The sequence below is a fragment of the Clostridium sp. NSJ-145 genome, assembly GCF_021044725.1.
In the GTDB taxonomy this organism is placed as follows: domain Bacteria; phylum Bacillota; class Clostridia; order Clostridiales; family Clostridiaceae; genus Clostridium; species Clostridium disporicum_B.
Window position 1 is genome coordinate 1 of record NZ_JAJNOS010000006.1, and the last position, 57671, is coordinate 57671.

Here is a 57671-nt window from a genome sequence, read left to right on the forward strand (position 1 = left end):
CCCATAGCATAAGCTAGTAAGACCCCTTGAAGAACACAAGGTTGATAGGTCAGAGGTGTAAGTGCGGTAACGTATTTAGCTGACTGATACTAATAGGTCGAGGGCTTGACCAATAAAAATATAAAATTCATGTGCAATTTTCAGAGAACAAACTCTGATTAATAATCCGCGATAGCTCAATGGTGGAGCACTCGGCTGTTAACCGATAGGTTGGAGGTTCGAGCCCTCTTCGCGGAGCCATAATAAACAGAAACATTTATGTTTCTGTTTATTTTTTTACTTTTAATAATTTTTGTAACTCTTTTGTAACCATAATTAATTATTTTGTAAAGAATTAATTATATTTTAATAATATAATTTAATCAAGGGAATAATTAAAGTGATTAAGGGGAGTTTAACAGATGAAAAGTAAAAGAGCCAATACGGTTAAAAAAGGTAGGAATTATAAACGTTCAAATAGATTAAAAAAGAATAAGATGAAGTTAAATAAATTAATAAGAGCAACAATAATAATATTTATTGCAGTTGTTATAAGTACAGTAGCTTTAAAATCACTTAATACTATGTCATTAGGTACAAATAAAGAAAATAACATAGATATTAAAGATAATATTAATATAATTAGTGATAACAAAGAAACCAATGAAGAACAAAATCAGTTAAAAGAAGAAAATATTAATGATAATGAATCAAACAATAAAAAAGTAGATTCTGATGAAATGGTGTACTTGCCATTACAAGAAGATATAAATGCTACAGATGCTAGAGAAGTCCAAAATAGATTAACTTATTGGAATTATCAAAGAGAAGATAACAAGAAAATTGCATATTTAACATTTGATGATGGGCCATCAGAATATGTTACAGATGAAATATTAGATGTTTTAAAAGAAAAAGATGTAAAAGCTACATTTTTTATATTAGGAAGTATGGTTGATAAAAATGACTATGCTAAAAGAGCCTTAAAAAGAATAGTTAAAGAAGGGCATGCCATTGGAAATCATGGATATTGTCATAGATATGATGTATTGTATCCAGGTGGAGTAGTTAATGCCGATGTATTTATGGATGATATGAAAAAGTCAGAAGATGCAATGAAAAAAGTACTAGGAGAGAATTTTAGTACAAAGGTTATAAGATTTCCAGGTGGACATGGTTCTTGGGATACATCAACTATAGATAGTGTTTTAGAACAAGATGGATATTCATATATTGATTGGAATACTCTTAATGGAGATGCAGAGGGGCAAGGATTAAGTCCAGATCAATTACTAGCTAGATTACAAGAGACTGTAACAGACCTAGAGGGAAATAACGATGTTATAGTAATTTTAATGCATGATACAGATGCAAAAGAAAGTACTGCACAATATTTAGGGAAGGCTATAGATTACTTAAAAAGTCAAGGATATGAATTCAAAACATTAAAATAAACTTAAATGTCGGATAAATAGTATAAACTATTTATTCGGCATTTTTTATATAAAGTATAAGCATAATAAAGAAAAAGTGAATATTTATATAAGTTACATTTAAATAGATATACTATATTTTCAAATTCATATTGTAGTAAAAAATAGAAAACATGTTATATAATTATATAAAATGGAGGTAGAAAAGTGGAGAAGATATTATTAATAGAAGATGAAGCTAGTATAAGAGGTTTTTTAAAAATAAATTTAAAAAGAAATAATTTTGATGTGTTGGAATGTGATAATGGGGAAGAAGGTATACAAATAGCATTACTTGAAAGACCAAAGATTGTTATATTAGATGTTATGCTACCAGGTATAGATGGATTTGAAGTATGTAAGATACTAAGAGAAAAAATAAGTGATATAGGAATAATTATGCTTACAGCAAAAGGACAGGATATGGATAAAATAATAGGATTAGAATATGGAGCAGATGATTATATTGTAAAGCCATTTAATCCTATGGAAGTTATATTAAGGATAAAGGCTATATTAAGACGCATAGGTAAGGAAGAGAAAGGAAACGAAATACTTGAAAATGGGCCATTTAAAATAGATTTATATTCACAGAAAGTTAGTAAGAATGATGTAGAGTTAGACTTAACACCAAAGGAATATTTACTTATGAAGTTATTTTTAGAAAATCCTAAAAAGGCATTTACTAGAGATGAGCTACTAAATATATTATGGGGAAAAAATTATTTTGGAGATTTAAAGATAATAGATGTTAATATAAGAAGGTTAAGAGCTAAAATTGAGAATGATTCATCTGCACCAAAATATATAGAAACTATATGGGGAACAGGGTATAGATGGAATGGTAAAGAAGATGAATAGTGTAAGGAGTAAATTAATAAAGAACTTTCTAATAGTAATTGTATCTACTGTAATAATATTAGATATATTTATGATAGTTTTCTTTAAGGAATACTACTATAAAAATAGACAAGACTTTTTAACAAATCAGATTGAATCATCAATAAATTTTTATGATAAGTATTTTTCAAGTCAGACATTAATACAAAATATCTATGACAATATAGATTCTTTTTGGAATAATATAAATGCACAAGTAGAAATATTAGATCCAAACGGAAAACTACTTATGGATTCTATAGGAATAAGAGATGATAAGTTACTACAAACTCCTGACATAGGAAAGGCTATTAATGGAGAAACTGCTAGATGGGTTGGTAAAAGTGATTATTATCATGGAAATATAATGATTGTATCTCATCCTATAATAATAAATGGTGAATTAAATGGAATAATAAGAGTTATATCTTCGTTAGAAGATATAGATAATACAATAAATGCTTTTATAATATTGTTTTTAATAATATCTTCAATAGTTATATTAATAGGATTGATATTGAGTATATTAATGGCAAAATCAATAGTAGATCCTATTAAATCAATAACTAAAGTTGCTAAAAAGATGGCAAGTGGAGATTTAAAGATTAAGAGTTCAGTATATAACAATGAAGAAATAACTCAATTATCTAATACATTAAATTACATGGCATCAGAGATAGAAAAGAGAGAAAAATTAAAAAATGAATTTATATCTTCAGTTTCTCATGAATTAAGAACTCCACTAACTGCAATTAAAGGTTGGGTTATTACTTTAAATGATGATGAGACAGATAAAGAAACATTAAAAATGGGATTTGATATAATTGAAAAAGAAACTGATAGGCTTACGCTTATGGTTGAAGAGCTATTAGATTTTTCTAAGCTAGTAAGTGGGATAGTTCATCTTAATAAAAGAAATGTTGATATAAGAAGCTTTGTAACTCATATTGAAAATTATATGAAACCTAGGGCAGTAAACGAAGATATAGTGTTTAATGTAGATATTAGTAATAATGTATCTAAAGGATTTTTTGATTACAATAAAATGAAACAAGTTTTAATAAATATATTAGATAATGCATTTAAATTTACTGATAAAGAAAGAAAGGTAAGTTTATTTGTAGACCAAAATGAAAGTGATATAAAATTTACTATTATAGATAGTGGAGTAGGAATAAGTGAGGAAGAACTGCCTAAAGTAAAAGAAAAATTTTATAAAGGTAAAAATAGCAATTCACAGAATGGAATTGGATTATCCATATGTGATGAAATAATAAAACTTCATAAGGGAACTTTCAATATAGAAAGTGAACTTGGAAAAGGAACATCAGTTAAAATTACTATTCCGAATATTAAGGAGGAAAAGTAGTATGAGATATAAGTTGTTTGTAGTAGTTCTTATCCTTAATATAATATTTATAGGATGTTCAAAGTCAAATAATTTAGATGATATACTAGTAGATAATACGTTTAAGTATAGTGGAACATGGATAGTAGAAAGTTATTCTAGTATATCAGAAGATGAATATAATGAAGCGGAAGATTTAACAGGAAAAGAAGTTCAAATAAAAAAAGATTCTATAAAAATATTTAATTCTTTAGTTGCAAACGTTAGATATAAGCTAAAGGTTGTAGATAAGAGCTATGTAATATCATATGAAAACAATATTACTGCAGAAAGATTTATGGAATCAAAAGATAGAGTAGATATTATTTCGGCTATAGATAATAATATAACTTTATGTGAATTTATAATTTTAGATGATGATAATATAGTTATGATATATAGGTCAGACTTAATATATTTAAAAAAGATTAGTAGTGATACAAATTTTACTGTTAATAATGGAAATATAATCAATGATAATTCTATAGATGATAGTAATAATAGTGATGTTGGTGTTATGATTGGACTAAAAAAACCAAGAATGTTAAATGAAGATGGTAGCTATACTCAAGATGAATATAGAACTATTTGGATAAGTTATAAGAATGACTATATAAATGCTATATATGAAAAAGAGAATATTATATTTCCGAGAATAAATGGTATTTGGTCTATAAAATTTAAATATGATGAGATAGACAATAAACATTTTGATTACTTTGAGGTAAGTACCTTAGAAGGAAAAATAGTTAGTAACAGTGAATATAATAAAGAGGTAAGTACTTATAAAAGTATTAATTTTATAGGAAATGATTATATAGCGTTAGAAAGTTATAGAGGAGATAATTTTATAAATGAATACCATGATTATAAAATAATACCTGTAGATAATATTAACTCTAATGATGGATTAACTATAGAACAGCTTTTTAATAAAGATATTAAAGAGTTATATGATGCTGACTTTAAAAAGGCTTATGAAAATATAACAGATGAAGATAAAGAAGATTATAAAAATACAGTAGATTATACTAATATAACTATGGATAGACATGATGGTAAATGGATATTAAAAGGTAAAATAACATCGGTCAAAGAAAATGAAGATGGTAAAGATTTTAGTACTTCTATAGCTCCAAATACAAAGTTAATTAATTTTAACTCTTTATTAGTACCATGGAAAATATTAAAAGGAGAAGTACCTTTTTTATCAGATGCATATACTTCACCTAATGGAGAAATAGCAATAGTTAAATATAAAAATTATTTAACTGTATATAGAATAGAAGATGGGCACTTGCAAGGTTCACCATTAATAAATATACCAATGAAGGAAAATGAAGAAATAATAATGGCAGAATGGTGCACTAGTGGATATGTAGATGAATGGCAAAAAGCTTTTAATGATGGAAGCGAGATATATATAGAGGAGGAATAGAATGTTATCAAGAGAAGTAGCACAAAGAGTTTTAGGAAGGTGTTTAATTACAGGAGGAGATTTTGCAGAAATATTTGAAGAGGATACTATAAATAATACTATAGGAATTCTTAATGGAAAAGTTGAAAATTCTGTTGGTGGAAGAAGCTATGGAATAGGAATAAGGATATTTAAAGGGTTAAAAAGCGTATATGCTTATACAAATAACAATAGTTTATCATCATTACTTAATGTTGCTTATAAAGCAGCATTAGCTCTTGGAGAAGCCAAGGAAGAAAAAAATATAGTATTAGACTGTACAACTATCAAAGATTCACATCCAATTATACACATGCCATCTAGCATTGATATAAATAAAAAGATTGGTGTTATGAAGATAGCTTATAATGCAGCCAAAGATTATAGCAGCGAAATATCACAAGTTGGGGTAAATTATATAGATAAAGAGCAGAATGTTTTAATCGCAAACACTGAAGGGTTATATGTAGAGGATAAGAGAGTTAGAACAAGACTTGCGATTAATTCAGTAGCATCTCTTAATGGAGAAAATCAAACTGGATTTGAAGGACCAGGAGCTCATATGGGATTTGAACTTTTTAATCATATAAATCCAGAGTATTATGGAAAAGAAGCTTCAAGAATAGCATATACAATGCTTCATGCTAAAAATTGTCCAGCAGGTAAAATGACGGTAGCTATAGATAACGGATTTGGTGGAGTTATATTCCACGAAGCTTGTGGACACTCATTGGAAGCAACTGCTGTAGCAAAAGGAAATTCTGTATTTACTGGAAAGCTTGGTGAGCAAATAGCTTCAACAAAGGTCACAGCTATTGATGATGGTACAATTCCTAATGCATGGGGTTCATTAAACATTGATGATGAAGGTAATAAAACTCAAAAGAATGTTCTTATTGAAAATGGTATTTTAAAATCTTATATGATAGATAGATTAAATGGTAGAAGAATGGGGATGGCTCCAACAGGAAGTGGAAGAAGACAAAGTTATAAATTTGCTCCAACTTCAAGAATGACTAATACTTATATAGATAACGGTGAGGATTCACCAGAAGAAATAATAAAATCAATTAAAGATGGATTATATGCTAAGAAGATGGGTGGAGGTTCTGTAAATCCAGTAACAGGAGAATTTAACTTCGCAGTATCTGAAGGATATATAGTTAAAAATGGTGAAATACAAGAACCAGTAAGAGGAGCTAGCTTAATAGGAAAAGGTAGCGAAATACTTATGAATATAGATATGGTAGGAAATAATATGACACAAGGTCAAGGAATGTGTGGTTCATCATCAGGAAGCATACCTACAAATGTTGGGCAACCAATGATAAGAGTAAGTGAAATAACTGTAGGTGGAAGATAGGGGGGATATTTATGAAATTAAATCAATTTGTTAATGAATTATTTGATAAAGCAAAAGAAGTTGGATTTGCTGAGTGTGAAGTATATTATGTTGATAGGGAAAGTCTTAGTATAGGAGTATATAAAGGTGAAGTTGAAAAATATAATTTAAATAACTCCTATGGACTATCATTTAGAGGAAAGATAAATGATAAAATAGGATATTCATATACTGAGATATTAGATAAAGAAGCTATAGATATGCTTGTAAGAAGTGCAAAAGAAAGTGCGTTAGCTGTAGAGAGTGACGATATTCAGTTTATATATGAAGGAGATAAGGAATATAAGGATGTTAGCACTTATTATCCTGCATTAGAAAATATAGAAGCTGATAAGCTTATAAATATAGCACTAGGAATGGAGAGAGAAGCTAAGGAGCTTTCAGATAAAGTAACTAGCTTTAGTGGATGTTCAGTTAGTTATAGTTCTGGAAAATATGGAATAATTAATACAAAAGGATTAAATTTAAAAAATAAATCTAATATATTAACTGCGTATGTTGTACCTATACTTACTATTGATGATAAAATGTATGATGGTTTTGGATATGTAGTAGCAAAATCTTTAGATGAAGTTGATGTTAAGAAGATAGCAAAACAAGGAATAGAAGAGGCTTTATCTAAAGTAAATGGAAAGAGCATTGAGTCAGGTAGTTATCCAATAGTAATAAAAAATGAAGCAATGGTATCTTTACTTTCAACTTTTGCAGGAGTATTTAGCGCAGATGCAGCTCAAAAAGGATTAAGTTTATTAAAAGATAGAGAAGGAGAAGTTATTGCAAGTTCAAATGTATCTTTAGTAGATGATCCACATTTACAAGATGGATTAGCAACTGTAGGATTTGATGATGAAGGAGTAGCAACTAAGAAAACATATTTAATAAAGAATGGTAAACTAGAAACTTTACTTCATAATTTAAAAACAGCTAATAAAGCAGGAGTTAAGTCAACTGGTAATGGATTTAAAGGATCTTATGCTTCACCTATATCAGTTTCTCCAACTAATTTTTATATTGAACCAGGAGATAAGGATTTTGACGGAATAATATCATCAATAGATAAAGGGTTAATAATTTGTGATTTTGCAGGATTACACTCAGGTGCTAATTCAATAACTGGAGATTTCTCTTTAGCAGCAAAAGGATTCTATATAGAGAATGGCAAAAAAACATTTCCAGTTGAACAAATAACTATAGCAGGTAACTTCTTTGATATGTTAAAAAATATTGAAGAAATAGGAAATGACTTATTATTCCCTATGAGTAGTGTAGGAAGTCCGTCTATTAAAGTAAATGGCCTTTCAGTAGCAGGAGAATAATTATTTACAATATATGTAAAATAATATAAAATTAAATTAAGGATCTGTCATATAGCTATTTATAAATTAAATACATATTTATAAATAGCTATAAATTTTTTATTGAGGTATTATAGTATGAAGCATTTATTTATTATTAATCCTATTGCAGGTAAGGGAAATGCAATTAGGTGTAAAGAAATAATAGAAAAATATTTTGAAGATAAAGATGACTACTATGAAATTATAACTACTGAAAGACCGGAAGAAGCTACAGATGTCGTCAAAAATTATGATTATAGTGAAGAATGTAAGGTCTATTCTGTAGGAGGAGATGGAACTCTAAATGAAGTTATAAACGGATTAATAGGAAAAAATGCATCTTTAGGAATAATACCAGCTGGATCAGGAAATGATTTTGTAAGAAGTTATTTAGATGATAGTGATTTAAGCAATATCATAAAAGATACTATAGAGGGTGAAAGTAAAGAAGTAGATGTTGGATGTATAAACGATAGGTATTTTATAAATATATCTGCAATTGGTTTTCCAGCAGATGTTAATTTGAATGCAAAGATATTTAAAAATAAACATATTATATCGGGGTCATTAGCTTATATATTAGGAGCATTAGTATCATTATTTAAGTTTAAATCTGAAAAAATAAAGTTTATAATAGATGGTGTAGAAAATACTGATGAAATGTTTTTAGTTGCATTAGCTAATGGTAGATATTATGGTGGAGGAATAGTTTTAGCTCCAGATGCTGAATTGTCAGATGGAAGTTTAGATTTTTATGGGATAAAAAAATCTAATCCATATAAAATTCTAAGATATCTAGTAGCTTTTTTAACTAAAAAAGATATTAGAAAATTTAAAGATACTTATTATAATAAATGTAAAACTCTAAAAATAATTTCTGAAAAAGAAATAATAAGTAATATAGATGGAGAAATAATAAAGTCTAATGAATTTAATTTTGAAATAATACCAAAAGGGATAAAGCTTATTGTACCTAAGAATTAAGGTATGGAGGGATAATAATGAAGGAATATAATTTAGTAATTATAGGGGCTGGAGCATCAGGACTTTTAGCTGGAATAGCAGCATTAGAAGAAAATATAGAAAATGTTTTAATAATAGAGCAAGAAGAGGATTTAGGTGGAAACCTAAACTTATTTATAAATAATGATTTTGGAGAATTTCATTTAGGAGAAAAGGTTCCAGGTCCGGAATTTGCTAGTATATTAATTACAACATATATTAGCTTGAATGGACAGTTTAAAAATAATACAAGAGTTTTAGAGATAACTGATGATAAAAAGATTAAGTATGTTAATCCTTATGAAGGGGAAGCAGAGATAATAGCCAATAAAATAATATTAGCTTCTGGATGTAGAGAGAAATACACAGGTAACATAATAGTGCCAATACATAAATATACAGGAATATTCTCAACGGCTGCAGCTCATAGATTAGTAAATTTTCAAGGTTTATTACCAGGAAGAGAAGTAATATTATCAGGTAATACAATGTGGACATATATATTAGCGAGAAGACTTGTTATTGAAGGAGCTAAAGTAAAAGGTATAATAACGTCAAGAGAAAGCGTAAATGAAGATTTAGCTAATATAATAGATGAATTTGATGTACCTGTTATATGTAATAGTGAAGTTGTCGAAGTTGGTGGAAGTGAAAGAATAGAGTGGGCTAGAATAGAAAATTATAGTGGAAAAGAGGAATCTAAAATTATAGAGTGTGATTCTTTAGTTCTTGCTATTGGATATTATCCAGAAATTGATTATTTAAAAAATAGTAATATTAAGATAAATGAAGACTCTTTAGAGATAGAAAATTATAAAACATCTATAGATGATATATATTGTTGTGGAACAATTATAAATGGTCGTAATGGATTGTTCAATAGTGGAGAAGATGGATATAAAGTTGGAAAAATAGTAGCATCACAAATGAAATAAAGTGCTTCGCACTTTATTTCAAGAACTCCTTTAACATAAGTTGATGTCCTTTAGGATTTAAGTGTATTCCATCGAGATAAATATTACTTTTTATATTGTTTTTTGTTAAAGAATAAAAATCAACATATTTACAACTATAATTATTACAAAGAGAAATGATATTTTCTCTTAATATTGGGAGTGAGGCTTTACAATAATCATATGTAGGTGATTCCATAAATAAATTATAAGCATCTTCAATAATTATATCTGGAGGTATTCCTATAATTATGTCAGAATTAATTAATTTTAAATCTTTAATCATTAATTCGATATTTGACTTTATAGATAATATGCTTCTATTACATAATAAATCATTTGTACCACCCATAATAAATACCTTTCTAGGGGTAAGGGATATTACATCTTTATCAAATCTTACAAGCATATCTATAGTAGTGCTACCATTAATACCTTTATTTATTATATTAAATTCAGAAGTACTAGCAATTAATTCAACCCAGCACTCTTTTTTATTTACTCCATAACCAAAGGTTAGGCTATCTCCTAAAAAAACGAAATTATCTTTCATTTTATATCTCCTTAAAATAACTTTGTAAAACAAGTTCTACATATAATAGTTTTTCCACCATCAGCTTTTACGCATGAATTAAGATCTACTGTCTTGTTACAAACAGAACAAACGCTATTTGAAGATTTAAGTTTTTCTTCTTTTTTCTTAATAGGAGCTTTAGTAGATTTTTTTAGTGAAGAATATAAGAGCTTATCTTTTCTATCAACATTTTCTATTAGTGAATAAGATAATGAGAATTTACTTTCTGCAAAAAGTTCAAGTTCAAACCTAGGATTTTCTTTATCATAAAATTCCTCTACAATTATTCTTCTTATTTGAGCATCATTTACTATTAAGCCGCTCTTTTCTATTCCGTCAAAGATACTTTTTGTAATATTAGCTGTATCTGGATGACGTTTTTCGCTTTTATAATAAACTTTTAAAATTGCAATTAATGATTCCTCAAAAACTATAGTTGGATTTTGACTTCTGGCATAGTAAGCTATTTCTTCTTCATATAATGCATATTTATCATGTGCCTTACCTGTATTGTAAGGAAGAATTGCTCTACCATCTTTATTATGTAATTTGAAATTTGACTTTGAAATTGGTGACCCTGGGACAATAACTTTAGCATAAGTATTCATATAAATCTCCTTAAAAATCCAAAAAATGAAACAAAAAATGATGAATAATTTGTTTAATAAGTATATAATATTCGTAATAGTTAGATGTAGTTCTAAATCTATACTAAAATATACAGTAGAAAGAATAAATTAACAAGTAATAGTTTGAATATAAATAATTGATGATATATAATACAAGTATTGTAAAAACAAGAAAAGAAGAGGTATATATATGGAAAAAAAATATATTTTATCTATAGAGTCAAGTTGTGATGAAACTTCTGCGGCAGTAGTAGTAGACGGTAGGGAAGTTTTATCAAATGTAATAGCATCTCAAATAGATACACATAAAAAATTTGGTGGAGTTGTACCAGAAGTTGCATCAAGAATGCATATTGAAGTAATAAGCGGAGTAGTAGAAGAAGCACTTCAAAAAGCAAATGTAACTCTAGATCAAATTGATGCTATAGGAGTTACATATGGACCTGGACTTGTTGGAGCACTTTTAGTAGGCTTACAATATGCGAAAGGATTAGCTTTTGCAACTAAAAAACCTTTAATAGGAGTAAATCACATAGAAGGACATATATGTGCTAATTATATACAGCATAAGGACTTAAAGCCACCATTTGTATCATTAGTAGTATCTGGTGGACATACGTTTATAGTTCACGTAAAAGACTATGGACAATATGAAGTAATAGGTCAAACAAGAGATGATGCTGCTGGTGAAGCTTATGATAAAGTAGCTAGAGCTTTAGGGCTTGGGTATCCAGGAGGTCCTAAGATAGATAAATTATCTAAGGAAGGTAATCCAAATGCTATTGAGTTTCCAAAAGCTAAATTCCAAGAAGACACATTAGACTTCTCATTTAGTGGAGTAAAATCTGCAGTATTAAATTATTTGAATAAGTGTAAAATGCAAAACATTGAAGTTAATGCAGCAGATGTTGCGGCTTCTTTCCAAAAAGCTGTAGTTGATGTATTAACTGAAAATGTATTATTAACTTGTAAAAGAAGAAAAGTGAATAAGATAGCTATAGCTGGGGGCGTAGCATCTAATTCAACCTTAAGAGAGAATTTAATAAAAGTTGCAGGAAAGAAAGGAATAGATGTATTATTCCCAGATATGATTCTTTGTACAGACAATGCTGCTATGATTGGTAGTGCTGCATATTATAACTTTATAAATGGGAAGGAAAATAACTTAAGTTTAAATGCTAAGCCAAACTTAAAGTTATAATTATACAAAAGAAAATAAGGGGGGATGGGAAATGAAGCTATTGCCATATTCAAATGGTTTAAGAAAAGTTAGCATGAAAAAAAATCGAACGCCTAAAGAGATTGCAAAGCTAATTTTAATAATACTTAGTATAATATTTGTAATAGGGTTTGTTTATCAAAAAATAAGCAATTTTATTACTAAGGAAACTTTAAGACAAAGAGTTGATTATACTACAGTAGATGATAGAAGAATGGACTATAGGTTAGAAGGAGAAGGGAACTATACTGTAGTTTTTGATGGAGGAATAGGAGGAAACTTAGAACAGTGGACACCTGTTGTTGATGAATTAAGTGACGATAATGTAAGTACATTTGTTTATAATAGAAGAGGTTATGGATATAGTGATTCAGGACCAGAAAGAACCCCAGAAGAGCAAGCACAAGATCTAAAAATATTACTTAGAAAGGCTGGAGCTCCAGAACCGTATATATTAGTAGGAGAGGGATATGGATCATTAGTGTTAACAAGCTTTGCAGAACAATTTAAAGATAGTGTTGCTGGTGTAATGTTGATAAATCCATTAGATGAATCATATATAGGATCAAAGGATTATAATAAGAAACAATTAATTACTAAAATAAGAAGAAATATTGAGAAAATAGGATCAAATTTTGGTTTGACAGAATTGTTAGATAAGTTAAATTTAGATGTTAGTTTAGATGATTTTGAAAATTCTATTTCAGGAGATCAGTTAGAGGAGTTTAAAGCACAAAGAACTAAAACAAAATATACAACTGCTGTATATAATGAAATGAACAACTTATCTAAAGGATTAAGTAGTAGCCAAAATCCAGGAGTATTTTCCGGAATACCATATTACTTAATGACTAATTCTGATGGAGAGAAGTTTAAAGATTTAGGAGATGAATCATTAACTAAAATTTATAAAACAGAATCAGAAACAACTTTTTCAGGTTTAAATAGCACAGAAAGTGTTGTAAATGGAATTAGATATATAGTTAAAGAATTACAAAGTAAACAAAGGTAGAAATAAAAAGATGGGCTTTATTAGCTCATTTTTTTTATTATTTTAATTTTGTCATATATTTGACACATTATAGGTTTATATTATAAATATAGAAAAAAGTAAGAGGAGTGTACATTATGGACAACGAAAATATTTATGATGCAGTTTATAAAGAAGAGAATTTGAATCAGAAAAATGAAAATAATAGCTATAATAGCGAAAGAATTAGAAAGCCAAGAAAAAAAGGTGGCGGAATGGGAAAAATAATTGCTCTAGTAGTTTCTTGTTCATTACTAGGTGGTGTTGCAGGTAGTGGATTAACATATGTTATGATGAATAACGAAGTAGATACAACTCAACAAAATACTGTAAGCAATGTAAACACTGCAGATGTTAGTTTTAAAAATGATAGTACATTATCTATAACAGAAGCTTTTGAGAAAGTTGCACCAGCAGTAGTAACTGTATCAACTAAGGGAGTTACATCAAATGGTTTCTTCCAACAACAATATGAAGGTGTAGGTTCAGGTTTTATTATAAATGAAGATGGATATATATTAACTAATTATCATGTTATTGAAGGTGCTTCAGAAATATCAGTTACTTTAAGTGATAACACAACTGTAGCAGCAAAGGTTGTTAATTATGATGAAAACCAAGATGTAGCAATGTTAAAGATAACAGATAGTGATGTTAAAATTCCAGCAGTAGTTGAATTAGGAGATTCAGATCAATTAAGACAAGGTGAATCAGTAATTGCTATAGGAACACCTTTATCAACTAATTTATCACAAACCGTTACAAATGGTATAGTTAGTGCATTGAATAGAAATGTTGAGACTGAGTCAGGAGTTATGCAAAATCTTATTCAAACAGATGCATCTATAAATCCAGGAAATAGTGGTGGACCATTAGTAAATACTAGAGGTCAGGTAGTAGGAATTAATACAATGAAGGCTACTGGTACTGATACTGAAGGTATAGGTTTTGCAATTCCTATAAACGATATAAGTGATAAAATAGAATCTTTATCAAAACCAATATTAAATCTTGGAATATCAATTAGAACAGTAGACGAAACATTAGCAAATAAATTAAGTATGGAACAAGGTTTATATGTTGTTGAAGTAAATGAATTCTCTCCAGCAGAAAAAGCAGGAGTAAAGCCGGGAGACTTAATTGTTAAAGTAGATGGTCAAAGAGTTAAAACTTTTGATGAATTAAAAGAAATTAAGAACTCAAAAAATGATGGAGACACTATTACGTTAGAAGTTATAAGAGATGGAAAAACTAAAACATTAAACGTAACTTTAACATCAGAGTAATTTATTTAATCAAATAAGTAACAATTAATAATTGAGATTACTGAAAAGAGCTAGCGAATGCTAGCTCTTTAATATATATTTTTTTAGTTCATAACTTTAAAGTTGTCATCTCTTAACTCAAAATTATCTTTAATTCCTGATGTAAGATATATTCCATTATCTTTAGTAACAAATATTGCATCTACACCATCTAATCCTTCTACAAATTTTATACCTTCATCAACGCCAAGGGCAAATACAGATGTAGATAATGCATCACCTGTAGTTGATTTATCGCTTATAATAGTTATACCAGCAATATTATTCTCATATGGATAACCTGTTTCTGGGTTTAATATATGATGATATTTAACTCCGTTAACTTCGATATATCTCTCATATACACCTGAAGTAACTATAGATTTATTTTTTGTAGAAATAGCACCTACTATTTCACCTCTAGTTGAAAAAGGATTTTGAATACCTATTTTCCAAGCATCACCTGAAACTTTTTCACCATGTGCAAATATATTACCACCAAGATCTATAATTGCACTTTTAACTCCTTCATTAGTTAACATCTTAGAAATAACATCTGCAGTATATCCTTTTGCTATACCACCTAAATCAAGCATCATACCAGGTCTAGTTAAAAATACAGTTTTGTTGTTTTCATCTACAATAACGTCTTTATAATTAGTTAATGGAAGAACTGCATCTATCTCATCCTGGGTTGGAATATCTTCTGTAGGACGATCTGGTATATTCCAAAGCTTAACTAATGGACCTATTGTTATGTCAAACTTACCATGAGAAAGATCTGAATAGTAAAGCCCTTCTTTAACTACTTCCATTGTATCATCAGATACTTTAACTGGTTCAATACCTGCATTTTCATTTATTTTATCTACTTCTGTACCTGCTTCATTTATACTTAATGTTTCTTCTAAATTTTTAACTTTATCAAAAACCTTATCAAGGATTGTTTCATCAGTAGAGTCATATAAAGTAACACTGATAACTGTACCCATTAGCATTTCAGTACGCTTTATAGGTTCTTGCTGAGTAGTTTGTTCATTTTTTTTAGTATTTTGACCACAACCAACAAGCATAAATACTAAGGACAAACATAAAAGTGATTTTGAATACTTTTTGAATTTAAACATATGTAATTTCCTCCTTTGAATAGAAATGTGTACGACGAAGTCAAACCTTTCACCAAAATGCTTCGCACTTTATTTTTATTGTTTACTAACTAATTATAAAATATAAAGAAAACATTAACAATATAAATAGATTATGTAAAAATTATTATGATAGATTATTAGTATAAATAGATAAAGAATTGTTTGAATGTGTAGACATTTTAACAAATAACTTATAGAATAATCTAGTAGTTATTTTTAATTTTAATAGATTAAAAAATAATTATAATTAAAAAGTAAAGAAATTAGAATTATATAAATATTAACCTTTAGATAAAATATTATCAATTTTGATAAATAATAGAGAAGAGGAATTTTTATGTTTAAAAGATGGGATTTTATCATTATTGCAATTTTAATGATTTTTTCTTTTTTACCAGAAGTTATTTTTGGATTTGTAGTAGGAAGAGATTTTGATCAGACTTATGCTGAAATTAGTATTAATGGGAAGATTGAAAAGACAATTCCATTAACTAACCATACAGGAGAAGAAATTATTGATTTTAAAAGTGACAAAGGTCATAATACAATAATTATAAATGGAGACAAGATAGGAATAATTGATGCAGATTGTTCTGATAAGGTTTGTATGAATCCAGAATATATAAGTAAACCTGGAGAGACTTTAGTTTGTTTACCACACAAGTTTATGATAGAAGTTAAAGGTAAAAAAAATGATGAAGATGAAGATATTATATTATCTCATTAGGGGTGAAGTTTATGCGAAAGACAAGTAAAATGGTGTATATTGGATTACTGGTAGCGCAAGCATTAGTTTTACATATATTTGAGAGAATGATACCAGTTCCTTTTGTAACTCCAGGTGCAAAGCTTGGGTTATCAAATTTAATAACAGTAGTAGCTTTATATACTTTAGAAAATAAAAGAGATGCATTTCTTGTAGTGTTTTTAAAACTTACATTATCTACAATGTTTGGTGGAAACCTATCATCATTTATGTATAGTGCTGCAGGTGGGGTTTTAAGTTTTTTTGCAATGGTATTAGTAAAGGAAAGTTTTAAAGAAAAAGTAAGTATTGTAGGAGTAAGTGCAACTGGAGCTATATTTCATAATGTAGGACAATTATTAGTTGCTTCATCAATAGTTCACAATATATCAGTTATGTTATATTTACCGGTACTATCTATAGTAGGTATAGGGACAGGAATCTTTATAGGGGTTACTGCTAATTATTTAGTAAGGCATCTGTCTAGATTACCTGTATTTAGATAAAAAGTGCGAGTCATTTTATAGTTAAAAGTTAAAATAGAAAAGTTAATGGTCATAGGTTGAAATTATAGTGTAAATTTATTAAAGATATATTTTTAGACACTATGTGGTAGTTTCATCCTTAACTATTAAAGCTTGATTCTTAACTGTTAACTAGAAGTGCTTCGCACTTTATTTTTTTAGATATTATTATTTAGTGATTTATAGATTGATTCATAAGCTTGTAACGTTAATTCAGCTGTTTTAGTCCAAGTGAAATTTTTACTATTACTATATCCTTTTTCAGAAAGTTCTTCACTTAAAGAAGAAGAATTTAATACTTTTAATATTGAGTTAGATAACTCATCTTTGTTGAATGGATCTATTAACAAAGCACAATCCTTAGTAACCTCAGGTATAGATGTTAAATTTGAAGTAATTACAGGAGCTTTACAGCTCATAGCCTCCAACGGAGGTAAACCAAAACCTTCATAAAGTGAAGGATATACAAATAAGCTACAACCATTATAAAAGAATGGTAAATCTTCATCAGGAACAAATCCAGTAAAAATAACGTTATTTTCAAGTCCGAGACCTTTACAGAATTCTTTTAATTTTTCACCTTCATCTTTTATAGAACCACATAATACTAATTTATATTTCTTTTTTAGTGATGAATAAATATCATTAAAAGAGAGAATAAGTTCTTTAACATTTTTTCTTGAACTAAAGCCACCTATATATAAAATGAAAGGAAAATCTATATTATATTTTTCTTTTAAAAAACTATTACAGATATCTTTTTCCATAGGGTAAAAGGATGAATTTGCAGCTAAAGGTGTTACAAAAATTTTATCTTCAGGAAAGCTTGGGAAAAATTTAAGTATATCCCTTTTAGAATATTCAGATACTGTAAGAATCCCTTTAGAATTTTCTATAATATATGGCATATCTTTTAAAAATCTTGTTAAATATCCTTTACCACAGGTTTCAGGCAGAGTATAAGGAATTAAATCATGAATTGTAACAACACAAGGAACAGGATAATCTTTTGATAAGCCAATTCCATTTTGAGGTATATGATGTAAATCTATATTATTACTTTGTAAGTAATTAGGGTAATAAAAATTTTCATAAAACATACCATGTCTTTTTGAAGTTAAAACAATATTAGTATTGCTTTTTTTAAATGCATCATAATTATCTCCAGCCCAAAATATAGTATATTCATTTTTATTATCAATAGTAATTAATTCTTTAAGTAGATTTGCTATATAAGTACCAATTCCTGAACCGTTATAAAGTGTAATACCTCGACCATCTATGGAGAGATTCATTAAATTTCACTCCTTAAAACTTTATAATATTAATAATATTATTTGAGATTTAATTATGTGATAGCAAACACAATAAAATATAGTATTCATATAATAAATAAGAAGAAAAATATAGGAGTTTGTTATGGATACTATCAATATAAGTAGGGTTATAGAAAATAATTACGATATAGATATACGCTACATTGAACAAATAAAAAATGCATATAAAATTGATTCAAAAGATAGAGGGTATTGTGTAAAAGTTATAGGATATAAATTCCCTCATTTTTATTTTATTTTATCTGCTATGAAACATTTGCAAAAAAAAGGATTTAAAACTGTTCCAAGTATAATAAAAACTAAAAATAATATGGATTTCATAAAATTAGGTGATAAATATGCATATTTAACAGAATGGATTCCATCTAGAATAAGCAATTATGATAATCCTATAGAACTTGCTAAAGTTGCTGAAAAGATAGGTGAACTTCATACTTGCAGTACAGGTTTTATATTAGATAGAAGAATGACACCAAGATATGGGTGGAATAAATGGATAAGTACTTTTAGTACAAGATGTGATGAAATGTTAGATTTTGCTCATAGAATTTCTCAAAAAGCTAAGAAATCTGAATTTGATAGATTGTATTTAGAGCATTTAGATGAAGAGTTAGAGAGAGGAATAGCCAGTATAAATGGATTAAAAAAGAGTAACTACTTCTATTTAATGAATAAAGAAATTATGAAATGTGGATTTTGCCATCATGATCTTGCTCATCATAATATATTAGTAGATAGGAATGGAGAACTTAATATTATTGATTTTGATTACTGTATATTAGATTCTCATATTCATGATTTAAGTTCTCTTATGATAAGGGCAATGAAAGATGGAAAATGGAGTAAAGAAAAAGCCGATTTAATATTAAACAATTATTCTATAAGTAATGAAGTAAAAGATGAAGAGTTAAATATAATGAAGTATTTTATAAAATTCCCTCAAGTTTTTTGGCAAGTTGGAATTCAATATTATTGGGAGCAACAATTGTGGGGAGAAGAATTTTTTGTAAGTAAATTAAAGAAATATTTAGATGATAGAGAAGAAAGAGAGGAGTTTTTAGAAGAGTATTTTAGATAGGTGGTGAACTTATGGATATAATAACTTATTTAAATAATAACAAGGTAATTATAGATGAAAATATTACTAGAAAAAGCGATAAAAATAGTATAGATATAAGTAGTCAGTTAGATCTAATTGTAATGATACAAAGTAGATTAATGAATAATAAGATAACAATAATACCTAGAATAAATAGTACAATTGGAAAAGATGTTGAAAATTTTAGAGTTCAGATTAAAAAAGTAGATAAACTATTGAATACTATAAACCTAAAGAATAATAAAAATGAATTTGATTTCTATCTTTTAGAAAAAGGAAATATAGCTTTAAATAGAGCAAAGACATCATTTGATGTTATGGATAATGAGAGTTATTTTGATCTTATAAGACGGAGTATGAATAATTATGAAATGTGCTTAGGAAGAGTAGATGAAGGAAATTTGAAACTTGCAGAAAATGAAATCTTAAAAATAAGAACAACAAAATATATATCATATAATTTAATAGAGCATGATTTATTTAATTATATTAAAAGGATAAAACGTAGAAATTTTAACATACAAATAGAAAAAGTAATTGATGAATTTGTATATAAATCATCATTATCAGAAAAAAGTAAAAATTATTTAACTGCCTTATGTAATTATCCATTTGAAACTATGAAGTTAATATATAAGTATAGAGGGTATGATGATAATGACTACGATGATTGGATTAAAAAGATTAATATGGCTATAGAGATAGATGGTGATGAGATAATATAAGGGGGAGAGTTAATTTGGTTAAAACCAGATATGTAGATAAAAATATATTGTGTGAATATGACTTTAAAGAAGAGTTCATAAATTTATTAGGAATAAAGATAAATGATGTAATTCCATTAAGAAAGGTATTTGTCTTATTCACAGATAAGGGCAAAAAAGTATTGAAGATAACAGATTCTACAAAAGATAGAATCGATTTTATAGATAAGGTATTAAAAATAATTGAGTCAGAATATCCAATGGTTTTAAAATACACTAGGAATACAAATGGAGATATAATAACCGTATGGAAAGGTAAGAAATATGTATTACTTGATATGGTAGAAGGAAGAGAGGCTACATTTACTAATCCTATTGAAGTGGAATTATGCACTAAAGCTATTGCAAAAATGCATATAGCCTCTAATAATATATTTAAAAATATTTCAGAAGAAGAGATAAAGAAAAATAGCGGTGAAAATTTAATTAATAAGATGGAAGAGGAATATTATACTTTATTACAACTAGAAGAGCTTGTTAACAAGTATAGATATAAAAATGAATTTGACAATTTGTTTTTACAAAATGTAGATAATGCAAAAAAAGACTTAATAAAGACTATAGAAGAATTGAAAAATAGTAGGTACGAAAGTTTGATTAACAATAAAGAGAATAGAGTGCTATGTCATAATGATTTGGCACATCATAACTTTATTATAGATGGAGATAAAGTAAATATTATAGATTTTGATTATTGTAGCATTGATATGAGAATAGTAGATATTTATGGATATGCTATGAAGGTAATTAAGAATTTAGCATATAACGAAGAAATAATAGAACTAATTATAAAATCATATGATGAAGTGAATAAGTTAGAGAAAGAAGAGGTAGAAATATTAAGAAAATTAATTAATTATCCTAAAGATTTTATAAGTATTGCAACTGATTACTATTTTAAACAAAAAGCTTGGAGTGAAGAAGTATTTTTAAGCAGACTAAAAAATAAATTAGAAATAGATAAATTTAGGATAGAATTTTTAAATAATTAAATATTTATTAGCAATAAATAAAAAGGGCTAGCAATGCTAGCCCTTTTAAATTAAGAGATTACAGTATAGCAAATTTAGTTTTAAATAATAACAATGCATAATTAAACTCCAATTATAGATTTATATGCTGAAATAGTATCTTTGGCCGTATTTAACCATGAATATTTCGAGCAGTTGCTTAAACCACATTTAATCATAGAATTTTTTAAATTATCATCAGATAGTAATTCCTCCATAGATAAATTTAAAGCATCTATATCATGAGGATCTACTAATAATGCTGAACCAGAGCAAATTTCAGGGATAGACGTTACATTTGATGCTATAACAGGAGTACCACAAGCCATAGCTTCTAGTGGAGGTAATCCAAATCCCTCATAAAAAGATGGATAAACTAAGAATTCACAAGCATTATAAAATAATGGTAGGTGATCTAAAGGAATAAAATCGGTAAATATTACAGAATTTTTGATTCCTAAGTCTTCAGCTCGCTTCATATATATACTATAGGAAATACCTTTTTTACCTGTAATAACAACGTAAAGATTTTCTCTTAGCTTAGGATCTAAAAGAGAGAAAGCTTCTAATATACCGATAATATTTTTTCGTGGGCTATAGCCACCTACGTAAAGTATAAAGTTTTTATCGATATTATATCTATTTTTTAAAAAGTTCTTGCATGACTTTTTATCTAATGGTTTATAAATATCCTCTGCACCTAAATAAGTAACAAAAATTTTTTCTTTAGGAAAATTAAATTCCTTTGCTATATCATCTTTAGAAAATTGAGAAACAGTTATTATACCATCACAGTTTTCGATTATTTTAGGTAATTGATTATTAAAGATATTAAGATATCTATCACTGACAGTTTCAGGCATTCTTAAAGGGATTATATCATGAAGTGTTATAGTTTTTAGGCAATTAATATTTTCTGCAAGTCCAACACCATTTTGAGGAACGTGATATAAATCTATGTCAGTATTATTTAATATATTAGGGGCATTGACTTCATCCCAAAAGTTAGAGTTAGGAGATTCTTCGATTAATTTTGTTGCAAAGTTATTATTTAGTTTGAGGTCTGTATTTTGAGGAAGAAATAATAGATAGTTATTAATATTATCAATCTTATTTATATTACTTATAAGTTGATAAGTATATGTTCCTATCCCTGTACCTCTATACCACTTTGCAGCTCTTCCATCAATACCTATATTCATAATTAAATCCTTTCAATATAGTTTTAATTTATTATATTAAATAAAGTAAAAAAACGTTAATAAAAGAATTGAATAGTACATATAAATATATAAGGGGGTGAGAGTTATGATGAGGGAGTTTGAAGTAGAAAGACAATTTGGAATTAAAATCGATAATATTAAAGCTAACAAAGGAGTATACTATTTAAAAACCAACAAAGGTGAAAGGTGTTTAAAGAAGATAAATTATGGCCCTCAAAAGCTTTTATTTGTATATGGAGCTAAGGAGCATCTTATAAAAAATGGTTTTAAAAATGTAGATAGGTATTTTTTGAACATAGATGGGGAGCCCTATGCATTAGTTAATGAGGACTTATATACTTTGTCTGAATGGCTAGAGGGTAGGGAATGTGATTTTCATAACATAGAAGACGTAAAAATTGCGGCTAGAACACTTGCAAAATTACATGAAGCATCAAAAGGATATGATCCACCAGAAAATTCCAAGTTAAAAACCGACTTGGGGAGATGGCCTACATTAATGGCAAAGAGGGTTAAATCTTTAGATAAGATGAGAGATATGGTAAGAAAGAAAAATAATAAGAGTAGCTTTGACCTGTTATATATAAAATCATTAGATTTTTATAAAAAGATAGGTAAAGAGGCTTTAAAAACTTTAGAAGAATCTGAATATGAAGCATTATGCGCTGTAGCAGAGAATGAAAAGGGATTTTGTCATCATGATTATACTTATCATAATATTATAATTGGACAAGATAACGAGATAAGTGTAATTGATTTTGATTATTGCAAGAGAGAAATAAGAACATTTGATATTTCAAATTTTATGACAAAGGTTTTAAAGAGATGTAATTGGAATATAGATTTTGCAACAGCTATAATTGATTCTTATAATGAAGAGTCACCTTTAAAAGAAGAGGAATATAAAGTACTTTTTGCATATTTACAATTTCCACAAAGATATTGGAGATTAGCAAATAGATATTATTATAATGAAGTAAATTGGGGTCAAAACACCTTTGCTAGTAAATTAGAAGGTATAATAAATGAGCAAGAAGAATATCTTAAATTCTTAGAACAATTTAAGAATAATTATGATATCAAATAAAGCATCGTTATTTTAACGATGCTTTATTTGAGTCAAAATTAGTAAAAAAACATATTATAAAATGATAGTAACTTTAAGCGAGGTAGAGATGCAAATAGGAGATATTGTCGTAAGAAAATCCTATGATAAAGATATTACATTTAAAATAATTGATATAAAAGAAGAAAAAGGTCAAGCTATTTATATTTTAAAAGGAATTAGTATAAGAATAATTGCGGATTCTTCTGTTGATGATTTAGAACAAGTAGATTCAGCTTTTATAGGAACAAAGGAAAAGATATTAAATACAAGGGTAAATGAAGCTATAAATAAAGCTATAGGGCTTAGAGGTGATTTGGCAGCGAGGGAAGCGATAATGTCAAGGGGGAGTAAAAGTCAAAAACAAAATCCAAATAAAGAATTAATGTTTGGACGACCCGGGAAGATACTCCACATTGACGGTGATAAAGATTATTTAGAAACTTGTTTAAAAGTATATAAGCAATTATCCTTAGATGCAGTTGGGAGAGCTATTCCAGAAAAAGAACAATGGAATTGCGTAGTTGATTTAGTAAAAGAAATAAAACCAGATATAGTCGTATTAACAGGTCATGATAGTGTTTTAAAGAAAACTGATGATTTTTTAGATTTGGACAATTATAGAAACTCTAGATATTATATAGATGCAGTTAAGGCACTAAGAAATTATAATTCTAGTTATGATGAATTAGTTATTTTTGCTGGTGCATGCCAATCATGTTATGAGTGCTTATTAGATGCAGGAGCAAATTTTGCAAGTTCTCCAAGTAGAGTATTAATACATTGTCTTGATCCCGTATTTGTATGTGAAAAAATTGCATATTCAAGAATAGATACGGTTGTATCAATTACAGACGTAATAGATAGTACAATAACAGGAATAAGAGGAATTGGGGGATTGCAAACAAGAGGAAAATACAGAGAAGGATATCCTAGATCTCCATTTGTATAAAGTGCGAAGCACTTTGGTGAAAAGTTTGACTTCGTAAAAGGGGAAAAGTCAGCTAAAGCTGAGATGAAAATGTCACTTCGTGACAGAGAAAATATTGCATTTGGCAATAGTGAAAAGTCTCTACATTAGTACCTTTCACTTTAACTCAAGTTAACTTTTCACCGCTACGCAAGTAGCCTTTTCACTTCGACGAAGTCGACCTTTCACCTGTGAGCTTCACGAACAATTTATTTCAAGTGTTCTTTAATCTATTTTGCGTACTAATTATATTTTAAAAAAATGTATAAAAGGTTAACAATATTCCCATAATATTAAATGTGGGAATTATTATTTTTATAAAAAAGTAAAAGATTACATTGACATTGTATCTAACACGTGATAAAATAATATATTTGATTTGACTAAAAATACCAAATATGTTATAATATATTAAAAGGAGGGTGTTTATATGGAGTTAAACAAAACTATCGCTACCATTAAAAAAGATATACAAAATCATTTAGGTGAAAAAGTTACTCTTAAAGCTAATGGTGGTAGAAAAAAGATTTTAGTTAACGACGGAGTAATAGAGAGTGTTCATCCAAGTATTTTCGTAGTTAGGCTAGAAAACGACACCCAAAGGACAGTGACATACAGTTATTCAGATGTTTTAACAAAAACAGTACTGTTATATTATCCTGTATAAACAAAAGCTTCGATATTTATCGAAGCTTTTGTTTATTAAAAAAAAAGAAAGATGGCGGGTATCCATCTTTCAACTATGGTATAAAAGGGTATTGAGAATTTATGAGAGGTTATATGGTCAATAACCATCTTTATAATACGACATATTTAAACAATAGTCAACAACTTATTTAAAAAAAATAAAAAAAAATTAAAAAAAGTTCTGATAAAACCTAAAATTCGACACAATATATGTAATTATAATACTTAAAAGTAAATATATGAAATAAATTGAAATTTAAAATATAAATAAAAAAAGAAACAGTTTATATATTTTAGAATAAATATATATTTAGAGAAATATATATTAAATAGTAGTTATACTATGGGAGGGATATGATGTCACAAATAGATGTTATAAAAGAGAATGTTCAATATGAACAACTACTAAGAGAAGGCTCAACTAATCATGTTCTCAAAGGGGAATATTTAATTAAGGATTCACATCCAGATGCACATCAGATTTTAGGGGTAGATGCAAAAGCAACTGTAACCAATAAAGAGATACTTGCAGATAAAGTAATGATTGAAGGACAAATAAATTATTCTGTATTATATCTGTCTGAAGATGAAAGCGGAACACAAAGAGTTGATTCTGTTAATTTATCTGAAAAATTTGCCGATTATCTTGAACTTAATAATGAAGAACATAAAATCCTTTGTGATGTAGAGTGTGTAATTGAACATATTCAAGCTAACATAATGAATGAAAGAAAGATTTCTATTGATGGAGTAAGATCAACTAAGTGGAATATTTATAAAATACAAGATCTTGAATTTGTAAAGGATATTGAAGGTAGTGGAGATGTACAAGTTCAAAGAAAAAATGAAGAATTAAATCAAGTTAAAGGTCAAAAAGATATTGAATTTATAGGAAAATCACTTATAAAAGTTACTATGGATAAACCAGAAGTTGATGAAATCTTGAAGTATTCTATGATGTTACACAAAAAGGAAGTTAAGTTAGGAGAAAATAAAGTTTACTTTGGATGTTATTGCAAAATAGAAGTACTATATAAAGGCAGAGATTCAGAAGATTTAGTAGTATTACAAGATGATGTTTATTTATCTAAGGAAGAAGAATTAGTGGGTGCTAATAGTGAAATGATGACATCCCACAATATAGATGTAGTTAATAGCGATTGTACTGTAATGCCTGATGATTTGGGCGAAAATAGAAACATAAGCATTGAGTTCGTAGCTAGAGGTGATGTTAAGGTCATGTCTAGAGAAAGTGTAGAAGTAGTAAAAGATGCGTATTCACCAACAGTTACAATGGACCTAGTTGAAAATAACTGTGAGATTGGAGTAGTTCATGGAAACATGACAACTGATCTTATATTAAAAGATAATTTATACTTAAAGGATGAAAATGAAAGATTAGGAAATATTATTATGGTTTATGGTTGTCCTGTTATAACTGATAAGACAGCTGAAGAAGATAAAGTAAAGATTGAAGGTATAATTAAAGTATCTGCTTTATATAAAACTGCTGATGAGGGCTATAAAGTTGATATGTGTAATGGAGAAATACCTTTCACATCAGTATTAGATATAAAAGGAACTAAGCCAGACATGAATGTTATAGCTAAAGTTCAATTAGAATCTATAGATGGAACAATAGAGGCTAATACTATAGCTATTAGAGCTACGTTATCAGTTTCAGTAAATGTATTATACAATGTTAACAAGGAATGGATTGTAGATGTAGTTCAAAATAAAGAAGAAAAGAAAGAAAAGAAATCATCTGTTACAATTTATGTTGTTAACAAAGGTGATACTTTATGGGAATTAGCTAAGAAGTTCAATACTACTATGGATGAATTGATAAGGGTTAACGATATGGAGAATCCAGACTCTATTAATATTGGACAAAGAATTATAATTCCTGGAAGAGCAATTTTTTAGTTACCAGTTAAAAGTTAATAATTAAGAATAAATTAAAAGGTAATTGCTGAAATTAAGCAATTACCTTTTAATTTATGATTTTGAATAATATGGTTTAGGAATGGATAAAATAGTGAATGTGTGATTTGAGGTGAAAATATGGATGAAAAAATAGAAGGAAATTTAATAATAATAGGAGGCGCAGAAGATAAAAAAGGTGATAAAGAGATATTAAAGCGTGTAGCTGATTTTATAAATAAAGATACTGATATGCTATTAATAGCTACTATAGCAACTGAATGTCCGGACGAAAGTTATAGTAAATATAATAAAGTTTTTTCAGGTCTTGGAATAAAGAATATAGAAAAATTAGATATAACTAATAGAGAAGATGCGTGTAATAAGAAGAATGTAGATTTAATAAAAAGATGTAATTTATTATTTTTTACAGGTGGAGATCAGCTTAGAATAACAAGTATTTTAGGTGGAACTCCAGTGTATGATGCATTGAAGGATATTTGTAGTGAAGGGAAAGTAATAGCTGGTACTTCTGCAGGAGCTTCTGTTATGAGTCATACAATGATAGTTCAAGGAGAAGACGAGGAGTCACCAAGAAAATGCACATTAAAAATGTCACCTGGATTAGGGCTAATTGATAGTGTAATAATAGATCAACACTTTGCTCAAAGGGGAAGAATAGGAAGGTTATTAACAGCTGTAGCTCAAAATCCAGAAGTTTTAGGAATTGGAATAGATGAAGATACTGCAATAGTGGTAAGTGATAAAGGCATTGCAGAAGTAATAGGATCAGGGGCAGTATATTTTTTAGATGGAAGTTCAATAATATATAGCAATGTATCAGAACAATACTGTGATGAAGTTTTAAGTATGTTTAATGTTAAACTTCATGTTTTAAAGGAAGGTAATAAATTTGATTTAATTAAAAAAGTACCTTTCGAGGAGGATAATTTAAAAAATGAAAATACTAAGTAGTAACATTTATGAGGGGAAGAATATATACTCACATAAAAAGTGTATAAGACTTGATGTCGATTTAGAAGGATATTGTGAAACGCCTAGCAAGGATATAAATGGATTTAACGAGAGTTTAGTAAAAATGATTCCAGAATTATATACTCATAGGTGTGGAATAGATGAAGATGGAGGGTTTGTAAAAAGGCTTAAGGAAGGTACATATTTAGCTCATATATGTGAACATATCATTATTGCAATACAAAATATAATTGGTATAGATGTTGCTTATGGAAAAGCAAGAGAAGTAGAAGGCGATATATATCAAATAATATATCAATATAAATACCCTAAAGCAGGTATAGAATCTGCAAAATTAGCTATTGATATAATAAATGGATTAATTAGTGGCATGGTTATAGATTTTAAAAGTAGAATATTGATTATAAAAGAAATATTAAATGATGAGCTAATTGGACCTAGTACTTTAGCAATATGCGAAGCTGCTCAAAAGCATGGATTACCAGTTATGAAGTTGGGAAGCAGCAATTTTTATCAAATAGGTTATGGGAAGCAAGGGAGAGTTATAGAAGCGTCAATTACAAGTAATACTGGTTGTATTTCAGCTGATATATCTTGTGACAAATTACTAACTAAAGAATTATTATATTTGCAAAATTTACCTGTAGCTAGAGGTGCTAAAGTATGTAATGTAATAAATTTATTAAAGGAAGCAGAAAGAATAGGATATCCTTTAGTATTAAAACCTCAGTATGGAAATAAAGGTAAAGGCGTTATTATAGGAATAAAAAATGAAAAAGAGCTTATTATAGCTTATCAAAAATTAATAAATGAGTTTGATGATATTATACTAGAAGAATATTGGGAGGGAGATGACTACAGAGTTTGTTTAGTAAACAATAAGGTAGTTGGTGTCTCTTTAAGAATACCACCATATATAATAGGTGATGGCAATAAGCGCATAGAAGAATTAATAGATGATTTAAATTCACACGAGTATAGAGGTGAAGGTCATGAAAAACCACTTACTAAAGTTAAGAAAGATAATATGCTTATTAACTTTATAAGTGAGCAAGGTTATTCATTAAGTAGTGTTTTAGAAAAAGATAAAAAATTATTATTAAGAAAAAATGCTAATTTATCTACAGGTGGTATAGCTATTGACTATACAGATAAAATATGTGAAGAAAATAAAGATATATGTATAAGAGCTGCTAAAACTATAGGATTAGATGTATGTGGCATAGATATATGTACGAAAGATATATCAAAAAGTATTATGAATAATAATGGGATAATAATGGAGGTAAATACTGCTCCAGGTTTAAGAATGCATATATACCCTTCTGAAGGAAAGAGTAGGGATGTCGGCGATGAAATAATTAAGATGATGTATAAAGAAGATATAAAGAATATACCTGTAGTATCAGTAAGTGGAACAAATGGAAAGACTACAACTACACGTCTTATAAATTATACCTTATGTAAACTTGGAATGTGTTCAGGAATGACTAGTACAGAAGGAATATTTATAAATAACAAATGTATAGATATTGGCGATGATACAGGAATGGATAGCGCAAAATGTGTACTATTAAATAAGGATGTAGATATAGCTGTACTTGAAACAGCTAGAGGTGGAATAATAAGAAAAGGATTAGCGTATGACTTAGCCGATGTAGCTGTAATAACAAACATAACAGAAGATCACTTAGGTTGCGATGGCGTGCAGGATATGGAAGATTTATGTTATGTAAAATCGTTGGTAGCAGAAGCTGTTAAGAAAGATGGGTATGTAATAATTAATGCTGACGATAAGTATAGTAATACAATTATAAATAGAATAAAGTCAAATATAATATATTTCTCTAAAGATTATAAAAACCCACTTATAATAAATAGTATTAGAGACGGTAAAACTGTAGTTTATTTAAAGGAAAGATATATCTGCATTAATAAGAAAAGAAGAGAATATAGAATAAGTAGTATTGATGATATTCCAATAATATTAAAAGGTGCATTGCAATTTAATATAGAAAATGTAATGGCTGCTTGTGCAGCGTTAATTGGATTAAATGTTGATTATAATATTATACAAGATTCAATTCAAAGTTTTGAGCTAAATTCAAGAGAGAACTATGGAAGATTTAATATTCATGAGTATAATGGAATTAAAATAATATTAGATTATGGTCATAATATAGAAGGATATAAGAAAGCTTTATCAGCAGTAAAAGAAATAACTGATGGTAAAGTAATAGGAGTAATAGGAGTTCCTGGAGATAGAAATAATGAATCAATAAAAGAGATTGGAAAAGTTAGTTCAAAATTTATTGATAAAATTATAATCAAAGAAGATAAAGATAAAAGAGGTAGAAAACCAGGTGAAATTGCAAAAGTTATAAAAGGTGGAATAGATAGTTGTAATAAATATGTTAGTGTAAAAATGGTATTAGATGAGGTAGAAGCTTTTAAAGAAGCTATAAGAGAGGCTACTATAGGAGATAGTATTATTGTTTTCTACGAAAAGATTGAACCTTTGATAGAAGTTATAGATAAATTAAATGAAAATAAAAACTCTAATGCTGTAATTAGTTCGATTTAACAAATACGTAAATCTAACAGATATTTACGAGAAATAAAATAACTTATATAATATAATTTATAACATGATAAATAAAGTTCGGGTTAATACCTGAACTTTATTTAGAATATATAGTAAAAGTTGAAAGGAACTGAAAGAGATGAAAATGAAAGCTTATGCCAAAGTGAATATTTCTCTAGATATAGTTGGAAAAAGAGATGACGGATATCATCTTTTAAGAATGATAATGCAAAATATAGATTTATACGATGAAATTATTGTAGAAAAGAATAATAAAGATATTATTATAGAGTGTAATAAAAATTATGTACCAACAGATTCAAGAAATCTTGCTTATAAGGCAGCGATAGCTTTTAAAGAAAGATATAATATCGCAGAAGGGGTAAAAATAAAAATATTTAAAAATATTCCAGTTTCGGCAGGTTTAGCTGGCGGAAGTACTGATGCAGCAACAGTATTGAAAATAATGAATAAGTTATTTGAAGTAAATGCTTCAGATGAAGAACTTATGGAATTAGGATTGAAACTAGGTGCTGATGTACCTTATTGTATAAAAGGAGGAACAGCACTATGCGAAGGAATTGGAGAGATAATTACTCCATTAAATCCATTTAAAAATAAAATTATTGTTTTAGTAAAGCCTTCTTTTGGAGTATCTACTAAAGAAGTGTATAAGAATTTTAATATGGAAAAAGTAAAAAAACATCCAGAAACTGAAGAATTAATAAAGGCTATGGATGAAGATAATTTAAGATATGTTGCATATAATATGAAGAATTTATTAGAAAATGTAACTTTGAAAAAGCATAAGGTTTTAATTGATTTAAAAGAAGAAATGAATAAATATGGAGCAATAAATTCTATGATGAGTGGAAGTGGTCCAACGGTGTTTGCTTTTTTTGATGATATGCTTAAAGCACAAAAATGTTTTGAGAAAATGAAAGAAAAATATAATGAAGTATTTTTAACAAGAACTATATAAAAAATAAATAGCAAAATGAATAATCCCCTATAAATTGGAAATAATTAAGCTAGAGGGGGTTATCTTTATGAAAAAAAATATGTTTAATTTTATTATAATAGTATTTATTGTTACTTTATTTGGAGGATGTTCTTTAGGAAATAATGAAGCATCTTTAGATTTAAGAGAGTTAAATTATGAAGAAGTTGCGGACAAGCTAATTAGATTTCATGTAATAGCTAATAGTGATTCTGAAGAAGATCAAGCATTAAAATTAAAAGTTAGAGATAAAATAATAGATAAGATGTCTATAAAACTTGAAAGTGTTGAAAGTTTAGATGATGCAAGGGAAATATTAAATTCGAGTATAGAAGAAGTTAATAGTATAGCTAAAGAGGTAATTGCCGAAGAAGGTTTTGATTATGATGTAAAGACTATGTTGTCAAATGAGAATTTTCCAGATAAGATATATGGAGATTATATATTTCCTCAAGGTAATTATGAGGCTTATAGAGTAATAATAGGAAGTGGAGAAGGTCAAAATTGGTGGTGTGTAATGTTTCCACCATTATGTTTTGTTGATGAGAGCAAAAATATAGTTGATACAAAAAAATTAGACGAAAATATAGCTAATATAGAAGGTAAAACTGAGGAAAATAAAAAAGATAATGATAAGCAAGTTATATTTAAGTTTAAGGTAGTAGAGGTTTTTGACAAAATATTTAACTAGTAGAGGAGTGCTAATATGACAAAGGCGTTAGCTATGATTTCAGGTGGGTTAGACAGTATACTAGCCGCAAAACTTATAAAAGAACAAGGTATAGAGGTAATTGGTATTTGTTTTAGATCTTATTTCTTTAGCGAAGAAAGTGCTAAAAAGATGACAAAACAAATAGATATTCCATTAGTGGTAGTTGATTTTTCTAATGAACATTTAGATATGGTTAAAAATCCTAAGCATGGAAGAGGTAAAAACATGAATCCATGTATAGATTGTCATGCTATGATGATGAATTATGCTGGAAAGCTATTAGAAGAATACAAAGCAGATTTTATTATAACAGGTGAGGTTTTAAATCAAAGACCTATGTCTCAAAACAGACAAGCATTAAATATTGTAAAAAAAGAATCAGGTTTTGCAAATAAGATTTTAAGACCATTATGTGCTAAAAATTTAGATCCTACAGAAATGGAGCTAAGTGGATTAGTTGATAGAGAAAAGTTATTAGATATATCAGGAAGAAGTAGAAAAGCTCAAATGGAACTTGCTGAAAAGTGGGGAATAACTGAATATCCATCACCAGCAGGTGGATGTAAATTAACTGAACCTAACTATGCCTTAAGATTAAAGGATTTATTGGATTATAAAAATGAAGTAGAAGAAGATGAATTAAGTCTTTTAAGATATGGTAGACATTTTAGAACCAAGGATAATAATAAGATAATAGTAGCTAGAACTAAAGATGAAGGTGATATGATTAAAAATCATATAGATGGAAGTTATTATTCATTCCATACTTCAGACTTTTCAGGGGCACTTGTATTATTACAAGGGGAAGGAACAGAAGAAGATAGAAAGTTAGCTGCAAGAATATCAGGAAGATATAGTAAGGGTAGAACGGAAAAAGTACTTAAAGTTAAATTTGGAAAGTATGGAAGTAAGTTTAATTCTGAAATAGAAGTAGAACCTATAAGTGATGAGGAATTACAAGAGTACATAGTATCAGTTAAGTAGGAGGAAATTATGGAGAAGAATGCAATAATTCAAGTGAAAAGTTTTTCTGATATAGATGAAAGTGATGCAATTGAAGTTATTACTCCAGGGAAATTTATAGTGAAAGAAAGTTCGTATGAAATTATATATGAAGAATCAGAGATTTCTGGAATGAAGGGAACAACGACAAATCTTAAAATTGAAGAAGATAGATTTGTTTTAGAAAGAGTTGGTACAACATGTACTACTATGGAATTTAAAATAGGAGAAATGGGATTATCATTATACAATACACCATATGGTATGTTACATTTACATATAGATACGAAGATATTAGATATAAATATAGATGAGAATGGTGGATTTATTTATGCTAAGTATCTTTTAAGTGCAGAAGGACAACCGCCTATAACAACAGAGATAAAGGTAAAGATAAAAGTTCAATAGTAAAAATGGAAAAAGTGGCTTTATGCCACTTTTTTTGTATAAATGAAAGTTTTATGGGGATAAATTAAATAAGTGGTTATTGAAGTTAATAAAGATATGTTTTTGTCTATAGTTTGATTTAGAGGTGATAAATATAGAAAAGTATAGAGTTGTGGTAGATGTATTATGTAAATATTATAAAATAACTAATTTTGATTTATTATATTTACTCAAAAATAAAGAGTGTAAATATTTATTTTTATTACTATTAAAAGAATATGGATGTTTAGAAAAAGATAAGCTTATAGATGAGCTGATGTTTAGTAGTAATAAGAGTATAAATTATAATTTGAAGAAAGCTGAAGAAAGATTGCTTATTAATAAGCAATTCAGGGATAATTACGTAATTTTAGATAAAACAATAAAAAATGACTAATAAAAGACATTGATAAAGAATAAAATATTATGATATCATAGAAAAATATTGATTCACCTCACTTATTTATAGAGTGAGGTATTTTAAATTATACTAAATATAAAATCAATAGTCAATAGAAAAATTGAGTTTTTTATTTGAATTTTTATAGTTATTAAATGCTAATTTTATTTATTTAGGAGGAAATATAAATGAGTACTAAATATGTTTTTGTTACAGGTGGGGTTGTATCTTCATTAGGGAAGGGGATAACAGCAGCATCTCTAGGAAGATTATTAAAAAATAGAGGTCTAAAGGTATCAATTCAAAAATTTGATCCATATATAAATATAGATCCAGGAACAATGAGCCCATATCAACATGGAGAGGTTTTTGTTACTGATGATGGAGCAGAAACAGATTTAGATTTAGGACATTATGAAAGATTTATAGATGAAAATTTAACTAAAAATAGTAATGTAACTACTGGTAAGATATATTGGTCTGTAATATCTAAAGAAAGACGTGGTGAATATTTAGGAGGTACAGTTCAAGTTATACCACATATAACTAACGAGATAAAAGAAAGAGTTTATAAAGTTAGTAACGAACAAGATGTAGATGTAGTTATAACTGAAATAGGAGGAACTGTTGGGGACATAGAATCACTACCATTTCTTGAAGCTATAAGACAAATAAAATATGATGTAGGTAGAGAAAATGTATGCTTCATACATGTAACATTAGTTCCTTATTTAGGAAAATCAGGTGAACTTAAAACTAAACCGACTCAACACTCAGTTAAAGAATTAAGAAGTATAGGAATACAACCTGATATAATAGTTTGTAGGAGTGAACAAGAGATATCAGAGGAGCTAAGAGCTAAGATAGGTCTATTTTGTAATTTAGAAGCTAAATGTGTTATACAAAATTTAGATGCGGATCATTTATATGAAATTCCATTAATGCTTCATAAAGAAGGATTAGATAGATTAGTAGTTGAAAAGCTTGAGTTAGGCTGTAGAGATATAGATAATACTGAATGGATAGACATGGTTAATAAGATTAAAGTTATTAAAGATGAGGTTAATATAGCTTTAGTTGGTAAGTATGTAGAACTTCATGATGCATATATATCTGTTGTTGAGGCATTAAAGCATGGTGGCCTTTATAATGATTCAAATGTAAATATTAAATGGATAAATGCTGAAGATGTTAAAACTAAAACAGCTGAAAAGCTATTTGATGATGTAAATGGAATACTTGTTCCAGGTGGATTTGGAGATAGAGGGGTAGAAGGTAAGATAGAAGCAATTAGATATGCTAGAGAAAATAATATACCTTTCTTAGGAATTTGCTTAGGAATGCAAACAGCAGTAATTGAATTTGCAAGAAATGTTCTTGGATATGAAGGTGCTAATAGTGCAGAGATTAACCCAAATACTAAGTATCCAGTTATTGATTTAATGAAAGATCAAGAGGATATAGAAGATTTAGGTGGAACAATGAGATTGGGAGCATATCCTTGTAATCTTGATAAAGAATCTAAATCGTATGAAAGCTATAAAAATGAATTAATATATGAAAGACATAGACATAGATATGAATTCAATAATGATTTTAGAAAAGCTATAATAGAAGCTGGAATGAATATAGTAGGGACGAGCCCAGATGGTAAATTGGTTGAAATTGTTGAAGTTAAAAATCATCCATGGTTTGTAGCAACTCAATTCCATCCAGAATTGAAATCAAGACCAAATAATCCACATCCTTTATTCATAGGATTTATAAATGCATCATTAAAAAATAATAAGTAATTAAATATATAGAGGAGCATAGATATTCTGTGCTTCTTTTTTGATGGTTGTTATAAAAAATAAAAAAAGGGATAAGCTTATAATATAAGTTTTTATTGTTTTTTATCTTTTATTGCTTCATAATTATATATACATAAGCAAAAGAGATAAATTTCTGCTTTATATAATCTAAATTATAGATAATAATTCAATTCACATATATCAGTTCTAGAGAGATAGTCTAAGAATTCCCTATGTAAAATAACAATTGGAGGTGTAGTTTTGACAAGAGAAAACTATGAAAAGATGACCTTAGCAGAGTTAAAGGAAATTGCTAAGAATTTAGGCATTAAAAATATAAGTAAATTAAAAAAATTAGAATTAGTAGATGAGATAATAAAAATTTCACCTAATAGAATTGAAAAAGATGGAGTAGTATTAGTAGAAAAAATTGCTCCTAAACTGAAGGCTGTAAATCAAGAAGTGGATATAACACAAGAACAAGTTAATGAAGAAAATAGGGAAGAAAAAAAAGAAAGACTTAAAGTAATGATAAATGAATCAGGTTCTGCCAAAGGTGTATTAGAAGTTCAAGAAAATAATAACTTTGGTTTTTTAAGATGTGATAATTATCAAACAGGAGAAAATGATATATATGTATCTCCGTCTCAAATAAGAAGATTTAACCTTAAAACAGGAGATGAGGTTCAAGGGAAAGTGAGAGAAGCTAAAGAGGGAGAGAAATTTAAGGCTCTACTTTTTGTTGAGAAAGTAAATGGTGAAGATCCTAACAAAGCTATAGGAAGAAAAGCTTTTGAAACTTTAACGCCTATATATCCTAATGAAAGATTACATTTAGAAAGTAAAGATAGAAATGACTTATCTTCAAGACTTATGGATATAATATGTCCAATAGGTAAAGGGCAAAGAGGTATAATAGTTGCGCCACCAAAGGCTGGTAAAACAACTTTATTAAAGAAGGTAGCACAAAATATTTCACGTAACTATCCAGATGTTAAACTTATAGTTTTATTAATAGATGAAAGACCTGAAGAAGTTACGGATATGAAGAGATCAATAGATGGGGATGTTATCTATTCAACTTTTGATGAAGAACCACAAAACCATATTAAGGTATCGAGAATGGTATTGGAAAGAGCTAAAAGAATGGTTGAACAAGGTAAGGATGTAGTTATACTTTTAGATAGTATTACTAGACTATCAAGAGCTTATAATCTTACTATAACACCAACAGGAAGAACTTTATCTGGAGGTTTAGATCCAGGGGCATTAATAATGCCAAAGAAATTCTTTGGAGCAGCTAGAAATATAGAAGAAGGTGGATCATTAACTATACTTGCTACAGCTTTAGTTGAAACTGGATCAAGAATGGATGATATGATATTTGAAGAATTTAAAGGAACAGGAAATATGGAAGTTCATTTAGATAGAAAGCTTCAAGAAAGAAGAATATTCCCAGCTATAGATATTTATAAGTCAGGAACAAGAAAAGAAGACTTATTGTTAAGTGAAGCTGAAAAAGAAGTTGCTTTTGCTATAAGAAGAGTTATGTATAGAGATGGAAATATAGAAACTATAACTGAAAATCTTATTAATATGCTTTCTAAAACTAAGGATAACGAAGAATTTATTTCAGTATTTCCAAAAAGTGATGTGTTTAAAAAGTAGTTAGGAATTAAGAGTAAAAAGTTAAAGTTATTGATCATAGAACAAAAGTTGAAAAATGTCCAAAGTGTCGAAGAAAAAATATGGGTAAACTTCCTGAAAGAATAACTAATACAGTTCAATATGGTGAAAAATAGGTAAAAAATTGGTGAAAAAGCTATACTAAAATATTATATAAATAGTGTTAATAAATCATTTAAGACTAATAATTAATACGAAAACAATATATCAAACAAAAGCCTTAACAGTATATAGAAAATATATGTTAAGGCTTTTGTTTGTAAAAATACTTTCTATATTTATAGCGTAGGAGCTATTAATAATACTATTTAGATAAAAAATAGTGATATCAAAGTTTTTTTGATAGAATTAAGTAATTTATAAATAAAAGGATATTTCAGATAAGCTATTATTAAGTTTAGAAGAATTTGCTGCAAATATAAGGAGTGTAGAACATAGCGATGAATATACAATAGTAAGATTTTCTATTAGGAAAAGTACATTAACTAGAAAGGTTAATAATTATAGTGAAGAATGCTAAATAGAGCTAAAGGTTAAGAATATTTATAAAGATGTTTTAAGTTCTGTTAATGACTTCATTTCAAGAAATGAAAATAAAGGGGATGTAGGTACAGAAGATAATAATAATAATGTAGTTGTAAATCAAGAAAAACCTAATCAAGAAGAACAAAATAAAGAGGAAATAAACCCAAGTAAGCAAGAGTCAAATAATGAAGGTTCCTCAAACTCTAATGCTAATAAGTTACCTGCAACAGGGGGAGGATCTGGACTTGCTACTATAATTAAAGGTAGTATGTTAGCACTATTAGGATTATTTATAAGAAGACGTAAGGATTTAGATAAATAGAATTAATAAAATAGTTAGTAAATCAAGTATTTCTATAGTTTCGACATAATAAAAATTATTGGATTTAACCAGATTAAATAGATATTATAAAAAGTCTAAGCAACGTTAAGAAGATAATTTCTGTAATTAACAGGAGTCATCTTCTTTTAATTTCATTGAGACCTATAATTATTATGATAGTCAATATAATCACCTATTTCTATCATTTCTAACTTTTTTAATAATACATTCTCAGCTTGCAAAAGGTTTATCTTTGATTGAAGTTTTTCATATTTTTTCAACAGATAACCCCTTCTCATTAGTGCTTTCAGTATTTTGGGTTTCTTCAATAATTGTTTGATATTAAAACTATTATATAATATTAAAAAAGATATATTTATTACAAATTACTACAAATTATGAGTATATAGCTATGTTAAAATTATTATGAAAAATTAATAAAATGGTATATAGGGGGACTTATAATGAAAAAAAGGTTTTTACAAGTTTTGGTAGCCACTTTTATCTTAACATCATCAACGATAAGTATGGCTAATGCATCACCAAGTAATAGTGGGTTTATTACAAATAGCTTCAGCAAGGGGGATAAATCTACCTATGTAGATTTTGAATCTACTAAAGATAAAAATAAAAGTGATAATGCAGAATTATATTATGAGTTTAAACAAGGAAACATAAGCAAAGATTATTACTTACAAAAGTCAAAGAATTTATCTAGTGATGAATATGAAAAGGAATTTATTTTATCAGCTAACACGTTTTTAGATGAATCAATTGAAAGAAGTAATGAGCAACTTTCTAATGCTTATTTAGAGAAGATTAAAAACACTGGTAACTATACCAATGTTAATTTATTTTCAAGGGCTGCTAGCGGAATGATAGAAACTTTACTTCAAGTTCCACAGGAGCAAGACTATTACTGTGGGCCATCTACAGCAAAATCTATAATTTCTTCAAGGAGCTCCAATCCTTCACAAAAAACTTTAGCTCATAAGGATTGGCTAGAAACAGATGTATGGGGAAATACTCCATGGTGGGTTGGAGGTAATGCAGATGGATATAATCCAATGCAATATACACTAAACAAATATCAAGGAATAAACTATTATAGTATTTATGGTTCATCGGTTACTGCATCAGGATTAAAATCTAAAGTAGTATATTCTATAGATAGAGGATATGGGATAGCTGCAGATATATGGGAGGTTCCAGGTGGTTCGTATCTTCCAGGACATCCAGCAGGATATGAAATATTCCATTGGGTTCCAATAGATGGTTATTATAATTATGGAGATACTATTCATTATGCTGAGCCTATATATAATGCTTCTTCAGTAAGTTGGTATCAAAATATAAAGAATCCATACTATAACGTATCTCTTTCTACAATGGCTAATGTAACTGATGGTAGAGGGATCGTATGGTAATATAAAGAATATATTAAATAAGGATAGTTACTAAGATGAAAAAATATAAAATAATTATTACATTAATTATAGTTATAATTTGTTTATACATTATATATAATACAGACTTTGCTAATAGTAAGAATGATATAGAAGTTAAGAATACTTTAAATAAAAGTATTCTTGAAAGTGAATTATCGTTTAATAAAATATTAGGAGAATTAGAACAAGACATTCCTTGGTTACCTTTAGGAGTTTCGGATGATGGTATTATATATGGATATACTGGTAGAAATGAAAATAGTAAGTATAATTTATTAGCTTATAATATGGACACAAGTACTAGTAATATAATTCATGAAGTAGAAAATGATTTAAGGCCAGTTTTACTAAAAGAAAATAATAAATATATAGTTTGGATAGAAGGGGTTTATCAATATGAAAAGCAAGGTACAAGAATAAAATTATGTGATAAATCTACTAATGAGATAGTTACAATATTTGAAAGTGATTCTTTTTTATCTCTAGATTCAAGTCCACTATCTTTGGGGAATGATTTTATTTTGTGGGTAGATTATGAATATAAAGATAATATGATGTATCCATTAATAAGAAAATATACTATAAGTACTGGTGAGACTTCTGTATTTAAAGAAAATGCTACGAGTCCTGTAATATTAAATAATTGCATAGCCTATATTACTGAGGATATATATAATCATAATTCATCAGCTGTATGTATAGAAAATATAGAAACTAATGAAGTAAGACAAATAACTAATAACAAAAAGGTTCTTTATATAGAAGGGGATAACGAGTCTTTAGTTGTATCATCTGTAGATTATGATAAAAAATATTACTTAGATGTATATACGAAAAATAAATTAATTACTATTCAGGCTAATAATGATTATTCATATGATTTCCCTAAAATTAGTGAGAGGTTTATATCATGGCAAGAGCTTGATAAAATACAATTTTATGATAGAAAAAATGAACAAGTTATCAATATAGGGGACCATTCCAATATAACTACTTGTAATATAAGCGATAACTATATTATTTACACAACACCGGAGTTATCTTTAGAAACTCAAAAAGAGTACGCAGCTATACATGGTATGGTACTATCTAATATTCATATAGTTAAATAAAAAAACTTTCAAGTAATAACTGTATAAAGAGTAAAAAAGCAATTTTGTATTGTCTTTTTACTCTTTATTATTTAAGTATCAAAACTTAAGAGTTGAGATAGAAGCTATTGTTAGCTCCTATGCTGTTAATTGTAAAAATCTAGCGCTAGCTAGATTTTTGCATTTAATATATTTAATATTAGTTAAAAATTAAGACTTTCTCTTTTTGTATACATATTAATTAGTGTAAAAATTTTAAAATAAAAAGAAAACAGGAAAGATAAAAATCTTTCCTGTTGATCAAAAAAAGTTAAATTACTTGTTAAGACCGAATTTCTTGTTGAACTTATCAACTCTACCGCCGATATCAACGATTTTTTGCTTACCAGTGAAGAATGGGTGGCATTTAGCACATATATCAACTTTTAATTCTTCCTTAACTGATCCAGTTGTGAAAGTGTTTCCACATGCGCACTTAACCACAGCATCGTGATGGTAATTTGGATGTATGCCTTCTCTCATTATGATTCACCTCTTTCGAAATTTAAGTATCATTAAACGACATATTTAATGACTAATTGAGTATAACATAAGGGGTAGAAAAGGTCAATGATAATTAAGGGATAAAACATCTTTTTAATAATGGCTTAAAATGCTATAATCGATATATAACTATCGAAAAAGGAGACGAATTAATGAGTAAATTATACTTTAGATACGGAGCGATGAATTCTGGAAAATCGACTAACTTAATGCAGGTAGCACATAACTACGAAGAGCGTGGAATGAATGTAGTATTAATAAAACCAGCTACTGATAAAAAAGGTGGAGATAAGTTAGTATCTAGACTTGGAGTAGAAAGAAAAGTTGACTTAGTAATAAATAGTGATATGAATATATATGATGAAGTTAAAAAATGGAATGATGATAAATATAAAATTAATTGTATATTAGTAGATGAAGTTCAATTTTTAAAATCATATCAAATAGACCAATTATTTGAAATAGCTGTCGGATTAGATATACCTGTAATATGCTATGGATTAAGAACGGATTTTAAGATGCAAGGTTTTGAAGGTAGTACAAGATTATTACTATTAGCTCATAGTATTGAAGAAATGAAAACAATTTGTAAGTGTGGAAGAAAAGCTGTCTTAAACGGAAGAAAAATCAATGGTAAGTTTGTTTTTGAAGGAGAACAAGTTGCTATAGATTTAGTTGATAATGTTGAATATGAATCATTATGTGGACATTGTTATATAAAATATAAGAGCCAAAAATAATTTTGAAAGAGTGATGATATGAGAAAATGTGATGTTGGGGGTCAAGCTGTAATAGAGGGAGTTATGATGCGTGGCTCAAAAGGATTAGCTACAGCAGTAAGAACTCCAAGTGGTAAAATTGAAGTAGACATGAAAAGTGTCAAACCATTGACTAAGAGATATAAATTTCTAAATATACCATTTATAAGAGGAATATTTATTTTAATAGATTCTTTAATAGTTGGAATTAAAACTTTAAATTATTCTGCTAGTTTTTTTGAGGAAGATGAAGAAGAGTCTAAGTTTGAACTTTGGTTAAAGAAGAAGCTTGGTGATAAGGGAGCAAATGACTTAATAGTTACTGGAACAATGATGTTTTCCCTTTTGTTATCTGTAGGATTATTTGTTGGAATTCCGACAGTATTAGCTTCTATATTTAAGAGCTTTGGATTACATCCAATAGCATTAAATTTAATAGAATCTGTGATAAGGGTAGGAATTTTAATCTTATATATGTATTTAGTTAGTAAGTTAGATGATATATATAGAGTTTTTCAATATCATGGAGCAGAGCATAAGACTATTTTTTGTTATGAAAATGAAGAAAAATTAACTGTTGAGAATGTTAAGAGATATAGCAGATTTCATCCAAGATGTGGAACTAACTTTTTATTTTTAACTATGTTTGTTAGTATAATAGTTTTTTCGTTAACAGGATGGGGTGGAATTATACAAAGAATAGTTCTTAGAGTTTTACTAATGCCATTTGTAGCAGGAATAACTTATGAATTAATTAAATGGCTTGGAAAAACAGATAGTAAATTAGGAAAAATAATAGCTTATCCAGGATTAAAGTTACAAGAGCTTACTACAAAAGAACCTGATGACTCGCAAATAGAAGTAGCTATAGCATCTTTATTAGCAGCAGAAGGAATTGAATATAAAAAGAAAATTGGAGAGTTATTACAAGAAGGATCAAGTATTTTAAAGGAAGCTGCAGTAGATACTTATATGCTTGATTCACAATTATTATTAGGAAAAGTCATAAATAAAGATAAGTTATACTTAATTACTAATAGAGATAAAGAGATAAGCAAAAAAAATGAAAAAGAATATTTTGAGCTTATTGAAAAAAGGAAAAATAAAATGCCTATTAAGTATATTTTAAAAAGTGCCGAATTTATGGGATTAGATTTTAATGTTGAAGAAGGGGTATTAATACCTAGACCAGATACTGAGATATTAGTAGAAGAAACATTAAAGTATATTCCACAAGATGAGAGTATGAATGTTTGTGATCTTTGTTGTGGAAGTGGTGCTATAGGTATAGCATTAGCAAGTTTTAGGAAAAATATAAATATTGACCTAATTGATTATTATGATACACCAATGAAAGTAACTGAAAGTAATATTGTTAAACACAACTTAAAAGATAGAGCTAAGTTTGTAAAAAGTGATTTGTTAAAGGTAGTTATTAATCAGAATAAAAAATATAAGATATTAGTTTCAAATCCACCATATATAAAAGATGAAGTAATTCCTACTCTTATGGATGATGTTAAAGATTATGAACCACACACAGCTTTATCAGGTGGGGAAGATGGATTAATATTTTATAGAAGAATAATTGATGAAAGTTCAAAGGTTTTAGAAGATGATGGAATACTTGCTTTTGAAATTGGTCATGATCAAGGTGAAGAAGTTAAAAAGTTAATGATAAACAGCGGATACAGTGATGTAAGAATAGTTAAAGATTTAGCTGGATTAGATAGAGTTGTAATAGGAACTTTAAAAAGTTGATAAAATTACAATTACTATGATATAATACTAAAATGTGAAAAATTAGAGTATGGAGTGATACTATGTTATTAGATAAATTAGCATTTACTGAAAATAAATATGAAGAACTATCAGTTAAAATATCAGATCCTTCAATAATGGCCAACCAAAGTGAGTGGAGAAAGCTATGTAAGGAACACGCAGAATTAGAAACATTAGTAACTGTTTATAGAGAATATAAAAAAGTTGTAGAAGACTTAGCAGCAAATAAGGAAATGTTAAGTGAAGAGTCAGATAAAGAGATGAGAGAGATGTTATCTGAAGAAATTTCTATGTTATCTGAAAAAGAAGCAGAATTAGAAAATAAAATTCAAATAATGTTATTACCAAAAGATCCTAATGATGATAAGAACGTATTTGTTGAAATCAGAGCAGGAGCTGGGGGAGATGAAGCAGCATTATTTGCAGCTAACCTTTTCAGAATGTATACAAAGTATGCAGAAAGCCAAAGATGGTCTGTTGAATTAATGAGTGCAAATGAAACTGATATCGGTGGATTTAAAGAAGTTGTATTTATGATAAAAGGTTCTGGAGCTTATTCAAAGCTAAAATATGAAAGTGGAGTTCACAGAGTTCAAAGAGTTCCTGATACAGAATCAAGTGGTAGAATTCATACTTCAACTGCTACAGTTGCAGTTTTACCAGAAGTTGATGATGTAGATATCGAAATCAATGATAAAGACTTAAGAATTGATGTGTTCAGAGCATCAGGAAATGGAGGTCAATGCGTTAATACTACAGATTCAGCTGTAAGAATAACTCATATACCAACTAATACTGTTGTTTCATGTCAAGATGAAAAGTCACAGCTTAAAAATAAAGAAAAAGCTATGAAAATTTTAAGAGCTAGACTTTATGAGGTAGCTGAAGCTGAGAGAATGGCTGGAATAGCTGAAGATAGAAAGAGCCAAGTAGGTACTGGAGATAGAAGTGAAAGAATAAGAACTTACAACTATCCTCAAGGAAGAGTAACTGACCATAGAATAGGTCTTACACTTTATAAATTAGATAGTTATTTAAATGGAGATATAGATGAAGTTATCAATGCTTTAATCACTGCTGACCAAGCAGAAAAGATGAAAGCTATGGGAAATACTGATTCTATGTAATAAGATTAAAAGCCTTGCATTTATAATGTAGGGCTTTTAGAATAGGTAAATAAATTATGTACATAGATAAAGCATTAAAAAGGCAGAATAAATTAAAAAAATTATTTTATAGTACTATGATATTTTTAAGTATCTTCTTACCTATGATGGTTTACTTATCAAATATAAGGTCAAAATTCATATACTTATATTTATTAATTTTAGAAATACTAATTTTTTTATCTATATTGAATAAGATTAATTTTTATAAGTTAAAATTTTCATGTTTAAATAATAAGTTAAAATTCAAAAATGGACTATTTTCAAAAGAGAATATTTTGATTTGTGATAAAATAGCTATAGTACATACCAATGATACTAAAGAAGATATGGAAATAATAATAGTTACAACTATGAAATTTAGAAATAAATCATTAAAACATATTAGCAAATCGTTTTTACAGAGATATCCAGAAGTTAATCATGAATATTTAAAGCTTAAAAAAATAAATCCTGAAGATACTTATTATTTTCAAATAATAAATAGAGGAGCTTTAAATAAGTATATTTTACTAGAAATAATATATAAAAATTGTGTAAAAGCTGTATATACAAGCCCTGCTATAGATAATATTAAAATAGCAAGAAGGCAAAATGAATTTTAAAAGAAAGAAGGTAAGTCTTGTGAAAACAAAGGTTGCCATAATAAAAGATATTAGAGATGATATAGATTATATAAAAGAAGCTGGAAGTATAATCAAAGATGGTGGAATAGTAGCATTTCCAACGGAAACAGTATATGGACTAGGAGCAGATGCATTAAATTCAGAAGCCGTAAAAAAGATTTTTATAGCAAAAGGGAGACCACAAGATAATCCACTTATAGTTCATGTTAGTTCTAAAGATTTATCAAATCTAGTTAAAGATGTTCCTAAGGTAGCTCAAGATTTAATGAATAAGTTTTGGCCAGGTCCTCTAACAATAATCTTAGATAAAAAAGATATAATTCCAGATGAAACTAGTGCAGGACTTAATACTATAGGTATAAGAATGCCTAATAATGAAATAGCATTAAAGCTTATAGAATTATCAGGAAAACCTATTGCAGCTCCATCAGCGAATATATCAGGAAGACCTAGTCCAACTGAAGTAGAAAGATGTGTTGAAGATTTAGACGGAAAAGTAGATTATATTCTAGGTGGGAATAAAAGTGATATAGGTGTTGAATCAACTATTGTAGATTGTACCGTAAATCCACCAATGGTATTAAGACCTGGCGGAATTACTCTAGAAATGTTACGAGAGGTTGATTCTAGGATAGAGATAGATAAAGCTTTGATGAGTAAGCCAAGTGATAATTTAAAGCCAAAGGCTCCAGGGATGAAATATAGACATTATGCACCTAAGGCATCTCTGAAAATAATTAGGGGCAAAAATGAAAAAACTATTGAAATTATCTCAGAAATGTTAGAGAATTATATAGATAAAAATAATAAAGTAGCAATACTAACAACAGATGAAAATGTAAGTAGATTTAATAAGGGTGAAATCATATCATTAGGTAGCGAAAAAGATTTATATCAAATAGCTCAAAATCTTTTTGAAGCTTTAAGAAAATGCGATGATTTAGGAGTTCAATATATTTTATGTCAAGGCTTTGAAGAAGCTGGGGTTGGACTTGCAATAATGAATAGGCTTAATAAAGCTGCTGGATATGATATTATAGATGTTTAATTAATGGAGGATGGGGGAACCTATCTTCCTTTTTTATAAATAAAAAATAATTAAAAATTAAGAACTTAGGGAGAAAGTTAGTAATATAGCATTATAAATTACTACTCATTCTATCTTAATTAATCATTAGAAGAAGTTGGAGGATGATTTTATGAAGATTGCGTTAGGTTGTGACCATGGTGGTTTAAATTTAAAAGCTGAGATAGCTAATTATTTAAAATCACAAAATATAGAGTTTAAGGACTTTGGTACATATACAGAAGAATCTTGTGATTATGCAGACATAGCTTTACCAGTAGCAGAAGCAGTAGTAGCTAAAGAGTATGACTTTGGTATTTTAATATGTGGAACAGGAATAGGAATTGGAATAGCTGCCAACAAAGTTCCAGGAATAAGAGCAGCACTTTGTTCAGATACATTTAGTGCTCATGCAACTAGAGAGCATAATGATGCTAATATATTAACTATGGGGGAAAGAGTAGTTGGTAAAGGATTAGCTATAGATATAGTTAAAGCTTTCTTAGGAGCTGAATTTGAAGGCGATAGACACGTTAGAAGATTAGAAAAGATAACTAAGATAGAAGAGAAATATAGAAATAACAAATAGTTAATGTAAAACCAATAATTGATATGTATATGTTAATTGTTAGTATATAAATTAGTTGATTTAATTTAGGAGGAATAAACAATGAGTAAAGTAACAGAAATGAAACACCCATTAATATCACATAAGTTGGCTTATATAAGAAGTAAGGATACAGGGTCTAAATATTTTAGGGAATTAGTTGAAGAAGTATCTATGTTAATGGCATACGAAGTAACTAGAGATTTAGAAACAGAAGACGTTGAAATTGAAACTCCAATTTGTAAAACTACATGTCAAATGTTAGCTGGTAAGAAAATGGCAATAGTTCCTATATTAAGAGCTGGGCTTGGTATGGTTGATGGAATACTTAACTTAATACCAGCAGCTAAGGTTGGTCATATTGGATTATATAGAGATGAAGAAACTCTACAACCAGTAGAATATTTCTGTAAACTTCCTCAAGACATAGCAGAAAGAGATGTAATAGTTGTAGATCCAATGTTAGCTACAGGTGGATCAGCTGCTGATGCTATAATGTTATTAAAGCAAAGAGGAGCTAAAAAAATAAGATTAATGTGCCTAATTTCCTCACCAGAAGGAATAGAGTTAGTACAAAAACAACATCCAGATGTTGGTATATACGTAGCTGCTATAGATGAAAAACTAAATGAAAAAGGATATATAGTACCAGGATTAGGTGATGCTGGAGATAGACTTTTCGGAACTAAGTAATAAAAAACGAAGCATGCGCTTCGTTTTTTGTATAAAGTACGAATGACTTTTTAAGTTAAGAATGAAAAGTTAAAGATGAAACTACTAGGTAGTTTATAGACTTATAAATATTTAAAATCAGATTAGTTAATTATATTCCTAAAGTCTTAATTCTAAATTCTTAAAGTTTAATTGAATAAATTGTTATAATAACTATTCTATTAACCTAATATATATTAAGGTGGTGTTTTTATGAAAAGAGAAACTTACTTAAAATGGGATGATTATTTTATGTCTGTAGCTTTATTATCAGGAATGAGGAGTAAAGACCCTAGTACGCAAGTAGGGGCTTGTATAGTTAATAGTTCTAATATAATCGAAAGTATAGGATATAATGGTCTTCCTAAAGGGTGCTCTGATGATGAATTCCCTTGGGAAAGAGAAGGAGAAACATTAGATACAAAATATCTTTATGTAGTACATGCAGAATTAAATGCAATATTAAATGCTAAAGGAAAAGACTTAAGTGGATGCATTATATATGTTGCGTTATTTCCGTGTAATGAATGTGCTAAGGCTATTATTCAATCTGGAATAAAGGAAGTAGTATATTTAAGTGATAAATATGCTGATACAGATTCAGTGAAAGCTTCAAAAAAAATGTTTAGTGCTACAGGTGTTAAATTAAGACAGCTTATACCGAAAGAAAAAGATATACATTTATCAATGGACATTGAAAATATATAGATGAGAGTAATATGTTAGAATATTAAATCATATATAAAAGAGTGTTTTACATAAAAAAAGATGATGTAAAATAAATACAAAATATCCAAAATATGGTTGAGAATTAAAAGGGGCAAATGTTATAATAAAGCTATTAATTGTTAAACAATTAATAGCTTTATTGTTTATGAAATTGATGGGAGGGTATATTATGAGAGAAGTAGTAATTGTTAGTGCAGTAAGAACTGCAATTGGATCTTTTGGGGGAGCATTAAAAGATGTTCCAGCAGTAGATTTGGGTTCTTTAGTAATTAAAGAAGCAGTAAATAGGGCAGGAATAAAACCAGAATTAGTTGAAGAAGTTTTAATGGGAAATGTTATACAAGCTGGATTAGGACAAAATGTTGCAAGACAAGCATCTGTTAAAGCAGGATTACCAGTAGAAGTACCAGCTATGACGATAAATATGGTTTGTGGATCAGGATTAAGAACTGTATCATTAGCAGCTCAAATGATTAAAACTGGAGATGTAGATATAGTTGTTGCAGGGGGAATGGAAAGTATGTCTCAAGCTCCATATGCATTAAAAAGTGCTAGATGGGGACAAAGAATGAATGATGGTAAGATGTTAGATACAATGATAAATGATGCATTAACAGATGCATTTAATAATTATCATATGGGAGTTACAGCTGAAAATATAGCTAAAGAGTGGGGATTAACAAGGGAAATGCAAGATGAATTTTCTCTAAATTCACAATTAAAAGCTGAAAAGGCTATAAAAGATGGCAGATTTGTTGATGAAATAGTACCTGTAGTTATTCCTCAAAGAAAAGGAGAACCAAAGGTATTTGCACAAGATGAATTTCCAAGGTTCGGATCTACAATTGAAGGTATGGCTAAATTAAGACCTGCATTTATAAAAGATGGTACTGTAACAGCTGCAAATTCATCAGGTATTAATGATGGTGCAGCAGCAGTAGTGGTTATGAGTGCTGAAAAAGCAGCAGAATTAGGAATTAAACCAATGGCAAAGATAGTTTCTTATGGAAGCAAAGGATTAGATCCATCAATTATGGGATATGGACCTTTTTATGCAACTAAAAAGGCATTAGAAAATACAGGTTTAACAGTTGAAGATATGGATTTAATAGAAGCAAACGAAGCTTTTGCAGCTCAAAGTTTAGCAGTTGCTAAAGATTTAAAATTTGATATGAGTAAAGTAAATGTTAATGGTGGTGCAATAGCACTTGGACATCCGGTAGGAGCTTCAGGAGCTAGAATATTAGTTACATTACTTCACGAAATGGAAAAGAGAGATGCTAAAAAAGGATTAGCAACACTTTGTATAGGTGGAGGAATGGGTACTGCTTTAGTAGTAGAAAGAGAATAAGTAATAAAAAAAGATCTTACATTTTAGTAAGGTCTTTTTTTGTGGTATAGAATCTGAAAATTCAGCTAAATGAATTTTATAAATCATAAAATTAATCGGTTATTCATAAGATGAGATAGAGTTGAAAAATATAAGTAAGAGTGAATAATATAAAAATATAATAATAAAATAAGTAAAAATAACCAAACATTAGGAAATATTAAATTTTATATTAAGGTTCCAAAGAGCTATAATTACAGAAGTTATCTAAGGAGTAATAGTATATGAATAGAGAAACAAAAAGTTTATTAAAGATACTTATTAAAGATGTAATATTGATATTGGCAATAATAAATTTGATTTTGTTAGTAATTGGACATGCTATGTTAGCTTTCATATTTTCTTTAGGATTATTAGTTGCAACTATAAATTTTATACTTAGTGGAGTTATGCTTGAAAAGACTATTAATAGTAAAAAAAAGATTATTAAATATGTTTTTCCATTAAGTTATATTTTAAGAATTATAACAATAATTATTATAGCGTATCCATTTATATATAACATCGAAAAACTTTTAGCTTATGTATTAGGTTTTATAAGTTTTTTCGTAGTATTAACAATAACTTGGTTAAAAATGCAAAGGGGAGTGAGTAAATGGAGTCATACAAACCTATAGTTTCATTTAATCTTGGGGGGCTAATAATAGACATAAAACCAGAAGCAATAATACAACTAGTAATAATACTGTTTATTGGGATTTTGGCATGGTATTCTACAAAAGATTTGAAAAGTAAACCACAGAGTAAGAAGCAAGTGATTGTTGAATACTTATATAACTTAATTAAAAATGTTGTGGATAGCAATATGGGAAAGGAATATAGAGATGTAATACCTTTTATAGGTACATTGGCTATATTTATTTTAACAATGAATCTAACTGGATTAGTTGGAATAGCTGCACCTACTAAGAATTTTAGTGTAACAATTGCATTATCACTAATAGTATTTGTATTTATACAAGTTTATACAATTAAAAAAACAGGTATAAAACGTTACTTTGGCGGATATGCAAAACCAATGGCAGTTATGTTACCAATAAATATCTTAGAAAGAGTTATGCTACCTATATCTCTAGCTTTAAGATTATTTGGAAACATATTAGCTGCAACGGTTTTAGTTGAATTGGTATATAAAGCTTTATCATCATTAGCATGGATAGCCGAAATTGGATTACCAATACCTCTTCATGCATATTTTGATATATTTGATGGAGCAATTCAAATGGTTATATTTGTTATGCTAACAATGATAAATACTAAAATAACAGTTGAACATTAAGTAAGAATCTAAACTTAACATATAAGGTATATGTAATTTAGTAATTTGAATTTACTAATTTTACATGAGTAGAAAGAATTTTATTTAATAATATATAAAGATTTTAAGGAGGAATTTAATTATGGATCAAGAGTCAGTAAGAGCATTAGCTGCTGCAATAGCAGTATTAGTAGGTATAGGAGCTGCAATTGGAATTGGTAATGCAACAGCTAAAGCGGTTGAAGGTATTGCTAGACAGCCAGAAGCAAGTGGTAAGATAACAACTGCATTAATGATAGGAGCAGGATTTGCTGAAGCAACTGCAATATATGGTTTATTAGTATCAATTTTACTAATATTCGTAGGAATAAGCTAAGGGTTTAAGGTTTTAGATAATTCTCAGAAAGGAGAAAACTCATCATGGAAATAAATATAGGGGTTATACTAGCTTCAATTGTAAATACAGCAATATTATATATGATATTAAAACATTTCTTTTTTGATAAAGTTAAGGCTGTAATAAATGAAAGAGAAGAATATATAAATAAAACTTTTTTAGAAGCTGAAGAAGCTACAGAAAAAGCAAGAACAATAAGCATAGAAAGTGAAAAGAGAATAGAAGAATTAAAAAGAAAAAGTAGGAAAATAACTGAAGATGAAAAGAGGAAGGCTGAGAATATATACAAAGACATAATTGATGAAGCGAAGAAAGAGGCTGAAATCATAAAAGAAAAAGCTAGAGTAGAAATAGAAAGAGAAAAGAAAAGAAATGAATATGTTTTAAAAGAGAGATATGTTAACTTAGCAATGGAGTTATCAGAGCAATTAATAGAAAAAAATATTGATGAAGGAAAAAATAAAGAGTTAATAGATGAATTTATCTCTAAAGTAGGAGATTAAACATGTATGAATTTTTAGATAAAAGATATGCAATGGCTCTTTACGAAGTTGCGGATGAAAATGGAAAAGTTGATGAATATATTGAGACTTTAAAATTAATATGTGAGTTAATTGATAATTATGAGGAGTTTTATGAGTTTATTAAGAATCCTCAAGTTGGAACAAGAAATAAGAAAAAGGCTTTTATTAATATTTTTAAAAATAAAATTGATGAAGATTTATTATCTTTCTTATTGATCTTAATTGAGAAAGATAGAATTCTGCATTTGAGAGAAAAAGTAAATGAAATGGAAAAGATAAATCTTGAAAAAAATAACACATTAAAAGGAGTTGTAAAAACAACAATTCCACTATCAGATGAACAGTATAAATTACTGATAAATAACTTAGAGAATAAATATAATAAGAAAATTATATTAGAAAGAATTATAGATCCTAATATAATAGGTTCCATATATGTAAAAGTAGAAGATGAAGTTATAGATGGAACAATCAAATTTAAAATGGATAAATTAAGGGAACTAATGCTTGAATTAGAATAGAGGTGTTAAGGTGAATATAAAGCCAGAAGAAATTACATCTATTATAAAAAAAGAAATAGTAAAATATGAAAAGAATATAAAAACTGAAGATACAGGAACTATAATCCAAGTTGGGGATGATATTGCTAGAGTTTATGGATTAGATGACTGTATGGAAGGTGAATTATTAAAATTTCCAAATGGTGTCTATGGAATGGCATTAAACTTAGAACATGATAATGTAGGGTGTGTTCTTTTAGGACCTGAAGAAGGGATAAAAGAAGGAGATATAGTAAAAAGGACCAATAAAATATCAGAGGTTCCTGTTGGTGAAGATATGTTAGGAAGAGTAGTAAATGCCTTAGGAGAACCAATAGATGGACGAGGCCCTATATACTATGAAGAGTTTAAACCTATTGAAGCACCGGCACCAACAATAATAGATAGGACATCTGTTAAGGAGCCATTACAAACTGGAATTAAAGCTATTGATGCTATGATTCCTATAGGAAAAGGACAAAGAGAACTTATAATAGGAGATAGACAAACAGGAAAAACAGCTATAGCTATAGATACTATAATTAATCAGAAAGGTAAAGACGTAATATGTATATATGTTGCAATAGGGCAAAAGCAATCGACTGTAGCAAATATAGTTAATACCTTAGATAAAATGGATGCGTTAGATTATTCCATAATTGTGGCAGCAACAGCATCAGAAGGAGCACCATTACAATATTTAGCCCCTTATGCAGGATGTACAATTGGAGAGTATTTTATGAATAAGGGAAAAGATGTTCTAATTGTTTATGATGATCTATCAAAACATGCTGTAGCATATAGGACAATGTCACTTTTGCTTAGAAGACCGCCAGGAAGAGAAGCTTATCCAGGGGATATATTTTACATTCACTCAAGACTTTTAGAAAGAGCTGCAAAATTATCTAAAGAAAAAGGTGGAGGTTCTTTAACAGCACTTCCTATAGTAGAAACTTTAGCAGGAGATGTAACAGCATACATACCTACTAACGTTATTTCAATTACAGATGGACAAATATTTTTAGAAAGTGATTTGTTTAACTCTGGACAAAGACCTGCTGTAAATCCAGGAATATCTGTATCAAGAGTAGGTGGTAATGCTCAAATAAAGGCTATGAAGCAAGTGTCAGGAAATTTAAGATTAGAGCTTGCGCAATATAGGGAGCTAGCATCATTTTCACAATTTGGATCTGATTTAGACGCGGATTCTAAAGGAAGATTAGAAAAAGGAAAAAGAATATTAGAGATATTGAAACAAAAGCAATATCAACCTATGAAAGTAGAATATCAAATACTAATTTTATATGCTATAAGTAATAATTATTTATCTGATATAGAATTAATTGATATTTCAAAATTTGAGGAGCAGTTAATAGAATTTGCGGATACACATTATAGAGATACATTAAAAGACATAAAAACTAAAGGTGTTTTAACAGATGAAATAAAAAATGATATGGAAGAATGTATTAGTGAGTTTAAAAAGATATTTACTGAAAATATATAGGACTACCTATGTATTTGTTTGGGAGGCATTATTGTGGGAACATCTGGACTTGTAGAGATTAAAAGAAGAATACAATCTATTCAAAGTACTAAGAAGATAACTAAGGCTATGGGGTTTGTTGCCACTTCTAAGCTGAAGAAAGTAAGAAACAGGCTTACTGATAACAATGAGTATGTGAAAATTATTGAAGAAATAGTACAAGAAGTAGTTAATAGTCTGCCTGATGATTATGAATCTATATATATTAATAGAATCAAAGGAAAAAAATTATATATAGTTATTACATCAGATGTTGGATTATGTGGTGGATTTAATAACAACGTAGTATCTTATTTTAGAGAAGTTATAGAAGATAAAGAAGAGAGTAAAATCATTCTTATTGGCAAAAAAGGAATATCATATTTTGAAAAATTTAATCTTAAATCAAATAAACAGATTATTGATATGCCAGATGTACCAACAAATAAGGAAGTTAATGAATTATATAATATTATAAATGAAGCTTATAGAAATGATGAAATAGCTGAAGTAAATATAGTATGTACAATTTTTAAATCTCCAATAAATCAAGTACCTGAAGTAATAAAACTATTACCAATAGAAAAAAAGGATAATCAACAAGATAAATATATTATTGAGCCTAATATAGATAGCGTATTTAATAATGCAATGAACCTATATATTAAAAGCAAATTAATGGAGTGTTTATTACAATCGAGAGTAAGTGAAGAAAGTGCAAGAAAGATGGCTATGGATGGTGCAACTGATAATGCAACGGAAATGTTAAGAACATTAAATATTAAATTTAATAGAATTAGACAAAGTATTATTACACAAGAAATTTCAGAGATTGTTGGTGGCGCTGAAGCTCAAAAATAATAGGAGGGAAACATTATGGGAGAACAAAAAGTAGGGAAGGTTGTTCAAGTTATAGGGCCAGTAGTTGATATAAAGTTTGATTCAGATTCGCTTCCTAATATTTATAACAAAATAGAAATAGAAATAGAAATTGGAAAAGAAAAGTTAGTTACAGAAGTTGAGCAACATATCGGAGACGATATAGTAAGAACTATAGCTATGGAAGCAACTGATAGACTAAAGAGAGGAATGAAAGCAGTAGATACAGGAAATTGTATAACAGTTCCTGTAGGAGAAGAGGTATTAGGAAGAGTATTTAATGTATTAGGAAATACTATAGATAATGAAGGACCTATAGAATCAAAAGAGAGATATCCAATTCATAGATCAGCTCCAAGCTTTAAAGATCAATCGTTAGAACCTGAAGTGCTTGAAACAGGGATAAAGGTAATAGATTTGTTAACTCCATATCAAAGAGGAGGTAAGATAGGGCTTTTTGGTGGTGCTGGAGTTGGGAAAACTGTATTAATTCAAGAGTTGATTAATAATATAGCTACTGAACATGGAGGATTATCTGTATTTACTGGGGTTGGAGAAAGATCAAGAGAAGGTAATGATTTATATTACGAAATGAAGGAGTCAGGCGTAATAAATAAAACTGCTCTAGTATTTGGTCAAATGAATGAATCTCCTGGGGCAAGAATGAGAGTATCATTGACAGGGCTTACTATGGCCGAATACTTTAGAGATAAAGGACAAGATGTACTTCTATTTATTGATAATATATTTAGATTTACTCAAGCAGGTTCAGAAGTTTCAGCTTTACTTGGAAGAATACCATCAGCAGTTGGATATCAACCAACATTAGCTACAGAAATGGGAGCTTTACAAGAAAGGATTACTTCAACAAAAAATGGTTCAATAACATCTGTTCAAGCTGTTTATGTTCCAGCAGATGATTTAACAGACCCAGCACCAGCTACAACATTTACGCATCTAGATGCTACGACTGTTTTATCAAGGGCTATATCGGAGCTTGGAATTTATCCTGCTGTTGATCCATTGGAGTCATCATCAAGATTATTAGATCCAAGAATAATTGGAGATGAACATTATAACGTTGCTACAGAAGTTAAGAATATATTAGAAAGATATAAACAGTTACAAGATATAATAGCTATTCTAGGTGTAGATGAATTATCAGATGAAGATAAAAAGGTTGTAGCAAGGGCTAGAAGAGTTCAAAGATTTTTATCACAACCATTTACTGTTGCTGAACAATTTACAGGAATGAAGGGTAAGTATGTGCCTATATCAGAAACTGTAAGAGGATTTAAAGAAATATTAGAAGGTAAGTGTGATAATATTCCAGAATCATTATTTTTGCTTTCAGGAACTATAGATGAGGTTAAAGAAAAAGCAAGTAAAATGAATGGGTGATTTATGTGGAAAAGCAAAGTAAGCTAACTATTGTTACTAATGATAATAAGAAGGTAGAAGAGGCAGTAGTTTCAGTAGTAACAGAAAGTGATGAGGGTAAAATAGAAATTTTACCTAATCACACTAAGTCAATTATAAGTACAATTCCTACTGTAACTACATTTATTTCTTCTGATGGAAAAGAAAAAAATTTATTTACTTCATCAGGAATTATATATATAGATAATAATTCAATAAAATTCTGTTGTGACTCTATAAATTGGCCAGAGGAAATTGACTTAGATAGAGCAAAACTAGCAGAAGAAAGAGCTAAAAAGAGGTTGTCAGGAAAAGGCAATACAGATACTGAGAGAGCAAAAAATGCACTTTTAAGGGCTAAAGCAAGGATAGAAATTAAAAAAAATATTTAAAAGAGAGATATTTTCAAGTAATTTAAAAAATATTTGAAAATATCTCTCTTTTTTTAACATAAAATATTAACTGAAATTTAAATTGAATTTTGACAGAAGGGAATAGGTTTAATAAAGATGTGTAATTTTAAATTACTTATTTTTTTAATAAATTGTTTGTTATTAAGGTTTTTTGTAGAAAGGGAACATTTTGGAGGTGTAATTAATATATTATTAT

The 57671-nt window shown here is 28.3% G+C and carries 56 protein-coding genes, 1 tRNA gene, 1 rRNA gene and 1 pseudogene; 52 read left to right on the forward strand and 7 right to left on the reverse strand.

Going from position 1 to position 57671, the window contains the following annotated elements:
- The 10 genes from LQE93_RS06555 to LQE93_RS06600 all read left to right on the forward strand — a co-directional run.
- Window positions 1-113, forward strand: a 23S ribosomal RNA gene (locus tag LQE93_RS06555); the annotation flags it as partial.
- Window positions 114-165: 52 nt separating this feature from the next.
- Window positions 166-240: transfer RNA gene (locus LQE93_RS06560), tRNA-Asn, on the forward strand.
- A 161-nt stretch (window positions 241-401) separates the two neighbouring features.
- Window positions 402-1433: a polysaccharide deacetylase family protein gene (locus LQE93_RS06565; protein ID WP_231072708.1), complete on the forward strand. Its 1032-nt coding sequence runs from the start codon at window positions 402-404 to the stop codon at window positions 1431-1433.
- Window positions 1434-1619: 186 nt separating this feature from the next.
- Complete coding sequence (locus LQE93_RS06570; protein ID WP_186838704.1) at window positions 1620-2312, forward strand: response regulator transcription factor; 693 nt, start codon at window positions 1620-1622, stop codon at window positions 2310-2312.
- Window positions 2305-3699: an ATP-binding protein gene (locus LQE93_RS06575; protein WP_186838707.1), complete on the forward strand. Its 1395-nt coding sequence runs from the start codon at window positions 2305-2307 to the stop codon at window positions 3697-3699. Before LQE93_RS06570 ends, LQE93_RS06575 begins: the two co-directional genes overlap by 8 nt.
- Window position 3700: 1 nt before the next feature.
- Window positions 3701-5155 (forward strand): hypothetical protein, encoded by a 1455-nt coding sequence (locus LQE93_RS06580; protein ID WP_231072709.1) that lies wholly within the window; start codon window positions 3701-3703, stop codon window positions 5153-5155.
- A 1-nt stretch (window position 5156) separates the two neighbouring features.
- On the forward strand, window positions 5157-6536 hold the full coding sequence (locus LQE93_RS06585) for a TldD/PmbA family protein (RefSeq protein WP_231072710.1): 1380 nt from the start codon (window positions 5157-5159) through the stop codon (window positions 6534-6536).
- Window positions 6537-6547: 11 nt separating this feature from the next.
- Window positions 6548-7891, forward strand: a complete 1344-nt coding sequence (locus tag LQE93_RS06590) for a TldD/PmbA family protein (protein ID WP_231072712.1) — start codon at window positions 6548-6550, stop codon at window positions 7889-7891.
- A gap of 117 nt (window positions 7892-8008) precedes the next feature.
- Window positions 8009-8896, forward strand: a complete 888-nt coding sequence (locus LQE93_RS06595; RefSeq protein ID WP_231072713.1) for a diacylglycerol/lipid kinase family protein — start codon at window positions 8009-8011, stop codon at window positions 8894-8896.
- A 17-nt stretch (window positions 8897-8913) separates the two neighbouring features.
- Window positions 8914-9849, forward strand: coding sequence for an NAD(P)/FAD-dependent oxidoreductase (locus LQE93_RS06600; protein ID WP_231072714.1), 936 nt, complete (start codon window positions 8914-8916; stop codon window positions 9847-9849).
- Window positions 9850-9862: 13 nt separating this feature from the next.
- Here LQE93_RS06600 and LQE93_RS06605 read toward each other — a convergent pair whose 3' ends face one another.
- Both LQE93_RS06605 and LQE93_RS06610 read right to left on the reverse strand, forming a co-directional pair.
- Entirely contained in the window at window positions 9863-10420 is a 558-nt protein-coding gene (locus tag LQE93_RS06605) for a GDSL-type esterase/lipase family protein (RefSeq protein ID WP_186838698.1), read from the reverse strand.
- 11 nt (window positions 10421-10431) lie between these two features.
- Window positions 10432-11049: a RusA family crossover junction endodeoxyribonuclease gene (locus LQE93_RS06610; protein ID WP_055265711.1), complete on the reverse strand. Its 618-nt coding sequence runs from the start codon at window positions 11047-11049 to the stop codon at window positions 10432-10434.
- Window positions 11050-11260: 211 nt separating this feature from the next.
- Here LQE93_RS06610 and tsaD point away from each other — a divergent pair, with 211 nt between their 5' ends.
- From tsaD to LQE93_RS06625, 3 genes are all read left to right on the forward strand, one after another.
- Window positions 11261-12271: a tRNA (adenosine(37)-N6)-threonylcarbamoyltransferase complex transferase subunit TsaD gene (gene tsaD / locus LQE93_RS06615; RefSeq protein ID WP_055265709.1), complete on the forward strand. Its 1011-nt coding sequence runs from the start codon at window positions 11261-11263 to the stop codon at window positions 12269-12271.
- Between the two features lie 31 nt (window positions 12272-12302).
- The gene (locus LQE93_RS06620; protein WP_055265707.1) at window positions 12303-13301 is read left to right on the forward strand and encodes an alpha/beta fold hydrolase; all 999 of its coding nucleotides are present in this window, start codon (window positions 12303-12305) and stop codon (window positions 13299-13301) included.
- A gap of 116 nt (window positions 13302-13417) precedes the next feature.
- Window positions 13418-14605 carry a S1C family serine protease gene (locus LQE93_RS06625; protein ID WP_231072716.1) on the forward strand — a complete coding sequence of 396 codons (1188 nt, stop codon included), beginning with the start codon at window positions 13418-13420 and terminating at the stop codon, window positions 14603-14605.
- 83 nt (window positions 14606-14688) lie between these two features.
- Here LQE93_RS06625 and LQE93_RS06630 read toward each other — a convergent pair whose 3' ends face one another.
- Complete coding sequence (locus LQE93_RS06630) at window positions 14689-15750, reverse strand: FAD:protein FMN transferase (protein WP_231072718.1); 1062 nt, start codon at window positions 15748-15750, stop codon at window positions 14689-14691.
- A 358-nt stretch (window positions 15751-16108) separates the two neighbouring features.
- On the opposite strand from LQE93_RS06630, the gene LQE93_RS06635 reads away from it, so the two are divergent.
- Together LQE93_RS06635 and LQE93_RS06640 are read left to right on the forward strand one after the other, a co-directional pair.
- Window positions 16109-16498 (forward strand): NusG domain II-containing protein, encoded by a 390-nt coding sequence (locus LQE93_RS06635; protein WP_186838693.1) that lies wholly within the window; start codon window positions 16109-16111, stop codon window positions 16496-16498.
- Between the two features lie 11 nt (window positions 16499-16509).
- A complete protein-coding gene (locus LQE93_RS06640) occupies window positions 16510-17022 on the forward strand; it encodes a Gx transporter family protein (RefSeq protein WP_055265699.1) in 513 nt (170 codons plus the stop codon).
- A 176-nt stretch (window positions 17023-17198) separates the two neighbouring features.
- Here LQE93_RS06640 and LQE93_RS06645 read toward each other — a convergent pair whose 3' ends face one another.
- Window positions 17199-18335, reverse strand: a complete 1137-nt coding sequence (locus LQE93_RS06645; protein ID WP_231072720.1) for a glycosyltransferase family 4 protein — start codon at window positions 18333-18335, stop codon at window positions 17199-17201.
- A gap of 124 nt (window positions 18336-18459) precedes the next feature.
- Here LQE93_RS06645 and LQE93_RS06650 point away from each other — a divergent pair, with 124 nt between their 5' ends.
- From LQE93_RS06650 to LQE93_RS06660, 3 genes are read left to right on the forward strand one after another with little or no spacing between them, the layout of a single operon-like run.
- Window positions 18460-19455, forward strand: coding sequence for a CotS family spore coat protein (locus LQE93_RS06650; RefSeq protein WP_231072728.1), 996 nt, complete (start codon window positions 18460-18462; stop codon window positions 19453-19455).
- Window positions 19456-19466: 11 nt separating this feature from the next.
- Window positions 19467-20201 carry a hypothetical protein gene (locus LQE93_RS06655; RefSeq protein ID WP_186838689.1) on the forward strand — a complete coding sequence of 245 codons (735 nt, stop codon included), beginning with the start codon at window positions 19467-19469 and terminating at the stop codon, window positions 20199-20201.
- Between the two features lie 14 nt (window positions 20202-20215).
- Window positions 20216-21232 (forward strand): CotS family spore coat protein, encoded by a 1017-nt coding sequence (locus LQE93_RS06660; RefSeq protein ID WP_055265690.1) that lies wholly within the window; start codon window positions 20216-20218, stop codon window positions 21230-21232.
- 101 nt (window positions 21233-21333) lie between these two features.
- On the opposite strand, the gene LQE93_RS06665 is transcribed toward LQE93_RS06660, so the two are convergent.
- Window positions 21334-22452, reverse strand: coding sequence for a glycosyltransferase family 4 protein (locus LQE93_RS06665; protein WP_231072737.1), 1119 nt, complete (start codon window positions 22450-22452; stop codon window positions 21334-21336).
- Between the two features lie 106 nt (window positions 22453-22558).
- Here LQE93_RS06665 and LQE93_RS06670 point away from each other — a divergent pair, with 106 nt between their 5' ends.
- The 14 genes from LQE93_RS06670 (at window position 22559) to LQE93_RS16945 (ending at window position 38604) form a co-directional block, all read left to right on the forward strand.
- Entirely contained in the window at window positions 22559-23560 is a 1002-nt protein-coding gene (locus LQE93_RS06670) for a CotS family spore coat protein (RefSeq protein WP_055265685.1), read from the forward strand.
- A gap of 88 nt (window positions 23561-23648) precedes the next feature.
- Window positions 23649-24530 (forward strand): sporulation peptidase YabG, encoded by an 882-nt coding sequence (yabG, locus tag LQE93_RS06675; protein WP_055265683.1) that lies wholly within the window; start codon window positions 23649-23651, stop codon window positions 24528-24530.
- 448 nt (window positions 24531-24978) lie between these two features.
- Window positions 24979-25215 carry a Veg family protein gene (locus LQE93_RS06680; protein ID WP_055265681.1) on the forward strand — a complete coding sequence of 79 codons (237 nt, stop codon included), beginning with the start codon at window positions 24979-24981 and terminating at the stop codon, window positions 25213-25215.
- A gap of 377 nt (window positions 25216-25592) precedes the next feature.
- A complete protein-coding gene (locus tag LQE93_RS06685) occupies window positions 25593-27161 on the forward strand; it encodes a DUF3794 and LysM peptidoglycan-binding domain-containing protein (protein ID WP_055265679.1) in 1569 nt (522 codons plus the stop codon).
- A 138-nt stretch (window positions 27162-27299) separates the two neighbouring features.
- Entirely contained in the window at window positions 27300-28133 is an 834-nt protein-coding gene (locus LQE93_RS06690) for a cyanophycinase (protein ID WP_055265677.1), read from the forward strand.
- The gene (gene cphA, locus LQE93_RS06695) at window positions 28117-30738 is read left to right on the forward strand and encodes a cyanophycin synthetase (RefSeq protein WP_231072739.1); all 2622 of its coding nucleotides are present in this window, start codon (window positions 28117-28119) and stop codon (window positions 30736-30738) included. Before LQE93_RS06690 ends, cphA begins: the two co-directional genes overlap by 17 nt.
- Before the next feature lie 139 nt (window positions 30739-30877).
- Window positions 30878-31720: a 4-(cytidine 5'-diphospho)-2-C-methyl-D-erythritol kinase gene (ispE, locus tag LQE93_RS06700; protein WP_055265673.1), complete on the forward strand. Its 843-nt coding sequence runs from the start codon at window positions 30878-30880 to the stop codon at window positions 31718-31720.
- Between the two features lie 67 nt (window positions 31721-31787).
- Complete coding sequence (gene spoIIR / locus LQE93_RS06705; protein ID WP_055265671.1) at window positions 31788-32429, forward strand: stage II sporulation protein R; 642 nt, start codon at window positions 31788-31790, stop codon at window positions 32427-32429.
- 15 nt (window positions 32430-32444) lie between these two features.
- Window positions 32445-33434 carry a DUF814 domain-containing protein gene (locus LQE93_RS06710; protein ID WP_055265669.1) on the forward strand — a complete coding sequence of 330 codons (990 nt, stop codon included), beginning with the start codon at window positions 32445-32447 and terminating at the stop codon, window positions 33432-33434.
- 9 nt (window positions 33435-33443) lie between these two features.
- Window positions 33444-33860: a DUF1934 domain-containing protein gene (locus LQE93_RS06715; protein ID WP_055265667.1), complete on the forward strand. Its 417-nt coding sequence runs from the start codon at window positions 33444-33446 to the stop codon at window positions 33858-33860.
- Window positions 33861-33984: 124 nt separating this feature from the next.
- Window positions 33985-34275: a hypothetical protein gene (locus tag LQE93_RS06720; protein ID WP_055265665.1), complete on the forward strand. Its 291-nt coding sequence runs from the start codon at window positions 33985-33987 to the stop codon at window positions 34273-34275.
- A 191-nt stretch (window positions 34276-34466) separates the two neighbouring features.
- Window positions 34467-36071 (forward strand): CTP synthase, encoded by a 1605-nt coding sequence (locus tag LQE93_RS06725; RefSeq protein WP_231072741.1) that lies wholly within the window; start codon window positions 34467-34469, stop codon window positions 36069-36071.
- Between the two features lie 261 nt (window positions 36072-36332).
- The gene (gene rho, locus LQE93_RS06730) at window positions 36333-37739 is read left to right on the forward strand and encodes a transcription termination factor Rho (protein ID WP_055265661.1); all 1407 of its coding nucleotides are present in this window, start codon (window positions 36333-36335) and stop codon (window positions 37737-37739) included.
- Window positions 37740-38439: 700 nt separating this feature from the next.
- Window positions 38440-38604: an LPXTG cell wall anchor domain-containing protein gene (locus tag LQE93_RS16945; RefSeq protein ID WP_368263554.1), complete on the forward strand. Its 165-nt coding sequence runs from the start codon at window positions 38440-38442 to the stop codon at window positions 38602-38604.
- A gap of 95 nt (window positions 38605-38699) precedes the next feature.
- Here the strand turns inward: LQE93_RS16945 and LQE93_RS16875 are convergent.
- Window positions 38700-38804 (reverse strand): annotated as a pseudogene (locus LQE93_RS16875) (IS3 family transposase); the annotation flags it as partial.
- Window positions 38805-39068: 264 nt separating this feature from the next.
- On the opposite strand from LQE93_RS16875, the gene LQE93_RS06735 reads away from it, so the two are divergent.
- Both LQE93_RS06735 and LQE93_RS06740 read left to right on the forward strand, forming a co-directional pair.
- Window positions 39069-40031 carry a C39 family peptidase gene (locus LQE93_RS06735; RefSeq protein WP_055265659.1) on the forward strand — a complete coding sequence of 321 codons (963 nt, stop codon included), beginning with the start codon at window positions 39069-39071 and terminating at the stop codon, window positions 40029-40031.
- Window positions 40032-40066: 35 nt separating this feature from the next.
- The gene (locus LQE93_RS06740) at window positions 40067-41164 is read left to right on the forward strand and encodes a hypothetical protein (protein ID WP_055265657.1); all 1098 of its coding nucleotides are present in this window, start codon (window positions 40067-40069) and stop codon (window positions 41162-41164) included.
- A 294-nt stretch (window positions 41165-41458) separates the two neighbouring features.
- Here LQE93_RS06740 and rpmE read toward each other — a convergent pair whose 3' ends face one another.
- Window positions 41459-41665, reverse strand: a complete 207-nt coding sequence (rpmE, locus tag LQE93_RS06745; protein WP_032117239.1) for a 50S ribosomal protein L31 — start codon at window positions 41663-41665, stop codon at window positions 41459-41461.
- A 173-nt stretch (window positions 41666-41838) separates the two neighbouring features.
- Here rpmE and LQE93_RS06750 point away from each other — a divergent pair, with 173 nt between their 5' ends.
- From LQE93_RS06750 to LQE93_RS06835, 18 genes are all read left to right on the forward strand, one after another.
- Complete coding sequence (locus tag LQE93_RS06750; RefSeq protein WP_055265655.1) at window positions 41839-42426, forward strand: thymidine kinase; 588 nt, start codon at window positions 41839-41841, stop codon at window positions 42424-42426.
- An 18-nt stretch (window positions 42427-42444) separates the two neighbouring features.
- On the forward strand, window positions 42445-44205 hold the full coding sequence (gene prmC / locus LQE93_RS06755) for a peptide chain release factor N(5)-glutamine methyltransferase (RefSeq protein ID WP_231072743.1): 1761 nt from the start codon (window positions 42445-42447) through the stop codon (window positions 44203-44205).
- Window positions 44206-44267: 62 nt separating this feature from the next.
- Window positions 44268-45353, forward strand: a complete 1086-nt coding sequence (prfA, locus tag LQE93_RS06760; RefSeq protein WP_055265651.1) for a peptide chain release factor 1 — start codon at window positions 44268-44270, stop codon at window positions 45351-45353.
- A 317-nt stretch (window positions 45354-45670) separates the two neighbouring features.
- On the forward strand, window positions 45671-45997 hold the full coding sequence (locus LQE93_RS06765) for a hypothetical protein (RefSeq protein ID WP_231072744.1): 327 nt from the start codon (window positions 45671-45673) through the stop codon (window positions 45995-45997).
- 19 nt (window positions 45998-46016) lie between these two features.
- A complete protein-coding gene (locus tag LQE93_RS06770) occupies window positions 46017-47066 on the forward strand; it encodes an L-threonylcarbamoyladenylate synthase (protein WP_186838706.1) in 1050 nt (349 codons plus the stop codon).
- A gap of 151 nt (window positions 47067-47217) precedes the next feature.
- Window positions 47218-47673 (forward strand): ribose 5-phosphate isomerase B, encoded by a 456-nt coding sequence (rpiB, locus tag LQE93_RS06775; RefSeq protein ID WP_055265647.1) that lies wholly within the window; start codon window positions 47218-47220, stop codon window positions 47671-47673.
- Between the two features lie 81 nt (window positions 47674-47754).
- A complete protein-coding gene (gene upp, locus LQE93_RS06780) occupies window positions 47755-48384 on the forward strand; it encodes a uracil phosphoribosyltransferase (RefSeq protein ID WP_231072746.1) in 630 nt (209 codons plus the stop codon).
- Between the two features lie 231 nt (window positions 48385-48615).
- Window positions 48616-49110, forward strand: coding sequence for a deoxycytidylate deaminase (locus LQE93_RS06785; RefSeq protein ID WP_231072748.1), 495 nt, complete (start codon window positions 48616-48618; stop codon window positions 49108-49110).
- Window positions 49111-49300: 190 nt separating this feature from the next.
- Entirely contained in the window at window positions 49301-50482 is a 1182-nt protein-coding gene (locus LQE93_RS06790; RefSeq protein ID WP_055265641.1) for an acetyl-CoA C-acetyltransferase, read from the forward strand.
- Between the two features lie 263 nt (window positions 50483-50745).
- Entirely contained in the window at window positions 50746-51138 is a 393-nt protein-coding gene (locus tag LQE93_RS06795) for an ATP synthase subunit I (RefSeq protein ID WP_055265639.1), read from the forward strand.
- Complete coding sequence (locus LQE93_RS06800) at window positions 51117-51800, forward strand: F0F1 ATP synthase subunit A (protein WP_231072750.1); 684 nt, start codon at window positions 51117-51119, stop codon at window positions 51798-51800. The genes LQE93_RS06795 and LQE93_RS06800 overlap by 22 nt, the downstream gene beginning before the upstream one ends.
- Before the next feature lie 121 nt (window positions 51801-51921).
- Entirely contained in the window at window positions 51922-52155 is a 234-nt protein-coding gene (gene atpE, locus LQE93_RS06805) for an ATP synthase F0 subunit C (RefSeq protein ID WP_032117250.1), read from the forward strand.
- A 44-nt stretch (window positions 52156-52199) separates the two neighbouring features.
- Window positions 52200-52679, forward strand: a complete 480-nt coding sequence (locus LQE93_RS06810; protein WP_186838676.1) for a F0F1 ATP synthase subunit B — start codon at window positions 52200-52202, stop codon at window positions 52677-52679.
- Window positions 52680-52681: 2 nt separating this feature from the next.
- Window positions 52682-53221, forward strand: coding sequence for a F0F1 ATP synthase subunit delta (locus LQE93_RS06815; RefSeq protein ID WP_231072757.1), 540 nt, complete (start codon window positions 52682-52684; stop codon window positions 53219-53221).
- A 10-nt stretch (window positions 53222-53231) separates the two neighbouring features.
- Complete coding sequence (gene atpA, locus LQE93_RS06820; protein ID WP_186838674.1) at window positions 53232-54746, forward strand: F0F1 ATP synthase subunit alpha; 1515 nt, start codon at window positions 53232-53234, stop codon at window positions 54744-54746.
- Window positions 54747-54779: 33 nt separating this feature from the next.
- Window positions 54780-55625 carry an ATP synthase F1 subunit gamma gene (gene atpG, locus LQE93_RS06825; RefSeq protein ID WP_186838673.1) on the forward strand — a complete coding sequence of 282 codons (846 nt, stop codon included), beginning with the start codon at window positions 54780-54782 and terminating at the stop codon, window positions 55623-55625.
- Between the two features lie 15 nt (window positions 55626-55640).
- Complete coding sequence (gene atpD, locus LQE93_RS06830; RefSeq protein ID WP_231072759.1) at window positions 55641-57044, forward strand: F0F1 ATP synthase subunit beta; 1404 nt, start codon at window positions 55641-55643, stop codon at window positions 57042-57044.
- Between the two features lie 5 nt (window positions 57045-57049).
- Window positions 57050-57454 carry an ATP synthase delta/epsilon chain alpha-helix domain-containing protein gene (locus LQE93_RS06835; protein ID WP_231072760.1) on the forward strand — a complete coding sequence of 135 codons (405 nt, stop codon included), beginning with the start codon at window positions 57050-57052 and terminating at the stop codon, window positions 57452-57454.
- The last annotated feature ends 217 nt before the right edge of the window (window positions 57455-57671 follow it).

Bases quoted from the DNA above. Each gene is read 5' to 3' on its own strand.
- LQE93_RS06565 (WP_231072708.1), top strand. From the start codon at position 402: ATGAAAAGTAAAAGAGCCAATACGGTTAAAAAAGGTAGGAATTATAAA.
- LQE93_RS06575 (WP_186838707.1), top strand. From the start codon at position 2,305: ATGAATAGTGTAAGGAGTAAATTAATAAAGAACTTTCTAATAGTAATT.
- LQE93_RS06580 (WP_231072709.1), top strand. From the start codon at position 3,701: ATGAGATATAAGTTGTTTGTAGTAGTTCTTATCCTTAATATAATATTT.
- LQE93_RS06585 (WP_231072710.1), top strand. From the start codon at position 5,157: ATGTTATCAAGAGAAGTAGCACAAAGAGTTTTAGGAAGGTGTTTAATT.
- LQE93_RS06590 (WP_231072712.1), top strand. From the start codon at position 6,548: ATGAAATTAAATCAATTTGTTAATGAATTATTTGATAAAGCAAAAGAA.
- LQE93_RS06595 (WP_231072713.1), top strand. From the start codon at position 8,009: ATGAAGCATTTATTTATTATTAATCCTATTGCAGGTAAGGGAAATGCA.
- LQE93_RS06600 (WP_231072714.1), top strand. From the start codon at position 8,914: ATGAAGGAATATAATTTAGTAATTATAGGGGCTGGAGCATCAGGACTT.
- LQE93_RS06605 (WP_186838698.1), bottom strand. From the start codon at position 10,420: ATGAAAGATAATTTCGTTTTTTTAGGAGATAGCCTAACCTTTGGTTAT.
- LQE93_RS06610 (WP_055265711.1), bottom strand. From the start codon at position 11,049: ATGAATACTTATGCTAAAGTTATTGTCCCAGGGTCACCAATTTCAAAG.
- tsaD (WP_055265709.1), top strand. From the start codon at position 11,261: ATGGAAAAAAAATATATTTTATCTATAGAGTCAAGTTGTGATGAAACT.
- LQE93_RS06620 (WP_055265707.1), top strand. From the start codon at position 12,303: ATGAAGCTATTGCCATATTCAAATGGTTTAAGAAAAGTTAGCATGAAA.
- LQE93_RS06625 (WP_231072716.1), top strand. From the start codon at position 13,418: ATGGACAACGAAAATATTTATGATGCAGTTTATAAAGAAGAGAATTTG.
- LQE93_RS06630 (WP_231072718.1), bottom strand. From the start codon at position 15,750: ATGTTTAAATTCAAAAAGTATTCAAAATCACTTTTATGTTTGTCCTTA.
- LQE93_RS06635 (WP_186838693.1), top strand. From the start codon at position 16,109: ATGTTTAAAAGATGGGATTTTATCATTATTGCAATTTTAATGATTTTT.
- LQE93_RS06640 (WP_055265699.1), top strand. From the start codon at position 16,510: ATGCGAAAGACAAGTAAAATGGTGTATATTGGATTACTGGTAGCGCAA.
- LQE93_RS06645 (WP_231072720.1), bottom strand. From the start codon at position 18,335: ATGAATCTCTCCATAGATGGTCGAGGTATTACACTTTATAACGGTTCA.
- LQE93_RS06650 (WP_231072728.1), top strand. From the start codon at position 18,460: ATGGATACTATCAATATAAGTAGGGTTATAGAAAATAATTACGATATA.
- LQE93_RS06655 (WP_186838689.1), top strand. From the start codon at position 19,467: ATGGATATAATAACTTATTTAAATAATAACAAGGTAATTATAGATGAA.
- LQE93_RS06665 (WP_231072737.1), bottom strand. From the start codon at position 22,452: ATGAATATAGGTATTGATGGAAGAGCTGCAAAGTGGTATAGAGGTACA.
- LQE93_RS06670 (WP_055265685.1), top strand. From the start codon at position 22,559: ATGATGAGGGAGTTTGAAGTAGAAAGACAATTTGGAATTAAAATCGAT.
- yabG (WP_055265683.1), top strand. From the start codon at position 23,649: ATGCAAATAGGAGATATTGTCGTAAGAAAATCCTATGATAAAGATATT.
- LQE93_RS06680 (WP_055265681.1), top strand. From the start codon at position 24,979: ATGGAGTTAAACAAAACTATCGCTACCATTAAAAAAGATATACAAAAT.
- LQE93_RS06685 (WP_055265679.1), top strand. From the start codon at position 25,593: ATGTCACAAATAGATGTTATAAAAGAGAATGTTCAATATGAACAACTA.
- LQE93_RS06690 (WP_055265677.1), top strand. From the start codon at position 27,300: ATGGATGAAAAAATAGAAGGAAATTTAATAATAATAGGAGGCGCAGAA.
- cphA (WP_231072739.1), top strand. From the start codon at position 28,117: ATGAAAATACTAAGTAGTAACATTTATGAGGGGAAGAATATATACTCA.
- ispE (WP_055265673.1), top strand. From the start codon at position 30,878: ATGAAAATGAAAGCTTATGCCAAAGTGAATATTTCTCTAGATATAGTT.
- spoIIR (WP_055265671.1), top strand. From the start codon at position 31,788: ATGAAAAAAAATATGTTTAATTTTATTATAATAGTATTTATTGTTACT.
- LQE93_RS06710 (WP_055265669.1), top strand. From the start codon at position 32,445: ATGACAAAGGCGTTAGCTATGATTTCAGGTGGGTTAGACAGTATACTA.
- LQE93_RS06715 (WP_055265667.1), top strand. From the start codon at position 33,444: ATGGAGAAGAATGCAATAATTCAAGTGAAAAGTTTTTCTGATATAGAT.
- LQE93_RS06725 (WP_231072741.1), top strand. From the start codon at position 34,467: ATGAGTACTAAATATGTTTTTGTTACAGGTGGGGTTGTATCTTCATTA.
- LQE93_RS06735 (WP_055265659.1), top strand. From the start codon at position 39,069: ATGAAAAAAAGGTTTTTACAAGTTTTGGTAGCCACTTTTATCTTAACA.
- LQE93_RS06740 (WP_055265657.1), top strand. From the start codon at position 40,067: ATGAAAAAATATAAAATAATTATTACATTAATTATAGTTATAATTTGT.
- rpmE (WP_032117239.1), bottom strand. From the start codon at position 41,665: ATGAGAGAAGGCATACATCCAAATTACCATCACGATGCTGTGGTTAAG.
- LQE93_RS06750 (WP_055265655.1), top strand. From the start codon at position 41,839: ATGAGTAAATTATACTTTAGATACGGAGCGATGAATTCTGGAAAATCG.
- prmC (WP_231072743.1), top strand. From the start codon at position 42,445: ATGAGAAAATGTGATGTTGGGGGTCAAGCTGTAATAGAGGGAGTTATG.
- prfA (WP_055265651.1), top strand. From the start codon at position 44,268: ATGTTATTAGATAAATTAGCATTTACTGAAAATAAATATGAAGAACTA.
- rpiB (WP_055265647.1), top strand. From the start codon at position 47,218: ATGAAGATTGCGTTAGGTTGTGACCATGGTGGTTTAAATTTAAAAGCT.
- upp (WP_231072746.1), top strand. From the start codon at position 47,755: ATGAGTAAAGTAACAGAAATGAAACACCCATTAATATCACATAAGTTG.
- LQE93_RS06785 (WP_231072748.1), top strand. From the start codon at position 48,616: ATGAAAAGAGAAACTTACTTAAAATGGGATGATTATTTTATGTCTGTA.
- LQE93_RS06790 (WP_055265641.1), top strand. From the start codon at position 49,301: ATGAGAGAAGTAGTAATTGTTAGTGCAGTAAGAACTGCAATTGGATCT.
- LQE93_RS06795 (WP_055265639.1), top strand. From the start codon at position 50,746: ATGAATAGAGAAACAAAAAGTTTATTAAAGATACTTATTAAAGATGTA.
- LQE93_RS06800 (WP_231072750.1), top strand. From the start codon at position 51,117: ATGGAGTCATACAAACCTATAGTTTCATTTAATCTTGGGGGGCTAATA.
- atpE (WP_032117250.1), top strand. From the start codon at position 51,922: ATGGATCAAGAGTCAGTAAGAGCATTAGCTGCTGCAATAGCAGTATTA.
- LQE93_RS06810 (WP_186838676.1), top strand. From the start codon at position 52,200: ATGGAAATAAATATAGGGGTTATACTAGCTTCAATTGTAAATACAGCA.
- LQE93_RS06815 (WP_231072757.1), top strand. From the start codon at position 52,682: ATGTATGAATTTTTAGATAAAAGATATGCAATGGCTCTTTACGAAGTT.
- atpD (WP_231072759.1), top strand. From the start codon at position 55,641: ATGGGAGAACAAAAAGTAGGGAAGGTTGTTCAAGTTATAGGGCCAGTA.